The 57671-nt window shown below is 62.6% G+C and carries 51 protein-coding genes (2 of these 51 only partly in view); 17 read left to right on the top strand and 34 right to left on the bottom strand.

What is annotated here, in order from left to right:
- From gap to LDN85_RS11030, 11 genes are all read right to left on the bottom strand, one after another.
- On the bottom strand, positions 1–336 hold the 5' portion of the coding sequence (gene gap / locus LDN85_RS11080) for a type I glyceraldehyde-3-phosphate dehydrogenase (RefSeq protein WP_024821016.1). Its footprint begins 675 nt before the window's first position; 336 of the gene's 1011 nt are visible here — the first part of the coding sequence; its start codon is at positions 334–336; its stop codon lies off the left edge, out of view.
- Between the two features lie 271 nt (positions 337–607).
- On the bottom strand, positions 608–1231 hold the full coding sequence (locus tag LDN85_RS11075; RefSeq protein ID WP_026540622.1) for a superoxide dismutase: 624 nt from the start codon (positions 1229–1231) through the stop codon (positions 608–610).
- Between the two features lie 175 nt (positions 1232–1406).
- On the bottom strand, positions 1407–2387 hold the full coding sequence (gene whiA, locus LDN85_RS11070) for a DNA-binding protein WhiA (RefSeq protein ID WP_018777554.1): 981 nt from the start codon (positions 2385–2387) through the stop codon (positions 1407–1409).
- Between the two features lie 9 nt (positions 2388–2396).
- Positions 2397–3413 (bottom strand): uridine diphosphate-N-acetylglucosamine-binding protein YvcK, encoded by a 1017-nt coding sequence (gene yvcK, locus LDN85_RS11065; RefSeq protein WP_026546773.1) that lies wholly within the window; start codon positions 3411–3413, stop codon positions 2397–2399.
- Complete coding sequence (rapZ, locus tag LDN85_RS11060) at positions 3413–4336, bottom strand: RNase adapter RapZ (RefSeq protein WP_026540620.1); 924 nt, start codon at positions 4334–4336, stop codon at positions 3413–3415. The genes yvcK and rapZ overlap by 1 nt, the downstream gene beginning before the upstream one ends.
- 121 nt (positions 4337–4457) lie before the next feature.
- Entirely contained in the window at positions 4458–6473 is a 2016-nt protein-coding gene (uvrC, locus tag LDN85_RS11055; protein WP_223943116.1) for an excinuclease ABC subunit UvrC, read from the bottom strand.
- 103 nt (positions 6474–6576) lie between these two features.
- Positions 6577–7245, bottom strand: coding sequence for a lysophospholipid acyltransferase family protein (locus tag LDN85_RS11050; RefSeq protein ID WP_026546771.1), 669 nt, complete (start codon positions 7243–7245; stop codon positions 6577–6579).
- Complete coding sequence (locus LDN85_RS11045) at positions 7232–7948, bottom strand: HAD hydrolase-like protein (protein ID WP_026546770.1); 717 nt, start codon at positions 7946–7948, stop codon at positions 7232–7234. The genes LDN85_RS11050 and LDN85_RS11045 overlap by 14 nt, the downstream gene beginning before the upstream one ends.
- A gap of 68 nt (positions 7949–8016) precedes the next feature.
- Positions 8017–10944 (bottom strand): excinuclease ABC subunit UvrA, encoded by a 2928-nt coding sequence (uvrA, locus tag LDN85_RS11040; protein ID WP_223943115.1) that lies wholly within the window; start codon positions 10942–10944, stop codon positions 8017–8019.
- Between the two features lie 65 nt (positions 10945–11009).
- The gene (locus tag LDN85_RS11035) at positions 11010–11390 is read right to left on the bottom strand and encodes a GntR family transcriptional regulator (RefSeq protein ID WP_223943114.1); all 381 of its coding nucleotides are present in this window, start codon (positions 11388–11390) and stop codon (positions 11010–11012) included.
- A gap of 211 nt (positions 11391–11601) precedes the next feature.
- Positions 11602–12381, bottom strand: a complete 780-nt coding sequence (locus tag LDN85_RS11030; protein ID WP_223943113.1) for a trans-aconitate 2-methyltransferase — start codon at positions 12379–12381, stop codon at positions 11602–11604.
- Positions 12382–12451: 70 nt separating this feature from the next.
- On the opposite strand from LDN85_RS11030, the gene LDN85_RS11025 reads away from it, so the two are divergent.
- From LDN85_RS11025 to LDN85_RS11010, 4 genes are read left to right on the top strand one after another with little or no spacing between them, the layout of a single operon-like run.
- The gene (locus tag LDN85_RS11025; RefSeq protein ID WP_223943112.1) at positions 12452–14986 is read left to right on the top strand and encodes a DEAD/DEAH box helicase; all 2535 of its coding nucleotides are present in this window, start codon (positions 12452–12454) and stop codon (positions 14984–14986) included.
- A gap of 10 nt (positions 14987–14996) precedes the next feature.
- Positions 14997–16367: a CoA transferase gene (locus LDN85_RS11020; protein ID WP_223943111.1), complete on the top strand. Its 1371-nt coding sequence runs from the start codon at positions 14997–14999 to the stop codon at positions 16365–16367.
- A 48-nt stretch (positions 16368–16415) separates the two neighbouring features.
- Positions 16416–16928 carry a GNAT family N-acetyltransferase gene (locus tag LDN85_RS11015; RefSeq protein ID WP_026546765.1) on the top strand — a complete coding sequence of 171 codons (513 nt, stop codon included), beginning with the start codon at positions 16416–16418 and terminating at the stop codon, positions 16926–16928.
- A gap of 40 nt (positions 16929–16968) precedes the next feature.
- Positions 16969–18279: an alpha/beta fold hydrolase gene (locus tag LDN85_RS11010; RefSeq protein ID WP_223945459.1), complete on the top strand. Its 1311-nt coding sequence runs from the start codon at positions 16969–16971 to the stop codon at positions 18277–18279.
- On the opposite strand, the gene LDN85_RS11005 is transcribed toward LDN85_RS11010, so the two are convergent.
- The 4 genes from LDN85_RS11005 to coaE all read right to left on the bottom strand — a co-directional run bounded on the left by LDN85_RS11005 (position 18276) and on the right by coaE (position 24216).
- Positions 18276–19622 carry an MFS transporter gene (locus LDN85_RS11005; protein WP_223943110.1) on the bottom strand — a complete coding sequence of 449 codons (1347 nt, stop codon included), beginning with the start codon at positions 19620–19622 and terminating at the stop codon, positions 18276–18278. The genes LDN85_RS11010 and LDN85_RS11005 overlap by 4 nt on opposite strands.
- Positions 19623–19651: 29 nt before the next feature.
- The gene (locus LDN85_RS11000) at positions 19652–20680 is read right to left on the bottom strand and encodes a TerC family protein (RefSeq protein ID WP_026540608.1); all 1029 of its coding nucleotides are present in this window, start codon (positions 20678–20680) and stop codon (positions 19652–19654) included.
- Between the two features lie 168 nt (positions 20681–20848).
- Positions 20849–22948 (bottom strand): excinuclease ABC subunit UvrB, encoded by a 2100-nt coding sequence (gene uvrB, locus LDN85_RS10995; protein WP_026540607.1) that lies wholly within the window; start codon positions 22946–22948, stop codon positions 20849–20851.
- Between the two features lie 29 nt (positions 22949–22977).
- A complete protein-coding gene (coaE, locus tag LDN85_RS10990) occupies positions 22978–24216 on the bottom strand; it encodes a dephospho-CoA kinase (protein ID WP_223943109.1) in 1239 nt (412 codons plus the stop codon).
- 22 nt (positions 24217–24238) lie between these two features.
- On the opposite strand from coaE, the gene LDN85_RS10985 reads away from it, so the two are divergent.
- The gene (locus tag LDN85_RS10985; protein ID WP_223943108.1) at positions 24239–24928 is read left to right on the top strand and encodes a YigZ family protein; all 690 of its coding nucleotides are present in this window, start codon (positions 24239–24241) and stop codon (positions 24926–24928) included.
- A 92-nt stretch (positions 24929–25020) separates the two neighbouring features.
- Here the strand turns inward: LDN85_RS10985 and rpsA are convergent, their stop codons facing one another.
- From rpsA to polA, 4 genes are all read right to left on the bottom strand, one after another.
- Positions 25021–26502: a 30S ribosomal protein S1 gene (rpsA, locus tag LDN85_RS10980; RefSeq protein ID WP_026540604.1), complete on the bottom strand. Its 1482-nt coding sequence runs from the start codon at positions 26500–26502 to the stop codon at positions 25021–25023.
- A gap of 200 nt (positions 26503–26702) precedes the next feature.
- Entirely contained in the window at positions 26703–27680 is a 978-nt protein-coding gene (locus LDN85_RS10975; protein WP_223943107.1) for a polysaccharide deacetylase family protein, read from the bottom strand.
- A gap of 62 nt (positions 27681–27742) precedes the next feature.
- The gene (locus tag LDN85_RS10970) at positions 27743–29059 is read right to left on the bottom strand and encodes a GNAT family N-acetyltransferase (RefSeq protein WP_223943106.1); all 1317 of its coding nucleotides are present in this window, start codon (positions 29057–29059) and stop codon (positions 27743–27745) included.
- An 84-nt stretch (positions 29060–29143) separates the two neighbouring features.
- Complete coding sequence (gene polA, locus LDN85_RS10965; protein WP_263422096.1) at positions 29144–31786, bottom strand: DNA polymerase I; 2643 nt, start codon at positions 31784–31786, stop codon at positions 29144–29146.
- A 160-nt stretch (positions 31787–31946) separates the two neighbouring features.
- On the opposite strand from polA, the gene LDN85_RS10960 reads away from it, so the two are divergent.
- Positions 31947–32411, top strand: coding sequence for a hotdog fold thioesterase (locus LDN85_RS10960; RefSeq protein ID WP_026540600.1), 465 nt, complete (start codon positions 31947–31949; stop codon positions 32409–32411).
- A 4-nt stretch (positions 32412–32415) separates the two neighbouring features.
- On the opposite strand, the gene LDN85_RS10955 is transcribed toward LDN85_RS10960, so the two are convergent.
- The 6 genes from LDN85_RS10955 to LDN85_RS10930 form a co-directional block, all read right to left on the bottom strand.
- Positions 32416–32967 carry a dihydrofolate reductase family protein gene (locus tag LDN85_RS10955; RefSeq protein ID WP_223943104.1) on the bottom strand — a complete coding sequence of 184 codons (552 nt, stop codon included), beginning with the start codon at positions 32965–32967 and terminating at the stop codon, positions 32416–32418.
- A gap of 13 nt (positions 32968–32980) precedes the next feature.
- On the bottom strand, positions 32981–33874 hold the full coding sequence (locus LDN85_RS10950) for a hypothetical protein (RefSeq protein ID WP_223943103.1): 894 nt from the start codon (positions 33872–33874) through the stop codon (positions 32981–32983).
- Positions 33871–34620 (bottom strand): hypothetical protein, encoded by a 750-nt coding sequence (locus LDN85_RS10945; RefSeq protein WP_223943102.1) that lies wholly within the window; start codon positions 34618–34620, stop codon positions 33871–33873. The genes LDN85_RS10950 and LDN85_RS10945 overlap by 4 nt, the downstream gene beginning before the upstream one ends.
- Before the next feature lie 414 nt (positions 34621–35034).
- Positions 35035–35256: a hypothetical protein gene (locus LDN85_RS10940; protein WP_026540597.1), complete on the bottom strand. Its 222-nt coding sequence runs from the start codon at positions 35254–35256 to the stop codon at positions 35035–35037.
- Positions 35253–36458 carry an inorganic phosphate transporter gene (locus LDN85_RS10935; RefSeq protein ID WP_026540596.1) on the bottom strand — a complete coding sequence of 402 codons (1206 nt, stop codon included), beginning with the start codon at positions 36456–36458 and terminating at the stop codon, positions 35253–35255. The genes LDN85_RS10940 and LDN85_RS10935 overlap by 4 nt, the downstream gene beginning before the upstream one ends.
- 181 nt (positions 36459–36639) lie before the next feature.
- The gene (locus LDN85_RS10930) at positions 36640–37158 is read right to left on the bottom strand and encodes an HAD domain-containing protein (RefSeq protein ID WP_026540595.1); all 519 of its coding nucleotides are present in this window, start codon (positions 37156–37158) and stop codon (positions 36640–36642) included.
- 109 nt (positions 37159–37267) lie between these two features.
- Between LDN85_RS10930 and kynA the strand changes: the two genes are divergently transcribed.
- The 3 genes from kynA to LDN85_RS10915 are packed head-to-tail and all read left to right on the top strand — an operon-like array spanning position 37268 to position 40325.
- On the top strand, positions 37268–38137 hold the full coding sequence (gene kynA, locus LDN85_RS10925) for a tryptophan 2,3-dioxygenase (RefSeq protein WP_026546752.1): 870 nt from the start codon (positions 37268–37270) through the stop codon (positions 38135–38137).
- 56 nt (positions 38138–38193) lie between these two features.
- Entirely contained in the window at positions 38194–39432 is a 1239-nt protein-coding gene (kynU, locus tag LDN85_RS10920) for a kynureninase (protein ID WP_223943101.1), read from the top strand.
- Between the two features lie 5 nt (positions 39433–39437).
- Positions 39438–40325: a PaaX family transcriptional regulator C-terminal domain-containing protein gene (locus LDN85_RS10915; protein ID WP_026546751.1), complete on the top strand. Its 888-nt coding sequence runs from the start codon at positions 39438–39440 to the stop codon at positions 40323–40325.
- Positions 40326–40390: 65 nt separating this feature from the next.
- Here LDN85_RS10915 and LDN85_RS10910 read toward each other — a convergent pair whose 3' ends face one another.
- The 5 genes from LDN85_RS10910 to LDN85_RS10890 form a co-directional block, all read right to left on the bottom strand.
- Positions 40391–40681, bottom strand: coding sequence for a Dabb family protein (locus tag LDN85_RS10910; protein WP_223943100.1), 291 nt, complete (start codon positions 40679–40681; stop codon positions 40391–40393).
- Entirely contained in the window at positions 40678–42348 is a 1671-nt protein-coding gene (locus LDN85_RS10905) for an FAD-dependent oxidoreductase (RefSeq protein WP_223943099.1), read from the bottom strand. The genes LDN85_RS10910 and LDN85_RS10905 overlap by 4 nt, the downstream gene beginning before the upstream one ends.
- A gap of 37 nt (positions 42349–42385) precedes the next feature.
- On the bottom strand, positions 42386–43171 hold the full coding sequence (locus LDN85_RS10900; protein WP_223943098.1) for an SDR family oxidoreductase: 786 nt from the start codon (positions 43169–43171) through the stop codon (positions 42386–42388).
- A gap of 173 nt (positions 43172–43344) precedes the next feature.
- Positions 43345–44139: an IclR family transcriptional regulator gene (locus LDN85_RS10895; protein ID WP_035760653.1), complete on the bottom strand. Its 795-nt coding sequence runs from the start codon at positions 44137–44139 to the stop codon at positions 43345–43347.
- 1 nt (position 44140) lies between these two features.
- Positions 44141–44863, bottom strand: a complete 723-nt coding sequence (locus LDN85_RS10890) for a GntR family transcriptional regulator (protein ID WP_223943097.1) — start codon at positions 44861–44863, stop codon at positions 44141–44143.
- Positions 44864–44966: 103 nt separating this feature from the next.
- Between LDN85_RS10890 and LDN85_RS10885 the strand changes: the two genes are divergently transcribed.
- The 5 genes from LDN85_RS10885 (at position 44967) to LDN85_RS10865 (ending at position 49594) form a co-directional block, all read left to right on the top strand.
- Complete coding sequence (locus LDN85_RS10885) at positions 44967–45968, top strand: BadF/BadG/BcrA/BcrD ATPase family protein (RefSeq protein WP_223943096.1); 1002 nt, start codon at positions 44967–44969, stop codon at positions 45966–45968.
- A gap of 72 nt (positions 45969–46040) precedes the next feature.
- Entirely contained in the window at positions 46041–47129 is a 1089-nt protein-coding gene (locus tag LDN85_RS10880; RefSeq protein WP_346347047.1) for a DUF2092 domain-containing protein, read from the top strand.
- Entirely contained in the window at positions 47126–48097 is a 972-nt protein-coding gene (locus LDN85_RS10875; RefSeq protein WP_091551746.1) for an ABC transporter ATP-binding protein, read from the top strand. The genes LDN85_RS10880 and LDN85_RS10875 overlap by 4 nt, the downstream gene beginning before the upstream one ends.
- Positions 48087–48953: an ABC transporter permease gene (locus LDN85_RS10870; RefSeq protein WP_223943095.1), complete on the top strand. Its 867-nt coding sequence runs from the start codon at positions 48087–48089 to the stop codon at positions 48951–48953. Before LDN85_RS10875 ends, LDN85_RS10870 begins: the two co-directional genes overlap by 11 nt.
- A 20-nt stretch (positions 48954–48973) precedes the next feature.
- The gene (locus LDN85_RS10865; RefSeq protein ID WP_026540583.1) at positions 48974–49594 is read left to right on the top strand and encodes an L-threonylcarbamoyladenylate synthase; all 621 of its coding nucleotides are present in this window, start codon (positions 48974–48976) and stop codon (positions 49592–49594) included.
- A 36-nt stretch (positions 49595–49630) separates the two neighbouring features.
- On the opposite strand, the gene ligD is transcribed toward LDN85_RS10865, so the two are convergent.
- Entirely contained in the window at positions 49631–50656 is a 1026-nt protein-coding gene (gene ligD / locus LDN85_RS10860; protein WP_223943094.1) for a non-homologous end-joining DNA ligase, read from the bottom strand.
- 76 nt (positions 50657–50732) lie between these two features.
- Between ligD and LDN85_RS10855 the strand changes: the two genes are divergently transcribed.
- Positions 50733–51395: an alpha/beta family hydrolase gene (locus LDN85_RS10855; protein WP_223943093.1), complete on the top strand. Its 663-nt coding sequence runs from the start codon at positions 50733–50735 to the stop codon at positions 51393–51395.
- Positions 51396–51429: 34 nt separating this feature from the next.
- On the opposite strand, the gene LDN85_RS10850 is transcribed toward LDN85_RS10855, so the two are convergent.
- The 3 genes from LDN85_RS10850 to LDN85_RS10840 form a co-directional block, all read right to left on the bottom strand.
- A complete protein-coding gene (locus LDN85_RS10850; protein WP_223943092.1) occupies positions 51430–53535 on the bottom strand; it encodes an elongation factor G-like protein EF-G2 in 2106 nt (701 codons plus the stop codon).
- A 169-nt stretch (positions 53536–53704) separates the two neighbouring features.
- Positions 53705–54439, bottom strand: a complete 735-nt coding sequence (locus LDN85_RS10845; protein WP_026540579.1) for a M50 family metallopeptidase — start codon at positions 54437–54439, stop codon at positions 53705–53707.
- A gap of 31 nt (positions 54440–54470) precedes the next feature.
- Positions 54471–55088, bottom strand: coding sequence for a TetR/AcrR family transcriptional regulator C-terminal domain-containing protein (locus LDN85_RS10840; protein ID WP_026540578.1), 618 nt, complete (start codon positions 55086–55088; stop codon positions 54471–54473).
- Between the two features lie 156 nt (positions 55089–55244).
- On the opposite strand from LDN85_RS10840, the gene LDN85_RS10835 reads away from it, so the two are divergent.
- Together LDN85_RS10835 and LDN85_RS10830 are read left to right on the top strand one after the other, a co-directional pair.
- On the top strand, positions 55245–56702 hold the full coding sequence (locus LDN85_RS10835) for an APC family permease (RefSeq protein ID WP_223943091.1): 1458 nt from the start codon (positions 55245–55247) through the stop codon (positions 56700–56702).
- Positions 56692–57671, top strand: partial view of an amidohydrolase gene (locus LDN85_RS10830; protein WP_223943090.1) — the 5' portion only. It continues 652 nt past the right edge of the window; 980 of the gene's 1632 nt are visible here — the first part of the coding sequence; the start codon lies at positions 56692–56694; its stop codon lies beyond the right edge, outside the window. Before LDN85_RS10835 ends, LDN85_RS10830 begins: the two co-directional genes overlap by 11 nt.

Here is a 57671-nt window from a genome sequence, read left to right as displayed (position 1 = left end):
ATCAATGTGCTTCTGCGCGGCAGCAGCCTTGGTGAAGAAACCGGTGGACTCGATCACGATGTCAACGCCCAGTTCGCCCCACGGAAGGTTGGCGGGATCGCGCTCTGCAAGGACCTTGATGGACTTGCCGTCGACTACCAGGTTTCCATCGACAACTTCCACGGTCTGGGCGAGGCGTCCACCGACGGAGTCGTACTTCAGGAGGTGGGCGAGCGTCTCGGGGCTGGTGAGGTCGTTGACTGCGACGATCTCGAGGTCTGCGCCCTGGGCCAGTGCTGCGCGGAAGTAGTTGCGGCCGATGCGGCCGAAGCCATTGATACCAATACGGGTGGTCACTATGTGTCAATCTCCTTGGTGCTCTTGCAAGCACGCCTAGTGAGTCGGATAAATAATTTCCAACTAACAGACCCCGCACGTCTTTGGGCAGAGGTGATTATCAGATCGGAGGGCGACCAGCCACGTTGCTGAAGGCTAACCGCCTTCCGTGATCCATCTTACGTTTAACTAAGCCTGCCCCCGCAACTGCGGAGGCAGGCTTTCCAGCATTTGGCCCGAATTCACGCTAAAAGTGACTTTTGTTACATCGGCGTGAACCGGAGCTCACCAACTAGAGGACGATGAGGCCCGTGGCGTTGGTGCGTGCGGCTTCGAAGCGCTTGGCGACGTCGGCCCAGTTGGCAATGTTCCAGAAGGCCTTGACGTAGTCAGCCTTGACGTTGACGTAGTCCAGGTAGAAGGCGTGCTCCCACATGTCCAGCATCAGCAGCGGAGTGGTACCCACTGCAACGTTGCCCTGCTGATCGTAAAGCTGCTCGATGAGCAGGTTGCCGCCGATGGGCTCGTATGCCAGGAAAGCCCAGCCGGAACCCTGCAAACCGAGAGCCGCGGCGCTGAACTGCGCACGGAAGGCATCGAACGAACCGAAAGCATCATCGATCGCAGCAGCGAGCTCGCCTTCGGGCTTGTCGCCGCCGTCCGGGGAGATGTTATTCCAGAAGACGGAGTGGTTGATGTGTCCGCCGGTGTGGAACGCGAGGTCCTTGGAGAGACGGTTGATGTTGGCGTAGTCACCCTTCTCGCGGGCATCTGCCAGCTGGGAAAGGGCATTGTTGGCGCCTGCAACGTAAGCAGCATGGTGCTTGCTGTGGTGCAGCTCCATGATCTTTGCCGAAATGTGCGGCTCGAGTGCTGCATAGTCGTAGCCGAGCTCGGGCAGAACGTACTCTGTCACGAAATCCTCCAATGTAGTGGACTGACGTCCGGGTTGGTAACTCTCGTTATGTCATCCGGCCAGCGGACCGGCCGGAAATCCTTGGCGAAGAAGCTTCGCTGTTGCCTCCACCGGGAACAACCCTGGGTGGCCTCGCAGTATTTCCTCTACGCATTTTCGATTCTATGGGTGCGGACTACTCGTCCATCATTTCCGGAGTCACATTTGCCTCAGTGCCCGGGATGCCAAGGTCAAGGGCGCGTTTGTCCGCCATGGCCAGGAGCCGGCGGATACGGCCCGCGATGGCGTCCTTGGTCATCGGTGGATCGGCCAGGCGTCCGAGTTCATCCAAGCTGGCTTGCTTGTGGGCTACACGGAGTTCGCCTGCGTACTTGAGGTGGTCCGGAACGTCGTCGCCAAGAATCTCCAAGGCCCGGTCCACCCGGGCGCCGGCGGCTACGGCGGCTTGTGCCGAGCGACGCAGGTTGGCGTCGTCAAAGTTTGCCAGCCTGTTGGCGGTGGCCCGGACTTCCTTGCGCATGCGCCGCTCCTCCCAGACCATGAGGGCGTCATGTGCCCCCATCCGGGTGAGGAGGGCTGCAATGGTGTCTCCGTCCCGGATCACCACACGGTCGACTCCGCGCACCTCCCGGGCCTTGGCCTGGATGCCCAGGCGGCGGGCAGCTCCCACAAGCGCCAGTGCGGACTCGGGTCCGGGGCAGGTCACTTCCAGCGAAGAGGAACGCCCTGGCTCCGTCAGCGATCCGTGTGCGAGGAAGGCTCCCCGCCATACAGCCTCGGCATCGGCAGCCGAGCCGTTGACCACTACTGATGGCAGTCCACGGACCGGGCGTCCCCGCCCATCCAGCAGTCCTGTCTGCCGGGCGAGGGCCTCGCCGTCGCGGACCACGCGGACAACGTAGCGGCTTCCGCGGCGGAGGCCGCCGCCGGAGACGACGATGATTTCGCTCTGGTGGCCGTAGACCTCGGCTATTGCGGCACGGAGGCGACGCGCCGTCGAGGCAAGATCAACCTCGGCTTCAATAACGATCCTGCCCGAAATGATGTGCAAGCCGCCGGCGAAGCGCAGCATTGCCGAAACTTCTGCCTTGCGGACCGAAGATTTCTTGATGTCCAGCCGGGACAGTTCGTCCTTGACCGACGCAGTAAGTGCCATCGCGTATTCCTAACTGTTCCCGAAAATATCGTGGTACGCCGCTGCCAGCAGCAATGGATCGTGGACGGGGCGGCGCCTCGACGCCCCTACTCTACCCAACACCACTTCGGCGCCGATCATCCCGGCGGCCTTCTCAAATGCCTTGAGGTCCTGGATCGCGGCGGGATCGGCGAGGACAACATCGACGCTGAACTCCGGAGCATAGCGGCGCAGGACGTCCAGGTGGTCCGCGGCTGTCATGCCCGATGTTTCCTTGGTTTCGACATCCAGGTTCATGGTCAGGCAGCGTTTGGCAGCGGTGTCGCCGAGTGCTTGGCGGAGCTCGGGCAACAGCAAATGCGGCAGCACCGAGGTGTACCAGGAGCCGGGACCCAAAATAACCCAGTCAGCCAGCTCGATCGCCGTCAGGGCTTCGGTGCAGGCAGGTGCGTCCTCCGGCAACAGCCTGACCTCTTCGAGCTTGCCGGCAACAGCGCATTTTGCCTGGCCCCGGACAGTCCTGAGTTCCTGCCCGCCTCCGGGAAGCCCGACGTGTGCCTTTCCCTCGATGGTGAGGGGAACACTGGACATGGGGAGGACCTGGCCCCTGGCTCCGAGCAATGCTCCAGCCCATTTCAGGCCGGCCACTGTGTCTCCCAAAAGCTCCCAGAGGGTCACGATCAGCAGGTTGCCCATGGCGTGGTGGTCCAGGGAGCCACCTTTGGCGGATCCGGCATTGAAGCGGTGCTGCATGACGTCACGCCATGTACGTCCCCAGTCGGTGTCGTCGCACAATGCGCTGAGCGCCATCCGGAGGTCACCGGGCGGGAGGACACCGTACTCTTCGCGAAGCCGCCCGGAAGAGCCGCCGTCGTCCGCTACCGTAACGATTGCCGTGAGCTCCGAGGTGAGCAAGCGCAATGCCGAGAGCGACGCCGCCAGCCCGTGGCCGCCACCAAGGGCAACCACTGAGGGGCTCTTCTTTTGCTGGCTGCCGGGGACACCCTTGGGCGGAATAAGGGGAAGCGGGCCGGTAAGGACCCCCACTATTCGCGTCCCAGGTCGCGGTGGGTGGTGGTGACTGTCACGCGTGGATACTGCGCCAAACGCTTTGAAAGCTCGACGGCGACTGCCACCGAACGGTGCTTGCCTCCGGTGCAGCCAACAGCCAGGGTGGCGTAGTGCTTGTTCTCCTGGCGGTAGCCGTCCAGCACCGGCTCCAAAGCCCGGACGTACCTGTCCACGAATTCGTGCACGCCATCGGCACCGAGGACGTAGTTGCTGACGTCCTCATCCAAGCCGGTGTGGGGCCGAAGTTTCGGAACCCAATGCGGATTGGGAATGAAACGGGCGTCGGCTACGAAGTTGGCATCCACTGGAAGGCCGTACTTGAATCCAAAGCTCATGACGTTCAATCGCAGGGTAACCGGGCCGGTGTCACTGAAGAGCTCGGTGATGGCTGTTGCCAGGCCGTGGACGTTGAAATCGGACGTATCCAGCACGACGTCGGCATGCTCCCGCAGTTCCCTCAGGACCTCGCGCTCGATCCCTATGCCGTCCAGGATCCGGCCGCCACCCTGCAGGGGGTGCGGACGCCTGCCTTGCTCGAAACGGCGGACCAGGACTTCGTCGTTGGCGTCGAGGAACAGCACCCGGAAGGTGATGCCGCTGGCACTGAGTGCACCCAGCGCTGTCTGGATGTCGGTGAAGAGGTCCTTGCTGCGGACATCCACCACCACGGCCAGCTTGGGAATGGATTTGGGGGCGTGGGAGACAATTTCGGCCAAGGTGCCGAGCATCTGCGGCGGGAGGTTGTCCACCACGTACCAGCCGTGGTCTTCCAGGGCGTCCGAGGCCGTACTGCGGCCTGCCCCGGACATGCCGGTGACAACCAGCAGTTCCGCCTCCGGGGGCTTGACGGGCGTGAGGCCGTCATGCTCCGTCCCGGCCCCCGGTGTTGCCTCATCCATCAGTTGTCCCCGTTTCCTCGGAAGTGGTCCGTGCCGTGCGCATCGTGGAACTGTGCGCACGTTCGACGTGCTCAAGCACCGGTGATCGCTGATGCGGCCATCGGCCAAGTTCTAACCCTAGCTAAGATTCGAGGATTTCGCCGGTGGTCATGTTGATCGCCGGGGCTGTGGTTCCTGAGTCCTCGGTGGAACCCAGATGCTGGACCACGGCAGCTGCCAGCGCAGGGCCGATTCCCTTGGCAGAGGTAAGCTCCTCTACCGAGGCCGCTTTGATCTTTTTCAGCGAGCCGAAGTGCGCCACCAGGGCCTTGCGCTTGGCTTCACCGAGGCCCGGCACGCCGTCCAGGACGGACACCGTCATGGCCTTCCCTCGCTTCTGCCGATGGAAGGTGATGGCGAAGCGGTGTGCTTCGTCACGGATCCGTTGAAGCAGGTACAAGCCCTGCGAAGTCCTAGGCAGGATCACCGGGAAGTCGCTGTCCGGAAGCCATACTTCCTCCAGCCTCTTGGCCAGGCCCACCACGTAGACGTCGTCGATTCCCAGTTCATCCAGCGCACGCTTGGCGGCGTTGACCTGTGGCTGGCCGCCGTCCACCACTACCAGGTTGGGCGGATAGGCGAACTTGGCCTTGGGGGCAGGCATGGTGGGGTCCGACGGCGGCACGTCGGCGCCGCTCCTGGCCCCGGAACGTGTGGGGTTGACGATTTCGCCCGAGACCACGGGCACCTGGGCAGCTTTGTCCGTCAGGTAGTGCCTGAACCGACGGGTCAGGACGTCGTGCATGGCCGCGGTATCGTCCGCTGCTGCCGCTCCCGTAATGGAGAACTTCCGGTAGTCGGCCTTTTTGGGCAGCCCGTCCTCCACGACCACCATGGAGGCCACAACATTGGTGCCCTGGACATGGGAGATATCGAAACATTCAATGCGCAGCAAGGGAACAGGGATCTCCAAGGCTTCCTGCAGCTCCTGGAGTGCCACTGACCGTACGGTGATGTCGCCTGCCCTGCGGGTTTTGTGCAGCTTGAGGGCCTGCTCCGCATTTTCGCGCACGGTGGACATCAAGGCGGCCTTGTCACCGCGCTGGGGCACCCGGATGTCCACTTTGGCCCCGCGCAGTCCGCCAAGCCACTGGGTAAGTTCGGCATGGTTGCTGGGCGTTTCCGGGACCAGGACTTCCCGGGGGATCCGGCCTTGGACCTCGCTGTCCTCGCCGTAGACCTGCTGCAGCAAGTGCTCGATCAGCTCCGGAGTGGTGGCGTCCTCGACCTTTTCGACAACCCACCCGCGCTGCCCCCGGACCCGGCCGCCGCGGACGTGGAACACCTGTACGGAAGCCTCCAGTTCGTCGTCGTGGAGGGCGAAGACGTCAGCGTCGGTGTCTTCGGCAAGAACCACGGCGTTTCGCTCGAAGACTTTCCTGAGCGCGATGATGTCGTCCCTGAGGCCGGCAGCGCGCTCGTAGTCGAGCTCGGCGACGGCCGCTGCCATGTCCTTCTCCAAGCGGCCGATGAAGCGTTTCGCTTCACCGCCCATGAACGAACAGAAGTCTTCAGCAAGGTCCCGGTGTTCTTCGGCACTCACACGGCCAACGCAAGGGGCCGAGCATTTGTCGATGTAGCCGAGAAGGCATGGGCGCCCGCTGGATTCGGCACGCTTGAAGACGCCCGCACTGCAGCTGCGCACGGGAAAAACCCTCAGCAAGGTGTCCATTGTTTCGCGGATGGCTCCGGCGGTGTACGGACCAAAGTACCTGGTGCCCTTGCGCCGCTCGCCACGCATGACCTGCACCCGGGGGTACTTCTCCCCCATGGTGACCGCGAGGTACGGGTAGGTTTTGTCGTCCCGGAAAACCACGTTGAAGCGCGGCTTGAATTCCTTGATCCAGGTGTACTCCAGCTGCAGCGATTCGAGCTCGCTGCCCACCATTGTCCATTCAACACTGCTGGCAGCATGGACCATGGCATGGGTCTTGGGAAGAAGCCCTGCTGGATTGGCGAAGTACGAATTGAGTCTTGACCGCAGGTTCTTTGCTTTGCCCACGTAAATGACCCGGCCATGGGGGTCGCGGAACCGATAGACGCCTGGGGTGGTGGGAATCTCACCCGTTTGGGGCCGGTAACTTGCTGGATCTGCCACGTTTCCAGTCTAGTGAACCGAACGGACAGCCACGGCCACTTCACCGTCGCGGGCGCTCCTGCCTCCACGGTCGGCGCTCGTGCCGCCCCGGCGGGCGCTCCTGCTAGTCGACGGATTTGCTCTGGTTGTAGCTTGCAGACCGGTCCTGGCCGCTGAGCAGGGCGATGGCATCCATGATTTTGTCGGTTACTTCACGTCGCGCCGGAAGCGAGTGGTCCGGACCCGTCTTATCAAAATAGAGTGGCTCGCCCACCTTCATGGTGAAGTGCTGCGGGCGCACCGCGTTCTTGTCCGCCGGTTGCAGTTTTTCCGTTCCGATCAGCCCCACGGGGATAACGGGAGCGCCGGTGGTCAGGGCAAGCCACCCCACGCCCGTGCGGCCGCGGTAGAGGATGCCGTCCCGGGACCGCGTGCCCTCGGGGTAAATACCGATCCCCTTTCCCGACTCCAGGATGTCCAGCAGTGTCTTGAGCGCTTGCACGCTGGCCGCTTGCTCGCCGCGTTCAACCGGAATGGAACCCACGGCCTCGAAGAATGACTTCATGACGGCGCCTTTGACGCCTTTGGTGGTGAAGTACTCGGCCTTGGCAAAGAAAGCGACCGGACGTGGCATCAGGGCCTGGACAATAACGCTGTCAAGGAATGACAGATGATTGGGAGCCACAATAAAGGGACCGTCCTGGGGAACGTTTTCCAACCCAATGACAGTAGGCCGGCACGTGGAGGAGATCAGTCCACGGGTAGTCCACCGGATCGCATCAAAGACTGCCATCGTTTTGTACCTCGCTCAGGGCCGTCGCACGGACAGCGTCAAGTTCTTCAATTTTGGTCCGCAATTCAACTGCGGTGTGCACAACAGCCACGGCGCCGGCTTCTTCGAGTTCTCCGTCCGGAGCGAATCCCCAGGAAACCCCGATGCAGTCCAGGCCGTTCGCCATGGCTCCTGCAACGTCCTGGTGCCTGTCGCCTACCATCACCGCAGGTTGGGAGTTCAGGTCCGACAAGGCTGCGCCAACAATTTCGATTTTGCCCGATGCCGTATTTGCTTCCAGGGACTCGTTGTCCGCTGCCCCACGGATGGAGACGAAGAAATCGGCAATGTGATGGTGCTCGAGGACAAGCCGGGCAATGGACTGCGGCTTCTGCGTAGCAACGGCCACAGCGCGGCCGGACGCAGCAAAGTATTGGAGGAGTTCGTAAATACCGGGGTAAAGCTTGCTCTGCCCAATACCGGTTTCCCTGTAATGGCGCCGGTACCGCTCAATGGTCTCGTTGACCAGCGCTTCGGGAACGTGTGCCAAATGCAGCAAGGAGTCGCTGAGCTTGGGACCCACCATGGAATTGAGCACGGCCTGCTCCGGAACAGGAAGGTCCATTTCACGGAGGGCAGCAGAGATTCCTCCCGTGATACCGCCTGCGGGATCGACAAGGGTGCCGTCCAGATCGAATATTACGGGCACCGTTGTTTGAGTCACCGGGTTAGTTTCTCACGAGTAGCGGCATGCCTGAAACTCGCATGCCGCTACCGGAATACTTCTGGCGGCTAACCGAGAATTTCGGCCAGGAATGTCGCCGTGTGGCTGTCCTTGGATTTCGCAACCTGTTCGGGCGTTCCAGTGGCCACAATCTTTCCGCCGCCGGAACCACCGTTGGGCCCAAGGTCCACAATCCAGTCGGCCGACTTGATGACGTCCAGGTTGTGCTCGATGGTAATCACCGTGTTGCCTTTGTCCACCAGGCCCTGGAGCACCATGAGCAGCTTCCTGATGTCCTCAAAATGCAAACCCGTGGTGGGTTCGTCAAGGACATAGATGCTGCGACCGTTCGAGCGCTTCTGCAATTCAGCAGCAAGCTTCACCCGCTGGGCCTCGCCACCGGAAAGCGTGGTGGCCGGCTGTCCCAAACGCACGTAGCCCAGTCCCACGTCCACCAAGGTCTTCAAATGGCGCGCAATCGGCGTGAAGGCCGCGAAGAACTCCGCACCCTCCTCAATGGGCATATTGAGGACATCGGCGATGGTCTTGCCCTTGTAATGGACTTCAAGGGTTTCCCGGTTATACCGGGCGCCATGGCAGACCTCACAAGGAACGTAGACGTCCGGAAGGAAGTTCATCTCGATCTTCAACGTGCCGTCGCCTGAACAGGCCTCGCAGCGACCGCCCTTGACATTGAACGAGAAGCGGCCGGGCTGATACCCGCGCACCTTGGCTTCGGTGGTCTCGGCGAAGAGCTTGCGGATGTTGTCAAACACCCCCGTGTACGTTGCCGGGTTGGAACGGGGCGTGCGGCCAATGGGACTTTGATCAACGTGGACCACCTTGTCCAGGTGTTCCAGTCCCGCCACGGTCCGGTGCCGCCCGGCCACTTGCTTGGCCCCGTTGAGCTTGTTGGCGAGGACCTTGTAGAGGATCTCGTTGACCAGCGTGGACTTGCCCGAACCGCTGACGCCGGTTACCGCTGTAAAGAGCCCCAGCGGGAAGGTGGCATCAACGTTGTCGAGGTTGTTCTCACGGGCACCAACAACTTTCAGCTCCCGCTTTTTGTCGTACTTCCGGCGCTTGGCGGGAACATCGATCTTCCGACGCCCCGAAAGGTAGTCACCCGTGAGGGAATCGGTGTTCTCCAGCAGTTCCTTGTAGGTGCCCGAATGCACCACCTGGCCTCCGTGCTCACCGGCACCCGGTCCAATGTCCACCACCCAGTCAGCCTCGTGGATGGTGTCTTCGTCGTGCTCCACCACAATGAGGGTGTTGCCGAGGTCCCGGAGACGGGTGAGTGTCTCGATGAGTCGTCGGTTGTCGCGCTGGTGAAGGCCGATGGAGGGCTCGTCAAGAACATAGAGGACACCCACCAGGCCTGAGCCGATCTGTGTTGCCAGCCGGATGCGCTGGGCCTCTCCACCGGACAAGGTTCCCGAGGGACGCTCGAGGTTGAGGTATTCCAGTCCCACATCCAGGAGGAAGGTCAGGCGGGCCTGGATCTCCTTCAGCACCTGGTTGGCGATCTGCGCTTCCCTGTTGGTGAGGGTCAAGCTGCCCAGGAACTCAGCGCACTCCCGCATGGGCAAAGCCGCAACTGCGGCAATGGACTTGCCATTGATCAGCACTGACAAGGACGCCGGGTTCAAGCGGGCACCGTTGCACTCAGGGCAGGGGATCTGGCGCATGTACTCTTCGTACCGATCACGGGCCCAATCGGAATCGGTTTCGCCGTGCTTGCGGTGGACGTACTGAATTGCACCCTCAAAGCCCGTGCTGTATTTGCGCTCACGGCCAAAGCGGTTCTTGTACTGGACAACAACTTTGTGGTCCTTGCCGTGCAATACGGTGTTCCGGACTTCCTTGGACAGCTTTTCCCAAGGAGTCTTCATGGAGAATCCGAGCTCGTGGGCCAAGCCCTCAAGCAGCCGGTTCCAGTATTCGGTAGTTGCCGTGCCAAGCGACCATGGGGCGATGGCGCCCTCGCCCAAGGACAGCTCAGGGTTGGGGACGATGAGTTCCTCGTCCACCTCCAGCTTGGTGCCGATGCCGCTGCACGCCGAGCAAGCACCGAAGGGGTTGTTGAAGGAGAAGGAGCGCGGCTCGATCTCGTCGATCGCCAAAGGGTGCTCGTTGGGGCACGCCAGATTTTCGGAGAAAGCGCGAATGCGGCCGGGATCCCCGACCTCGAGATCCACGAATTCAACAAGGACGCGGCCTTCAGCCAGGCCAAGAGCGGTTTCCACGGAGTCAGTGAGACGCTGGCTGATGTCGTCCTTGACCACCAAGCGGTCAACCACCACCTCAATGGTGTGCTTGAACTGCTTGCCCAGCTTGGGTGGATCGCTCAATTGAACGAGGTCGCCGTCCACGCGGGCACGCGAATACCCCTTGGCGGTCAACTCCTTGAAGAGATCAACGAACTCGCCCTTGCGTCCACGGACCACGGGAGCGAGGACCTGGAAGCGCGTGCCCGTCTCAAGCTCCAGGAGCTGGTCCACGATTTGCTGCGGCGTCTGCCGTGCGATGGGTTCCCCGCAAACAGGGCAGTGAGGGCGGCCCACGCGGGCCCAGAGCAACCGCATGTAGTCATAGATCTCCGTGATGGTGCCCACCGTGGAGCGCGGGTTCTTGCTGGTGGACTTCTGGTCGATGGAGACCGCGGGCGACAGGCCTTCGATGAAGTCGACATCAGGCTTGTCAACCTGGCCAAGGAACTGGCGGGCGTAGGCCGAGAGTGATTCGACGTAGCGTCGCTGCCCTTCGGCAAAGATGGTGTCAAAGGCCAGTGAGGACTTCCCGGAGCCTGAGAGCCCTGTGAAGACGATCATGGCATCACGGGGAAGGTCGAGGTCCACGTTGCGCAGATTGTGTTCCCGGGCGCCCTTGACCACGAGCCGCGAAAGGTCGGGCCTCGCGGGTTTGGTATCAGGAACGACGGGAACGCTGTTGGCGGATTCGATGGCGGTATCTTCAGCTAAGGCTTTGGGCACTCACCAATGCTAATCGAAAACTTCTTCGAATTTCCATGTCGTGCCTCACATGCTACTGATCGGTATCAATCAGCGTCGTATGCTGCGGCTAAAAGCTGGACGGCCTCAGCGAACGAAGCGTCCTGGGCTTTGGCAGCAGCGGCGTACTGCCCCGCTACCTCGGCCAGGGCTCCCCAGCGATCGTCCCGGGCGCAGACCACCGTGCCGTTACGGCCCCGCGTTGCCACGACGCCCGCGGCCTCGAGTTCTTTATAGGCCCGCGCCACGGTGTGCGGCGCGACATCCAGCACACCGGCCAGGTTGCGCACAGGTGGCAGCTTGGCCCCCACCGCAAGGACACCCGAGTCTGCAAGTTCAATGATCCGCAGCCGCAACTGTTCAAAGAGGGCGACGGCGCTGGTGGTGTTGGGGCGCCAGCTGCCGGGAAATTCGCCTGAGGGAGTCACGAGGAGCTCCGCCCGGGTGCCGGAAGGAGGCGGGGCATCTGTTCTTCGAAGCGTCCTTGGTCCATGCCGAGAATTAGACCAGCGACGACGACACTGGACAAGCCATGACGTAAGCCATGACTAAAGCTGCAACCGTATCCGCGCCGTGGCAGGCTGCCCAGGCAGTGGCCCGGGAAGATCGCACCCCTCCGGCGCGGGGCGTGCAACGCCATCACGGGTTCTTCCGTGCCACGGCAAAAATGCGCCGGAACGGATAGACGGTTCCGTGGCGTGTGGCTGGATAGGCCTCGCGCAGCATCGCGGCGTACTCCGTCTCGAAGACGGCGGCTTCTTCGCCGGATAATGCCGCCAGCACGGGCCGGAGCCCGGTCCCGCGGACCCACTCCAAGACCGGGTCTGCGCCGGGCAGCACTTGCTGGTAGGTGGTCTCCCAGGCGTCAGCCGAGCATCCGGCGTCGAGCATTCTTCCCAAGTAGTCCGCAGGGCTGCCTACGGCGCCCTCATGCCGGAGGACTCCGCCGAGCTTGTCTGCCCACCGGGGTGTTTCAGCCAGTTGCCGCATCAACGTGTGGGAGGGGGACGTGAAATTTCCCGGAACCTGCAAGGCAAACCATGCCCCTGGCTTCAACGCATCCAGCCAGCCGGCCAGCATGTCCATATGGCCCGGCACCCACTGCAAGGCTGCATTGGTGACAACCACATCCGTATCAGCTTCGGGTTGCCACTGGGCGATGTCGCCCTGCATGAATTCCAGGTTGTTGAACCGTTGCCTCACTTGGCGCGCTTTGCTGAGCATCTCCGCCGAAGAGTCGACGCCCACAACATGGGCGTCCGGCCAGCGTTCGGTGAGCGTGGCCGTCAGGTTCCCAGGCCCGCAGCCCAGGTCCACCACCCTCTGCGGCGCAGAGGACTGGACCCTCGCGACGAGGTCGTGGAACGGACGGTCCCGATGGTTTCCAAACTCCACATACTTGGACGGATCCCACTTCATCAAAGCCTCCTCGCATCTGCCACCTCTGCTGGGGCGAGCCTAAACCGTCCGGGCACTAAGCTGGAAACCAATGAAACTTCTTGAGCAGCTTCCCGGTTCCAGCGCAGACGGTCCCCTGGACCCGGACGAAATCTACACACGGTTCGTGGAGTGGACCGGGAGCCGCGGCCTGGAGCTGTACCCCGCCCAGGACGAAGCGATCATGGAGCTTGCCTCCGGAGCGAACGTCATCCTGGCCACCCCCACTGGTTCGGGAAAGTCGCTGGTTGCCATTGCAGCGCATTTCGAAGCAATGGCACGGGGCCAGCGGAGCTACTACACGGCCCCGATCAAGGCGCTGGTGTCCGAGAAGTTCTTCGCCCTCTGTGATATTTTCGGCGCGGAAAACGTGGGGATGATTACCGGTGATTCCGGTGTCAACCAAGACGCCCCCATCATCTGCTGCACCGCCGAAATCCTCGCCAACATCGCCCTGCGTGAAGGCTCGACGGCGGAGCTTGGCTCGGTGGTGATGGACGAGTTCCACTTTTACTCGGACCCGCAGCGCGGCTGGGCATGGCAGGTTCCCTTGCTGGAACTCCCCCAGGCGCAATTCCTCTTGATGTCCGCGACACTGGGCGACGTCACGCGTTTCGAAACCGGACTGACGGAGCTGACCGGCCGGCCCACCACCACGGTGAGCTCTGCGGAACGACCCATTCCGCTGCACTACTACTACCACCTGACACCGGTCCACGAGAGCCTGGAAGAACTGCTGTCCACTAAACAGGTCCCGGTGTACGTGGTTCATTTCAGCCAGGCCGAGGCCATTGAGCGGGCCCAGAACCTTATGAGCATCAACATGTGCAGCCGTGCTGAAAAGGACCGGATTGCTGAGCTCATTGCTGGTTTCCGGTTCGCCGCAGGCTTCGGAAAGACCCTCAACAGGCTGGTCCGCCACGGCATCGGGGTGCACCACGCAGGCATGCTCCCCAAATACCGGCGCTTGGTGGAACAACTGGCCCAGGCCGGGCTGCTGAAAGTCATCTGCGGTACGGACACCTTGGGAGTGGGCATCAACGTGCCCATCCGGACAGTGCTGTTGACTGCTTTGAGCAAGTACGACGGCGTACGCACCAGGTCGCTTAACTCACGTGAGTTCCACCAGATTGCCGGACGGGCCGGACGTGCCGGATACGACACCGCCGGAACAGTGGTGGTGCAGGCTCCTGAGCATGTGGTGGAAAACACGAAGGCCATGGCCAAGGCGACGGCAAAGTTTGGCGATGACCAGAAGAAATTGCGCCAGGTGGTGAAGAAGAAGCCTCCGGAGGGATTCGTTTCCTGGGGCGAGCCTACGTTCAAGCGGCTGGTGGAATCCGTTCCCGAGCCACTGACCTCCAGTTTCACGGTGACGCATGCGATGCTCCTGAACCTCATGGAACGCCCCGGTGATCCGTTCCAGGCAACCCGCCGATTGCTCAGCGAGAACCACGAGAACCGTCCGGCCCAGCTCAAGCTCATGAAGAAGGCCCTGGGCATTTACCGTGAGCTGCTGGCCGCGGGAGTGGTTGAACGTATCCCGGAGGAGGAGCAGGAAGCCGAGGGCCGTTCCGTGCGCCTCACGGTGCACCTCCAGGCGAATTTCGCCCTGAACCAGCCGCTCTCCCCCTTCGCCTTGGCCGCCTTGGAGTTGCTGGATCCCGAGTCGCCGTCCTACGCGCTGGAGGTGGTATCCGTCATCGAGTCAACGCTGGAAAAGCCCCGCCAGATCCTTTCAGCGCAGCAGAAGAAGGCGCGCGGCGAGGCGGTTGCAGCGATGAAAGCCGACGGAATTGAGTACGACCAGCGGATGGCCATGCTCGATGAAGTCACCTACCCCATGCCCTTGGCGGAGATTTTGGGCGAGGCCTTTGAGGTCTACCGCAAAGCTGCCCCGTGGGTTGGCGACTTCGAACTGGCTCCGAAATCGATCATCCGGGACATGTATGAACGTGCCATGAACTTTGGTGAGTTCGTGCAGTTCTATGGCTTGGCCCGCTCGGAGGGTATCGTCCTGCGTTACTTGGCGGACGGGTTCCGCGCACTGCGCCAGACGGTTCCCCAGGATTTGCTGCGTGATGACCTGGAAGACCTGATTGCCTGGCTGGGCGAACTGGTCCGCCAGGTCGATTCCAGCCTGCTGGATGAGTGGGAAGAGCTGACCTCGGGGCTCGCCCCCACACCCCATGACGCTCCCCCGCCACCGCCGCCGCTCCTGACCTCCAACATCCGTGCCTTCCGGGTGATGGTCCGGAACGAAATGTTCCGAAGGGTTGAGCTTTTCGCGGACGAGGACTCCGCGGCGTTGGGGGAACTCGACGGTGACGCAGGTTGGGAAGCCGGTCGCTGGGAAGAGGCCCTTGATGACTATTTCGACGAACACGACGACATTGGCACTGGCCCGGACGCCCGTGGACCAGGACTGCTCATCATCACCGAAGAACCGGGCACCTGGAAGGTCCGGCAAATCTTCGACGATCCCGCCGGGAACCATGATTGGGGAATCTCCGCCGAGGTGGACTTGGCGGCTTCTGACGAGACCGGTACCGCAGTGGTCCGGGTGACAAACGTCAACAGGCTGTAGGTTTGCCGCCGTGGAACCTGTTCCGGACCTGACCGCCAGCCTTCGGCACCTGGAATCCTTCAGCGCGGCAGAACCTGCTGCCGTTCCCGGTCCGCGCCGGTGGTGGGGCGGCAGCCTGGACGTCGAAGGGCTGGCTATGGGGTCGGTCCGGGCAGCAGCCGCGGCGCTTGAATCATTGACGGGTTCCCCCGGCCGGTACTCGATATCAGCACAGCTGACGGCCGCTTCGTTTGATTCATTGGGGTACCTCCGGATCTCGGGCCGGAAGGCCCAGGGATTTGTCCCGATGTCCGGATTCCGGCCCACCGGGGACGGCTGGATCCGCCTGCACGCCAACTACCCCCATCACGCGGAGCGTTTGATGAAGGCACTGAGGGCCGCTACGCCTGATGACCTGGACAGGGTCCTGCTTTCCATGTCGGCCCTGGAGGCAGAGGAGGCTGTCACCTCGGCGGAAGGTGTGGCTGCAGCCGTCCGCTCAAGGGCAGAGTGGAAAGCCACGGCCATGCACCCGGCGGCAAGCTTCGGTCCTTGGATCCGGTTCAGCCGTCCATCGGCGTCGGGCGAAAGTCCACGGCCGTCGTCGTGGATTCCCTCAAAGCAAGCAACGCGGCCTCTGGCCGGACTCAGAGTGCTGGACCTGACGCGCGTTATAGCCGGCCCCACGGCCACCCGTTTGCTGGGCGCCCTGGGTGCCGATGTCCTGCGGATCGATCCGCCCCACCTTCCTGAGCTCACGGATGCCTTTGTTGACTCCGGCTTTGATAAGCGCAGCGCCGTAGCTGACCTCAAAGATCCAGCGGTCCTGGACAGGGTCCGCGGCTTGCTCGCCACCGCCGACGTCGTGGTGACCGGCTACCGCCAGGGTGGGCTGGATGGGTTCGGTTTCAGCCCTGAGGGGATGCTGGCGGCCAGGCCCGCGCTCGTGGCAGTGACATTGAGCGCCTGGGGCACCACGGGACCGTGGAGCGGGCGGCGGGGCTTCGACAGTCTGGTCCAGGCCGCCTGCGGGATCGCGGAGCAGTCCGGAAGCGACGACGGCGGGTGGAGGCCAGGAGCGCTGCCTGTCCAAGCGCTGGATCACGCGACGGGATATGGAATCGTCGCCGCTGTGCTGGCTCTTCTGTCGGAACGCCTCCGCACCGGATTGGGAGGAGCTGCGCATCTTTCCCTGGCCCGCACCGCGGAGGAACTCTTCCGTCTGCCGCCGCCCGGCTCCGAAATCCCTGCCCGTTCACTTGCCGTCCCTGACCTGCACGTGGCGGAAAGCCCCTATGGTCCGCTGCACTTTGCAGGACCGCCCTTGACCGTTGACGGCGTGCCACTTCAGTACAGGAGAACTCCGGTGCAGTACGGAACTTCGGCGCTGGCCTGGCAGTAGCTGAAACCTTGCAGCGGCCGGCAGGGCTCCCCTAGTAAGCTCAAAGCCATGAGTGAAATCCGCCCAGCCACTGTTGACGACGTCCCTGCCATCCTCCGGATGATCCATGACCTTGCGATCTACGAGAAGGAACCGGATGCCGTCAAGAACACCCCGGCCATGCTCACCGAAGTTCTCTTCGGCGAGAACCCCCGCGTTTTTGCCACCATCGCAGAAAACAGCGCCGGTACAGTCCAGGGCTTCGCCCTCTGGTTCCTGAACTATTCCACCTGGGAAGGCGTTCACGGCATCTACCTCGAAGACCTCTACGTGGTTCCCGACGCCCGTGGCGAGGGCCACGGCAAGGCATTGCTGCAGTATCTGGCGGCCACCGCCGTCGAACGTGGCTATGCCCGCGTGGAATGGAGTGTCCTTGACTGGAACGAACCCTCCATTAACTTCTACAAGAACCTGGGCGCTTTCCCGATGGATGAATGGTCCACCTTCCGACTGACCGGGGAGGCACTCGAGGCCTTCGGCACGAAAACCGGCCAGGCCGACGGGGCACTTGCCCGTGGCTGAGCAGATCGACGTCAGGCAGGCGCACGGGCAGGCTGTCGGGATGCACAGGGTTTCCGCCCGTCATGAGTTCCGTGGCCTGCGGACCACCGAGCATTACTTCACTGTTCCCCTGGTGCACGTACCCGGGGAACCGGCCAACGCGGGCGAGACCATCACAGTCTTTGCCAGGGAGTACTCATCCACCGGGCACACGGCTGAGGAAGCCGAAAAATTGCCGTGGTTGCTGTTTCTTCAAGGAGGTCCGGGCGGCCGTGGCAACAGGGTCACCTCGTTGTCGGGCTGGATGAAGGCGGCCGCGAAGGACTTCCGGATCCTGATGCTCGACCAACGGGGCACGGGATTGTCCACGCCCGTCGAACACAAGTCACTTGAACTCCGTGGCGACGCCGCGGCGCAAGCCGAATATTTGACGCACTTCCGCGCCGATTCGATCATCGCTGACTGCGAACTGATCAGGGGCGTACTGGGCTCCGGCCCGTGGTCAGTACTGGGCCAGAGTTTTGGTGGATTCTGCGCGCTGACCTACTTGTCTTTCGCTCCGGAGGGGCTTCGCGAGGTCCTCATCACGGGCGGCCTGGCTCCCCTGCACGGTCCTGCGGACCGGGTGTACCAGGCCACGTTCGGCCGTGTTGCTGCGCGCAATGCCGAGTACTTCTCCTGGTACCCGGAAGACCGGGACAGGGTCACCCGGATCGCCCGGCACCTGGACAGCCAGGACGAGTTCCTCTCCAGCGGCGAAAAGCTCACGGCCGCCCGGTTCCAGATGGTCGGGTCATTCCTCGGCGGCAACACCCGCGTGGATGCCCTCCACTACCTCCTGGAGGACGCCTTCATAGACACTCCGTCCGGGCCACGCCTGTCCGAAGCATTCCTTGAACAAGTGCGCGGCCTCGTCAGCCGCGCCGCCAATCCGCTCTACGCCGTACTGCATGAGTCCATCTACGCGCAGGGCCAGGCCACCAACTGGGCCGCGTGGCGGGTGCTGGAGGACCATCCGGGCTTCAAGCCCGACGCCACTGAGCCGTTGCTCACCGGTGAAATGGTCTACCCGTGGTATTTCGACCAGGATCCTGCCTTGGTGCCGCTGCGGGAAGTGGCCGAACAGTTGGCCGCCAAGATGGACTGGAAGCCCTTGTACGACCCCGAGCGGCTGGCTGCAAACACTGTGCCCGTGGCGGCCGCTGTGTACAAGGATGACATTTACGTCGACCACGATCTGTCGCTTGAAACGGCAGCTGCAGTCCGCGGACTCCAACCGTGGGTTACCGCGGACTTCCATCACGACGGCATCGGCGAAGACGGCGAGGGAATCTTTGCCCGTCTCCTGGGGATGGTCCGGGCTGTCCGCTAGGCCGACGGCTGAATGTCCGGCCCGGCTGAAGCCGGTGTCTTCCGTGCGGTCATAACCAGCGTCAAGGCAAGCACCAGTGCCGCCAGGATGCTGGAAGCCAGGTTCAACCCCTGGTAGCCGATCCACGCGAGCAGTAGACCGGAGGTGGCGCCGCCGATTGCGCCGGCGCCACCCATGAGGGTGTCCGAGACACCCTGGACGGTCACGCGGGAATCGGGAGCCACGCTTTCAGCCAGCAATGTTGAACCCGCGATGGTTGCCGCAGACCAGCCCAGGCCAAGCAGGACGAGCCCGGCAGTGACGAGTCCGGGCTCGTCCTGGCCAAACCCGGCAATGAACACAGCAACCAGCAGCAAACCATGGCCCATGGCGATGGTCTGCAGGCGGCCGGCTTTGTCGGTCAGCCAGCCCCACAGGGGCGAGAGGGCGAACATCCCCGCGATGTGGAGCGAAATCGTGAGCCCGATGACCACCAAGGCATCGGCGCTCCCGGTTGCTCCGCCATGGTGGCCCGCGTGGGAACCGCCCACCAGCTGCTGAAGATGCAGCGGTGTCATGGACATGACGGCCACCATGACCCCGTGCGCCGCCACTACGGCCGCTAGAGACAGCATTGCCAACGGAGATTGCCGCACGGCCCGCAGGCCCGAACGGATGTTACCCCTCACGGCAGGACCTTCCTTGCCGGTGTTGCCGGCTGCCTGGGCTGCCAGCTTCCGGGACAACAACAGCGGGTCAGGGCGCAGTCCCGCGAACAGCAAGATGGAAGCCAGGAGCAGGCCGGCGGCTGAAAACAGGAACGGACCGGCAATCGGCGGCAGGCCAAGGGCCGCCCCAACCACTGCCCCGGGCTGGATCAGGTTGGGCCCGGCGACAGCGCCGATGGTGATGGCCCAGACCACAGTGGACAGCGACCGCCCACGGTGCTCGGGTTCAGCGAGGTCGACGGCTGCGAATCTCGCCTGCAGGTTCGCGGCCGTGCCGAGGCCCAGGAACGCTGCACCCAGCAGAAGCAACAAGAAGGACTGGGCCACCACGGAAGCAATGATCAGCAGCGCCCCCATCATCGCCGCCATCAATCCGGTCACCAGGCCTGTGCGGCGTCCGCGGGTTTCCGCCAGCCGCGCAAGGGGCAAAGCCGCGATCGCAGCAGCCAACGTCAGCACTGTGGTGATGGAACCCGCCCACGCTTCTGAACCTGACAGGTCAACTGCCAGCAGGGAACCGATGGAAAGCGTGGCTCCGTTGCCGACCCCACTTAGCAGCTGTGCAGAACTGAGCAGAAAAACAGTACGGCGCTGGACCCTTTGTGGGTCCAGCGCCGTAGTTGAAGTGGTAGTCACTTCACGAGACTACAACTTTCCGGGGAGAGTTAGTCTGCCTCGCTCATGCTCTTTTTGGCATCCTCTTCCAGCCGGGCATCCAACTTGGCCTGCCGTGCCTGGGGGCTCAGGAGGCTGGCCACAACGGCAACGATGATGGTGCCCACAATGACCGCCAGAGAGACGTAGGTGGGAATCTCGGGAGCCCACTCGATGTGGTGGCCACCGTTGATGAACGGAAGCTCGTTGACGTGCATGGCGTGCAGGACCAGCTTGACGCCGATGAAGGCCAGGATCACGGACAGGGCGTGCTTCAGGTAGACCAGGCGTGTCATGAGTCCACCGAGGAGGAAGTACAGCTGGCGCAGGCCCATGAGCGCGAAGATGTTCGCTGTGAAGACGATAAATGCACTCTGGGTCAGGCCGAAGATCGCGGGGATGGAGTCCACTGCGAACAGGAGGTCAGTCAGGCCGATGGTCACGAAGACGATCAGCATGGGGGTGAAGACCTTCTTGCCGTCAACCACGGTGCGCAACTTGCCGCCGTCGAACTTCTCGGACATCGGAAGGACCTTGCGAAGGCGGGCGATCAGGGGGTTCTCAGCGCCCTCTTCTTCGTCTTCGCCGGAATCCTTGGCTTGCTTCCAGGCGGTCCACAGAAGGAAAGCGCCAAAGATGTAGAAGACCCAGCTGAACTGTTCGATGACCACAGCGCCGAGGGCGATAAAGATACCGCGAAGGATCAGGGCGATGATGATGCCCACCATAAGCACTTCCTGCTGGTACTTACGGGGCACCGAGAAGCGGGCCATGATGATGATGAAGACAAAGAGGTTGTCGATGCTCAGGCTGTACTCAGTGACCCAGCCGGCGACGAATTGTCCGCCGTACTCCGGGCCGGCAAAGAAGAACATGGCCACGGCGAACAGCAGGGCCAGGCCGACGTAGAAGCCGACCCACAGGCCGGCTTCCTTCATGGAAGGTTCGTGGGGACGCTTGACGACCAACAGGAGGTCAATCAGCAAAATGATTCCGAGAACGACAAAGGAGCCGATCTCAAACCAGACGGGAAGCTGCATTAAAGGTGCCTTTCGCAGGGTACGGGAAAGCGGTGTAAGTCTCTCCGGCCTGCCAGGGTGCGGTGAATGCAGAAATTGGCGGCCCGCTAGGTCCGGCGAGGCATCTGTGCCTTGCGTGCTGACGGACATAGCGCTTGGGATACTCCCCTACGTGACCACAACTTTACCTTAGGCGTGCCCTGCGGACTGCATCTGGCGTAATTCGCGCTTCAACTCCTTGACTTCGTCACGGATGCGGGCCGCCACTTCGAACTGCAATTCAGCTGCCGCCCCGTGCATTTGTTCTGTCAGTTGCTCAATAAGTCCCACCAGGTCCTCCGCGGGAGCCGCGGCCAGGCCGTCCTGTCGAACAGTGGCAGCACCCTTGGCAGCGGACTTGCCGCGTTTGCCGCCCTTGGCCAGCCGGTTGTTGTTGAGCAGCTCCTGGGTGTCTGCGTCTTCCTTGGCCAGCTGGTCCGTAATGTCGGCGATCTTCTTGCGCAGTGGCTGGGGATCAATGCCGTGGTCTGTGTTGTATTGCACCTGGATGGCACGGCGCCTGTTGGTTTCTTCAATGGCATGGGCCATCGAGTCGGTAATCCGGTCAGCGTACATGTGGACCTGGCCGGAGACGTTACGTGCTGCGCGGCCAATGGTCTGGATCAGGGACGTGGAGGACCGCAGGAAGCCTTCCTTGTCGGCGTCGAGGATACTGACGAGGGAAACCTCAGGGAGGTCCAGGCCTTCACGGAGAAGGTTGATACCAACCAGGACATCAAAGACACCCATTCTCAGTTCACGGAGCAACTCCACGCGCCGGAGGGTGTCGACATCGGAGTGGAGGTACTCCACCTTGACGCCGTGGCCCACCAGGTAGTCGGTGAGGTCTTCGGCCATGCGCTTGGTCAGGGTGGTCACCAGGACGCGCTCATTCTTTTCCGTGCGCGTCCTGATCTCGCCCAGGAGGTCGTCAATCTGGCCTTTGGTGGGCTTGACCACCACTTCGGGGTCGATCAGGCCGGTGGGGCGGATGATCTGCTGCACGTAGCCATCGGCCTTGCCCAGCTCGTATTTACCCGGTGTTGCCGAGAGGTAGACGGTTTGGCCGATGCGTTCCAGGAACTCATCCCACTTCAGCGGCCGGTTGTCCATCGCCGACGGTAGGCGGAAGCCAAAGTCCACGAGATTCCGCTTGCGGGACATATCGCCTTCGTACATCGCGCCGATTTGCGGGATGGTGACATGCGATTCATCGACTACCAGCAGGAAATCGTCCGGGAAGTAGTCAATCAGGCAGTGCGGTGCTGTCCCGGGGTTCCGCCCGTCGATGTGGACGGAGTAGTTCTCGATGCCGTTGCAGAAGCCCATCTGCTGCATCATTTCGAGATCGTAGGTGGTCCGCATCCGCAGGCGCTGCGCCTCCACCAATTTGTTCTGGCTTTCCAGCACCTTCAAGCGGTCTGCCAGTTCGTCTTCAATGCGCTTGATGGCACGGGCCATGCGCTCGGGACCGGCAACGTAGTGCGACGCCGGGAAAACGTACATTTCCTCTTCGTCACGGAGGACTTCGCCGGTGAGGGGGTGGAGGGTCTGGATGTTCTCGATTTCATCACCGAAGAATTCGATCCTGATGGCCAGTTCCTCATACATGGGAATGATCTCCACGGTGTCGCCGCGGACCCGGAACGTTCCCCGGTGGAAGTCCATGTCGTTGCGGGCGTACTGCATGGAGACGAACTTCCGCAGGAGGTGGTCGCGGTTCATCTCCGCGCCCTTGCGGAGCGTCACCATGCCGGCAATGTACTCTTCCGGCGTACCCAAGCCGTAAATGCAGGAGACCGTGGCCACCACAATGACGTCGCGGCGGGTCAACAACGCGTTGGTGGCTGAGTGCCGGAGCCGCTCGACTTCCTCGTTGATGGAGGAATCCTTCTCAATGAAGGTATCTGTCTGCGCTACGTATGCCTCTGGCTGGTAGTAGTCGTAGTACGAGACGAAGTACTCCACCGCATTGTTGGGCAGAAGCTCACGGAATTCGTTGGCAAGCTGCGCGGCAAGGGTCTTGTTCTGAACCATCACCAGGGTGGGTCGCTGGACCTGCTCGATCAGCCACGCAGTGGTGGCGCTCTTACCCGTACCAGTGGCACCGAGGAGGACGACGTCCTTTTCCCCGTTGTTGATCCGTTCAGTCAGCTCTGCAATGGCAGTAGGCTGATCGCCGGCAGGCTTGAACTCGCTGATGACTTCGAACGGCGCGACGACACGATTGATCTCCTGGGCAAGGCTCATACATCAAATCTACCCCCGGTCCCGGTCAGCTACTGTCCGCGTTTGCCGTCAGCAGAAGACTGGTACGACGGCGGCTGCCACCCCGTGCGGGCGGCCCACTGATCCATGAGCGGCCAGGCCACTTGGGTGAACCACGGCTCCTTGGCCTCGGCATAGCCCTCAGTGTGCCCATCCCCCGCATGTGCTTCCGCAATTTCGAGTTTATGCGCCTCATACATTGCCAGGGCGGTGGGCTCGGACCTCAGCCAGTCGCGGAAAAGCAAGGCATAACGCCATCCGGCTGAGCCGGCCACCCGTACATGCAGGTTTACTGGCCGGCCCGGATCAGCGTTGGCGTGGAAACGCTTCTGCCACTCCGCGGGATCGGGGTTTCCGGGCTTGGGAGTGTCCTGGTTGACTCCCGGCACCGACGGAAAGCCGGCCGTCGCCAGCTGGGCCGCTATGTCATCGGCTGTTTCGAGGTCAGCCACAGCAACCTGAAGGTCAATCACATCCTTGGCCGCAAGCCCGGGCACGGAAGTGGAACCGACATGGTCCACGGCCAGGATCCGTGCAGGAGCGGCCGCTGCGATACGGGCTGCGAGTACCCCGGCCTGGCGGGTCCAGTCCGGATTGGCTGGCGACAGGACTGGCCCGGTATGCCGTCCTGCCCGTTGACCCTGACCCAGATTTTCGGCAAAGGGCACCAACCTGCCCGTCCACAAAGCGTCAACCTGGGCAAGCAGTTCTTCGCGGTCGCCGGCATTGGCCAAAACAACGTCTGCGGCGGCGTTACGTTCAGAAGTGGTAGCTTGGGCAGCCATGCGCGCCTGTGCATCCTCGGTGGTCATTGCCCGGAAATCCACCATGCGCTGCAGACGCACCTCTTCGGGTGCGTCCACCACCACCACCAAGTGGAAGTTGCTGCCTTGGCCAGTCTCCACAAGCAGCGGAATATCCTGCACCACGATGTCGGTGGGACCGGCGCCGGCCATCATGGCTGCTGCTTTTTCCCGCACCAACGGATGGACAATGCTGTTTAGGACCTCCCGTTGTGCCGGGTCCTGGAACACGACGGACCCGAGCTTTGGTCGGTCGAGCCGGCCTTCGGCGTCGAGAATGTCAGAGCCGAAGGCAGCTGTGATGCGGTCCAAGCCGGCTGTGCCGGGTTCAACCACCTGCCTGGCGATGAGGTCTGCATCAATGAGCAGTGCACCCAATTTCTGCAACCTGGCAGCAACCAATGATTTACCCGAGGCAATGCCGCCCGTCAGTCCGATCTTCAACACCCCTCAACACTAGACTGAAGCGGTGGAAATTGAGGATCAGAGCCGGGCAACAACGTACACAACCCTGGCTGCCGGCGAGGATTTCCGCCACGAGCTTGAGATCCGTCGTTCGCGGTTCATTACCGTTCTCCGCCGATCCCCCGATGAAGGCACTGCCCGCGCGCTTGTGGCCGATCTGAGGCGCGAATTCCATGATGCGCGGCACCATTGCTCCGCGTTCGTCATTGGCCCGGATCGGGAGGTCCAGCGTTCCAACGACGACGGCGAACCCTCCGGCACTGCGGGCATCCCCATGTTGGAGGCTCTCATCAAGCGTGAGACAGCGCCAGGGGTGACGGACCTCAGCGACGTAAGTGTCGTCGTCGTGCGTTATTTCGGGGGTATCCTGCTGGGCGCCGGCGGCTTGGTCCGCGCATATTCTGAATCGGTCTCTGCTGCGCTGGATCCGGCTCCGCTGGTTCGGCGCCAAAGGCTGCGTTTGTGCGCCGTCGACGTTCTCCATGAAGAGGCCGGTCGGCTGGAAAACGAACTTCGCAGTTCCGGGTATGTCATGGCCGGTTCGTCCTATGGACCCCGGCACACAACCCTCAACGTTGCCCTGGCAGATGATGCGGCAACCATCTCCGACGCCCGTTCCAAGCTGGCGTCCCTGACCGCCGGCCGGGCAGAACTCAAACCCCTCGGCACGGAATGGATCGACGTACCGCGCTGATCAATCTGTTTGCGGCCTAAGACAGAAGGACCCCTGCCCGGAGGCAGGGGTCCTTCTTTGGCTATTCAGCACATCCCGTGAGGGAGGCGGAATTAGTTGCCGGTCAGCTTCTCACGCAGTGCAGCGAGTGCTTCGTCGGACGCCAGGGTACCGCCGCCGGTGTTGGACTCAGCAGCAGCCGGCTCCGAGGAGTAGCTCGTGGTGCCGGAATCGCTCTCACCGGACGTTGCAGCAGCAGCGTCGTCAGCAGCGTGCTGGGCAACCTGCTTCTTGTGGGCTTCCCAACGGGTCTGGGCGTCAGCGTACTGCTGCTCCCAAGCTGCGCGCTGGGTCTCGTAGCCTTCGAGCCATTCGTTCGACTCGGGGTCGAAGCCCTCGGGGTACTTGTAGTTGCCCTCTTCGTCGTACTCAGCGGCCATGCCGTACAGAGCGGGATCGAACTCGGTGCTGTCAGCGTCAACGCCCTCGTTAGCCTGCTTGAGGGAGAGGGAGATGCGGCGACGCTCGAGGTCGATGTCGATGACCTTGACGAACAGTTCGTCGCCAACGGAGACAACCTGCTCGGCGAGCTCAACGTGGCGGACAGCCAGCTCGGAGATGTGCACGAGGCCTTCGATGCCGTCTTCGACGCGAACGAACGCACCGAACGGAACCAGCTTGGTGACCTTACCCGGAACAACCTGGCCGAGGGCGTGGGTGCGGGCGAAGGTCTGCCACGGATCTTCCTGCGTAGCCTTGAGCGACAGGGAGACACGCTCGCGGTCCAGATCCACTTCGAGGACCTCGACGGTGACTTCCTGGCCAACCTCGACAACCTCGGACGGGTGGTCGATGTGCTTCCAGGACAGCTCGGAAACGTGGACGAGGCCGTCTACGCCGCCCAGGTCCACGAAGGCACCGAAGTTGACGATGGAGGAAACAACGCCCGGACGAACCTGGCCCTTTTCCAGCTTGTTGAGGAACGTGGAGCGAACCTCGGACTGGGTCTGCTCGAGCCATGCACGGCGGGAGAGCACAACGTTGTTGCGGTTCTTGTCCAGCTCGATGATCTTGGCTTCGATCTGCTGACCGATGTACGGAGCGAGGTCGCGGACGCGGCGCATTTCGACGAGGGATGCGGGCAGGAAGCCACGCAGGCCGATGTCCAGGATGAGGCCACCCTTGACAACCTCGATGACGGTACCGGTAACGACGCCGTCTTCTTCCTTGACCTTCTCGATGTCGCCCCAGGCGCGCTCGTACTGAGCACGCTTCTTGGAGAGGATCAGACGGCCTTCTTTGTCTTCCTTGGTGAGAACCAAAGCTTCGACCTGATCGCCAACGGCGACGACGTCACCGGGATCAACATCGTGCTTGATGGAAAGCTCGCGGGAAGGGATGACACCTTCGGTCTTGTAACCGATGTCGAGCAGAACTTCGTCGCGGTCGACCTTGACGACGGTACCTTCGACGAGGTCACCGTCGTTGAAGTACTTGATGGTGGCGTCGACAGCTGCGAGGAAGTCCTCAGCGGTACCGATGTCGTTAATGGCGACTACGGGGGTACCGGGCTTCTCGGTGGAGGTGATGGTCATGTAGTAGGGGCTCCGTTGTGGATAGTGAGTCGGTCAGGCAAACCGCTGCCGTCCGGTTCCGGACGGCAGAACACGGCAAAGCGCCGGGTCATCCTGATTTGTGGATTAATACAAAATGGATTTAATACAAAATGGATGCATGCACGTAGTACACGCCCGTTTATTCTAGTCGCATTGGCAAAGCAGGGTCAAAAGGAGTCTCACAAGGTCAGGACATCTCCCAGCCGTGCAAACGTGACTCCCCTGTCCAGCATTCCCGGCAAGGCCCGGCCATAGCCTTCAGCCGTGCCCGCCGCGGGCCTGTTGAAGTGCGATATGACGATGTCGCCGGCCCTTGCCCGCCCTACCTCGCCGGCCACGGTCGATGCAGGATAAGTCGCGCCACCATCGCCGTTGATGGTGAAGTTGACCGGCAGCAGCCCCAGCCTTCTGGTCATCTCCACGGCGACGTCGTCGTAGAAAGCCGTTCCGGGACGGAAGAAGCCGGGCGGAGTACCGATCAGTTCCTGCATCAACGCCTGGTTTCCCATCAGTTCATCGTAGGCGGCAGCGGTGTTGTCAGTGCCGGCGATCCCGTAGGCGGCCCTTCCGGTGACCGACAACGGTTGGTGCAGCGTTCCGTGATTGGCCAGTTCGAACAACGGTTCCGCGGCCAGTTCGGCGGCGAGTGACGGGTTGGCCTGGAGCCAGCGGCTGTTGATGAAGAGCGTGGCCGGGACATGGAGCCGGCGCAGCGTCTTCAGCAGCGCGTGGTCGCATCCAGTGCCTCCCGGGCCACCGCATGCGTCGAAGGTCAGCGCCACGTGCTTCGAGGCGGAATCGTTCACCACTCCCGTGACTTGCAGACCCCATTCTTTGGGCCGCCGCCCGGCGAATTCGGCCATGATCTGCTGTTTGTCCGGAAGCACGGTTGCTGTGGCCTTGGCCGCAGGCGCAAGGGCAGCAGCGGCCTGTTCGCTGGATCTGGCAGCGATCGACGGCGGTGGCGTCGCCGGGCCTGTCGGCGGCGCCACCAGAGGCGCCACGGACGGCGCCACCAGAGGCGACACTGAAGGCGCTGCCGCATTTTTTGGTCGTTCAACCGACGAGCAGGCAGCCAGGGCAGCGGACGCGAGGCCCGCCATTCCAAGCAGCACTGATCGCCGGCCGGCCACAGGCCGCCGCTTGGAATCCCCCATGGATGTCCTTAATTTCAGTATGGAATCGCGTGTGGTCAGGTGTTGCGCATTAGTGGTGGAGCCTAGAAATGAGTCAGGCAGTGAGCCGGACGTTCCACCGCGAACAGTTGCTGGGCGAGGAACGCTGCACCCGCCGACTTCTCCCGGATGCGTCCCGCCGCGGCCAACGTCACCGGCGACACTGCACCAAGATAGATGGAGGCAAGATCGGAAATGTCCATGCTCAAGTCGGCCGCCTCTCCCGCGGCTTCAGAAACGACGGCGGCAGCACCGCCGTCGGACTCCAGAACCCAAGTGCCGCCGGCCAGGGACAGGGAGTCCTCCACCTCCAGCACCAGGCGTCCCGCTGAGCGGTAGTGCCGGGCTTGCAGGGCTGCCCCGATGTCCAGGATCCGGAGCCACAGCATGTCGCGGACATCGGAGGCATCCACACACCTTGGGTCCTCAAGGGCCCACACCAGGGGATCGTCCACGGGCGCCTCAGCCCACACGACTTCTTCAATGAGGTCGATGCTGCCCATGAAGCGCCACAAATCGAGGTAGGCGGCCTGGGTGGCCGCAACGAAATCCACGATTTCCATGGTGTAAGGCTTGTGGTCCCACCCCTTGAAACGGTAGGAAACGTAGCCGTCCAACGCACCCGTGAGGTCATAGTGCAGAGCACAGCGGACGCTGGTGTCAGGCTTGCCGTCTTGACCGATGGAACCTGACGCGAGCAGTCGGTAGTACTCCTGACGGTCCACCGAGCCAGGCGAAAGCCGCTGGAGCCGGTCGAATACGCGGGGTGCCAACTCCAGTAGCACCGAAGGATCGGCGGCTTCAACAGTTCCCACCGGCTCACCCTTCAACCTGAATCGTGGGCCGGTGTCTACCCTGATACTGCGTTCAAAGGTAGCCACGCCGAAACCGAAGCGACCATAAATGGTTCCTTCCGAAGCCGTCAGTGCCGCAATGGCCAGGCCGTCGTCCTTGGCGCTTTCGAGGTCGGCAGTGATCATGCCGCGAAGTATGCCATTCCGCCGGTGCGTGCCACGGACCGTCACGGCGGTGACCAGGTTGGCTTCGAGCTGCCGGCCAAAGCCAACGTTCAACACTTTGCGCATGGTGGCGTACGTCGCCACCGGAACGTCGGCGCCCAGCGAATGCTCAGGGACACTGCCGTTGATGTAGACGCCCGTCAGCTCGCGCTGATCGGCACTGTAGGCGCTGAGGGTCCTGGCGATGTACTCGTCATCGCGCTTTTGTTGGTGGAAACCATGAGATACAGCCTGCACCCAAGTGGCACAACGGCTGTAGGCATCGGAGTCTTCTTTGTCTGCAACAGCAAGGAAACGGCGGACAGAGTACTTTTGCGGGTTTGGTTCATTGGGATCAGCCACGTTCCCGAGCCTAGCCAGGCGCCGCAGGGCGCGCCACCATCACAGCGGCGCGCCCTGCGGCGTTACGTGGAATTCCCGGCTGGATCAGTGTCCAGCCTCGTACCAGCTGGAACCGACGCCGATCTGGACATCAAGGGGAACTGAGAGGCGGGCAGCTGAACCCATTTGTTCGATTACCAGTTTCTCCACGGTTTCGCGCTCACCCGGAGCAACTTCGAGGACCAGTTCATCGTGGACCTGCAGCAGCATCCGGGACTTCAGGCCCTGGCCCGCGAGCTCGGCCGAGACTCCCAGCATGGCCCGTTTGATGAGGTCCGCGGCGGAGCCCTGGATGGGCGAGTTCAAGGCAATGCGTTCGGCTGCTTCCCGCGCCTGGCGATTGGTGCTCGTCAGGTCCGGCAGGTAACGGCGGCGGCCTTCGATGGTGGCCGTGTAGCCGTCCGTCCTGGCTTGGTCGACAACGCCGCGGAGGTAGTCGCGTACGCCGCCGAAGCGATCGAAGTAGTCCTTCATGAGCGTGCGTGCCTCATCCACGGAAATCTCCAGCTGCTTGGACAATCCGAAGGAGGTCAGGCCATAAGCCAAACCGTAGGACATCGCCTTCACCTTGGAACGCATGGCGCTGGTGACTTCGGCCGGCTCAACGTTGAAGATCCGGGAACCCACAAAACGGTGCAGGTCTTCTCCGTCGCGGTAGGCCTGGATCAGGGCTTCGTCGCTGGAAAGGTGCGCCATGATACGCATTTCGATCTGCGAGTAGTCGGCCGACAACAAGCATTCGTACCCTTCGCTGACCACGAAGATGCCCCGAACCCGACGACCCTCTTCACTGCGCACAGGGATGTTCTGCAGGTTGGGGTTGTTGGAGGAGATGCGGCCTGTGGCGGCGATGTTCTGCGCATACGTGGTGTGGATGCGCTCGTCCTCAGCCACGGACTTTTTGAGGGTTTCCACCATCTGGGCCAGCTTGGAAGACTCTCGGTGCGCCATTAGCTGGACCAGGAATTCGTGTCCGGTTTTCTCCAGCAATCCCTTCAGGGACGCGGCATCGGTGGTGTAGCCGGACTTGATTTTCTTGGTTTTGGGCAGTCCCAGTTCCTCGAACAGGACGGTCTGGAGTTGCTTGGGCGAACCCAGGTTGACTTCATGCCCAATAGCCGCGAAAGCCTGTTCCTGGGCACTTTCGATCACCTTCGTGAGATCGGCCAGTTGCTCGTCCATGCGGTCGGTGGAGACGAAAATCCCGGTCAGTTCCATCTGGGCAAGGACACGTGCCACCGGCAGTTCCAGCGTGGTCAGGAGGGCATCGGCCTTAATGGCGGCGAGTTCAGTTTCGAAGTGCTTGCTGAGGGCGTGCACGACGGCGGCCTGCTGGACGAGCGCTGCTGCGGCAGCTTGGTCCGTTTCGCCGGAAAGGTCAAGCTCCAGCTGCCCGGATGCGGCAACAGCGGTGGTGAGCGAGATCTTCAGATGGACCTGTGCGAGCTCGGCGAGGTCGTAACTGCGTCGGTCCGGCTGGATCAGGTAACCCGAGATGGAGGTGTCATCCACTACGCCTTCCAAGCCCAGGCCACGGTGGTGCAGGGCCTTGAGAGCGGACTTGAACTCATGCAGGACTTTGGCTTCTTCGGGGTCCTGCAGCCATGTGGCCAGGACGGACTCCGCTTCAGCATCCAGGGCCGTGAGCTCGATGTAGGCGGCGCCGTTGTTCCTCACCACAGCCAGGGCATTGGCGTCCTCACCGATCCGTCCAGGAAGCAGGTGGACAGCCAGGGCGGAACGGACCCCCGCCCCAGCAGAGAAGAAGTCCCGCAGTCCCGAGGCATCCGTGAGCGAGGCAAACTCCGGGGCTTCAATCGTGTCAGGCGCCTCACCGGCGGTGTCATCACCGTAAAGATCGAACAACCGGGTACGCAGGGTACGGAACTCAAGTTCCTCAAAGAGTTCCTCGATGGCCTGGCGGTCCGGGCGTGGCTCGTGGAGGTCCTCCAGGGTAAGGGGCAGCTCCAGGTCGGTCAGGAGCTGGTTGAGCCGGCGGTTGCGCTTGACGTTCTCCAGGTTCTCCTTCAGGGCACCGCCCACCTTGCCCCCGATGGAGTCAAGGTTTTCCAGGATTCCTTCGAGGCCGCCGTAAAGGTTAATCCATTTGGCGGCTGTCTTGGGACCCACGCCGGGGACCCCGGGAAGGTTGTCGGCCGTTTCGCCGACAAGTGCAGCGAGGTCCGAGTACAGGCCGGGCTTGACGAAGTACTTTTCCTCGATGGCTGCAGCGTCCATCCTGGGGATGTTGCTCACGCCCTGCTTGGGGTAGAGCACAAAAACGTTGTCGTTGATCAGCTGGAAGGCATCCCTGTCACCGGAGACAAGGAGGACTTCAAAACCGGCGGCGTCGCCCTGGGCGGCCAGGGTAGCCAGGACGTCGTCTGCCTCGTATCCAGGCATGGCAATGGTCTTGATGCCCCATGCCTCCATCACCTTGGCGATGAGGCCGATCTGGCCGGCGAATTCTGCGGGCGTGGCATTGCGCCCACCCTTGTATTCGCTGTACTCGGCTTTCCGGAAGGTGGTGTCGTCGGAGACGTCAAAAGCCACGGCGACATGCGTGGGCTTCTGGTCCTTGATCAGGTTGATCAACATGGAGGTGAACCCATGGACTGCGTTGGTGTACTGCCCCCGGGCTGTGGAGAAGTTCTCCGCGGGAAGGGCATAAAAAGCCCGGAACGCCATGGAGTGGCCGTCCAGGACCAGCAGCCTGGGCCGGCCATCCCCCGTGGTTCCGGCCGATGCTGTGGCAGAGGGGGTGGGTGCTGTCGCGATGGCAGCAGCTTGGGCCGTTGGAACCTGGTCCGGTTTGGTTGTTTCACTCACAGGTGCCAGCCTAGTTGGCATGATGGACAATTTCACGCCGAACCCCTTTGTCGACGAACTCAACGAGGCAGGGGTGCCCGAACAATTCCACGATTGGCTTTCGGCGCACGGCGTCGGAGCGCTGGTGGTAAAACTCGGTATCCGTTTCACTGAGATGAGCGCAGAGAGAATGGTCGCCACCATGCCTGTGGAAGGAAACACCCAAGTGGCGGGCATCCTCCATGGTGGCGCCCACGTTGTCCTTGCAGAGACGCTGGGCTCCTTTGCAGCATCCCTCCATGCAGGGAGGGGCCGCCATGCCGTAGGCATCGAGGTTGGCGCAACCCATCACCGTTCAGTAGCCGCGGGCTTGGTAACGGGCACCTGCACGGCCATTCACCTGGGCGGCACGCTGGCTACGCACGAGATCGTCATCACCGACGACAAGGGCCGCAGGCTTTCGACCGCGAGGATCACCAACATGATCCGGGACAACCGCCACTGACTCCCTAAGCCCGGCCCTTCGGCATCCGGTAGTGCAGCTCTGCCGCCGCCCCGCCAATGGTTTTGTGCGATACCAACTCAAGTGGCGCCGTCGGGCCCCGGAGCGGCAACAGCCGCTTTCCTGCGCCCAGCACCACCGGCACTATCGTGACGATCATCTCGTCCAGGAGGCCGGCATTGGCGAATTGGGCCACCAGGTCCCCACCGCCAACCAGCCAGACATTCTTGTCGCCGGCATCCTTGAGCAGGTCCGGAGCAAATTCCCTGACGTCTCCGCGGACAAAAGTGATGTTGGCTCCGGCCGGAGCAGAATACTCGTGGTGGGTAAAAACCCAGCTGGGAAGGTCCGGATAGGGCCATGCGCCGGGCTCGTGCTCCAGGAGCCATCGGTAGGTGTCCCCGCCCATGGCAATACACCCAACGCCGGCCATGAAGGACTCGATGCCCTCGTTGACGCCTTCGACCTGATCGAACTGCAGGAGCCAGCCAAGGTCGTCGTCCGCCGAGGCAATGAAGCCGTCGATGGTGGAAGCCACGTAATACTGGAAGGTCGCCATGGAGCCAGCCTAGTCAGTCGGAGGCAGGGTTCCCATACTCGACCCGGACACTGCCGTCGTCCTGCAGCACCACCACGCGCCCCCGCTCAAGCGACCAGCCGTCATTGAGCAGGAAGATCCGTCCGCCGCTGACCACCAGCAACCTCAGCCCCGTGTACCGGTAGAGCGGGGCCCCCTCGGAGCCGGCCGATTCCTCGCGGACATTTGGAGCACCAACGGCAAGGCGGTCTTTGCTGTAGACCACCGCTGTTGGCAACAGGCTCGAGCGGGCCTGGTAATCCAGGGCCGCTCCCCGGCCCAGAGCCTGGGCGTAGTCGGATGTACCCCAAAAGAGCAACAGGGTGACGAGGACGAACACCAATGACCTCTCAAGGGCCCTTGGTGCCTGCGGAGTCCGCGGTGGGGGCTCTGTACGGTCATCGGTCCTGCGTCTGAGGTTCATGCCCCATGCCCCCACCACCAGTCCCCCTGCGATCAGGAAAGGCACGTACAGCAGGATCTGCTCGGGGCGGGCGGAAACGGCAAGCCACATGGCCGCAGCGTAGGCAAAGCCGAGCAGCATCACCACAGTGCCGGACAGGCGGACCGCCTTCCTGTAGCGCCCTGCCTCGAGAAGCCGCGACACAGCACGGTCCAGCATGAGCCACAGCAGGCCAATGACCACCAGCCATGCCAGCGGCTGGAACAGCGACTGGATGCTCCGCAGGATGAAGTCCTGCACCGTGTAGCCGAACAGGCTGACGTCAAGGCCCATGGCTTTGGCTTGGGCATCCGTACGAGCCCACCCGAAGTAGACCAGCAATGCTGTTGCCACGGTCAAGGGGGGCCCGATGACCTGGAGGACCTGAAGGGTCCGCTGCCAACGGGTGTTGTTGATTTGCTCTTCGGTATCCGGTGCGTCGCTCACGGTGCGGCCGTGGGGCTGGCACCGCTGGCGCGCGGCGTTGCCGGCGGCTGCGTTGCGGACGGCTGCCCGGACTCCTGCCCATCCGGCTCCTGCCCGCTTGACGGTGGCGCAGTGGCAGGTGGAGTGGCAGGTGCAGTGGGGGTAGGGCCATTGCCGGGTGGTGGATTCCCGGTGCCCGGGGACTGGGCGGAACCGCCGGAGTCGTCATAGAAGAAGGTCACCGTTCCGGCAACGTCCACTGTGTCCGTAATGGAGATACGGATGGAGTCCCGCCCGCCTGAAGGCGGCATCCGCAAATAGACGGGCTTGTAGTCGTCCCTGGCGGCGACGAATTCAGCGTCCGCCGGGACGCCGTCGAACAGGACATCGCCTACGCGGACGTAGTAGCCGTCCAGGCGGACAATCGTTCCGCCGGTACTGGGCCCGGACGCCCGCGCCAGTCCGTGGACGGGCCTGAGTTCTTCGTCCACCACCGTCAGGCCAACGAGCTGCCGCGGGCAGGCTTCGCCCTGCCCTGGTTCTACGGTGAAGACCGCATTGGGGTTGCTCCGGTGCTGCGCCAGCAGGGACGCAGCGGTGGCAGCCACCCTGAACTCCAGGCATTGGGTTTGCGGAATCCGCGGCGTGGCAGCAACGGCGATGGAGGCGCGCTGCCAGTCCTGCTGGGCCCCGCTTTGAAGCGCCTTGCAAACCGCTGCGCCAGCCAGCCATACAGCGGCATCGTCCGCCCCCTGCACGCTGTCCACCAAGGCATCGCACTGGAATTGCTGAAGCAAAAGGTACCGCTGTCCGGAGGTGGGATCATTCGGCCCGACCGGTCCTATGGGGACCCAACGAACCACTGGAGCCTCTGCCTTCGGCGCCCCAGGCCCTGCAGGACCCGCCGGCTGGGTGGCCGTAGGGACCACGTTGTTTGAACTTGGCTGGGCGGGCGCAGCCGCCGTGGAGGAACCGGGAGAGGGTGATTCTCCCTGGGGAGCCGGCGGAAGGCAGGCACAAAGCGCCAGCGTCAAGACCGGAACCAGGGCCAGTCCAAGGGATTGGCTTCGGGATGGGCATTTCATGACAGCCCCGCATCTACCGGATCACAACCACGCAGTTATGTGCATAACTACATTGCTGATTATTCTCCCGAATGCCGTGGACGGCCAGAGATGCCGCTACTTTCCGAAGTAGGGAACTATCAAGTAGATTCCGAACAATACGGCCACGCCGCAGACGCCGAAACAAACGAACGCCAGGGAGCGAACGAGTCCGGGTGATTTTTGCTGGGCGTCACCGGCGATGGCGGTGAGCCGCACTCCCAAGGAGTACAGGACCACCAGCGTCACGGCTGCCACCAGGGTCACGCCGGCAACCTGCAGCAATTCCAACCATTTCATCGCTGCGCATCCTCGTTTTTGCTGGTCTTTTGATTCTTCTTTTTCTTGCGGAACCGCACCGCGTGGTGGGCCTCTTCAACCTCGACAGCGTTGTGGTGGCCCACGTGCGATTTGCGGGACGCGACAAACATGAACAGCACTGCTGCCGTTCCCACCACCGCGGCAATAATGACACCCACGACGCCGATGCCCACCAGCAGCGCTGTCAGCGCACCGACAATTGCGGACGCTGGAAGGGTGAAGAGCCATCCCAAAGCAATCTTTCCCGCGGTACCCCAGCGAACGGAGGTGCCTTTGCGGCCCAGGCCCGAGCCGATGACTGAGCCCGAAGCGACCTGCGTGGTGGACAAGGCAAAGCCGAGGTGGGATGAGGCGAGAATGGCCGACGCGGTGCTGGTTTCAGCGGAGAAACCCTGGGCCGGTTTGACCTCGGTCAGCCCGGAGCCCATGGTACGGATGATGCGCCACCCGCCGGCATAGGTGCCGATGGCGATGGCGAAGGCACATGCTGCGATGACCCAGAACTGCGGACCGCTGCCCGGTTCCTGGGTGCCGGCGGCAATAAGGACCAGGGTGATGATGCCCATGGTCTTCTGGGCGTCGTTGGTGCCGTGTGCCAGTGCTACGAGGCTGGAGGTAAAAATCTGACCGGTGCGGAAGCCGCCACGTTTCTGCGTGAGCTTGTCACCGGTCTCGGGATCGTGCCGTGAGGTCAGTGCGTAGGCCAGGCGGGTACAGATGTACGCCACCAGTCCCGCGATCAGGGGCGCGAAGACGGCGGGCAGGATCACTTTCTGCAGCACGGTCTCAAAATTGATGGAGTGGAATCCGATGCCCACAACGGCTGCGCCGATCAGTCCGCCGAACAAAGCGTGCGACGAACTCGAAGGCAGGCCCTTAAGCCAGGTGATCATGTTCCACAGGACAGCACCCATCAGGCCGGCAAAAATAATATCGGGAGTGATGTGGATGCCATCGGATCCCTCCCGGATCAGCCCGCCGGAAATGGTCTTGGCTACTTCCGTGGAGAGGAAGGCACCCACGAGGTTCAGCACGGCGGCCAGGGCAACGGCCGTCTTGGGCTTGATCGCCCCCGTAGCGATGGGCGTAGCCATCGCATTTGCGGTGTCGTGAAATCCGTTGGTGAAGTCAAAGAATAGGGCCAACGCTATTACCAGCGCGACCATGAAGGTGATATCCACCTGTTGCCCAATCTGCAGAGTCGACGACGTTCAGCAGTTTCACTTCCCCATACCTGCCATCCACAGCATAGTTCAGCAACTGTTCAACTGACTCTGCTTGCGGCATTCACTCTGGCGGGCTTGAAACCTTAAGAATCCTACGTGGCATCCTGTGAGCGGACAAACGTATCTTCCCTGGGCTTCAGCCCAGATACTCCCGAACAGCGGCAAGGTCGCCCGGCGACAGTCCCTTACGGGGATCGGGTGAGATACAAAGCACATGGTCCTGCTGGTATTCGGCCCAGGAAAGGGCATCGGATTCCCTGTTGAGCTGGTCATCGAGCCATACGATCCGCTGGCTTCCCGAGGACGCCAGATCCTTCTGGAGGGCTACAAGTTTCCACCACTCGGACCCCTGGTCCCAGCCTTGGCTGGACAGGACGGGCCACTCCTGACCGTTGAGGCCAATGGCAGGGCAGAGAAACTCGGGGGCAAGGCGCTCCCACGTGGTCAGCCAAACGAAACGCGCAGCAGGGTGGGCAGCGAGGTCATTGAGTCCGGCAACCAATTCCGGCGCGAAAGCCACCTCCAGGATGCCGGCGTCGGCAGTTGCCCATTCGCCGCCCCAGTCGGTGGTCCCCATAGGGCTGAAGGGGTTTACCACGCCATCGACATCCAGGTAGATGGACACGGGCACGGCGGCGCTGCCGGCATATTCCATGGCCACTCCCCCTTCCCCAATGGTTGGCCTTCAGCCTACGGGACTCCGGGCTCAACCAGATCACAAATCAATCCCTTGACGTGCGTCATGGAAGTGATAATCTCAAGTCATGGAAAAGCCCACAGTCCATTCCGCCCAGAGCGTCCGGGATATCGAGGACACAGTCCGCACTGATTTCCGGCACGCCATGTCCTACGGCGGATATCTGGACCTTGACCACCTGCTCAGCTCGCAGCACCCCCTTAGCCAACCGGAACACCATGATGAACTTTTGTTCATCATCCAGCACCAGACCAGCGAGCTCTGGCTCAAACTGGTCCTTCATGAACTCCTCGAAGCACGCCGGCTTTTTGATGCCGACAACCTGGGCAAAGCCCTGAAGTGCATCGCCCGAGTGAAGGCTATCCAGCGCACGATGACCGAACAGTGGTCCGTCCTGGGAACCCTCACCCCGCGCGAATATTCGCAGTTCCGTGGATTCCTGGGAAGTTCATCGGGCTTCCAGTCCTACCAGTACCGTGCTGTCGAATTCCTGCTGGGCAACAAGAACCGCGGGATGCTGCGGGTGTTCGAAAGCGAGCCCGAAGCGCATGCGCTGCTTGGCAAACTCCTGGAGGAACCCACGCTGTACGACGCTTTCCTTGCTGTCCTTTCACGCGCCGGATACGGGATCCCCACTGACATCCTCGAGCGCGACACCAGCGAGCCGTGGACCTTCCGCCAGGACCTCGTGCCCATTTTCCAGAAGATCTATGAATCGGACGACACTCCGTGGGGCCTGTATGAGGCTTGCGAGGACCTGGTGGACATCGAGGACAACTTCCAGGCCTGGCGGTTCCGCCACCTGCGGACGGTCCAGCGGACCATCGGTTTCAAGGTGGGCACTGGAGGATCCTCCGGGGTTGACTTCCTCAAGCGCGCCCTGGACCTCACCTTCTTCCCCGAGCTTTACGCCGTCCGTACCGAAATCGGTAACTAAGCATCCAGGCCACCACCGGGCCATTGCCCGGCCACACATATTCCCAAGGAGGAACCATGACCACAGCACAGCAGACCCAGCGGCCAACGGCGGCCGAACTGGACGCCGCTGATCCCCTTGCCGCCCAGCGCGATGCTTTCTACGCGCCCGACGCCGATCAGCTTGCCTCATACCTGGACGGCAATTCGCTGGGACGCCCACTAAAAGTCACCGCTGCGAACCTGGATGCCTTTGTGCACAAGTCCTGGGGCAGCCGCCTCATCCGGGGTTGGGATGAGCAGTGGATGGATGAGCCGATCACGGTGGGAGACCGTATCGGTGAGGTGACCCTGGGCGCGGCCGCAGGGCAGACCACCGTGGGCGACTCCACGTCCGTGATGCTCTACAAGATGATCCGTGCGGCGGTGGACGCCCAACCGGGCCGGGATGAAATCATCATTGACCGCGACAACTTTCCCACGGACCGCTTCATCATCGAAGGCATTGCCGCGGAACGTGGTGCGACCATCAAATGGATCGCCGCAAACCCTTCCAGCGGCGTGCGCGCGGAGGACCTGGACGCACTGTTGGGTGATAGGACAGCGGTAGTGGTCCTGAGCCACATTGCGTATCGCTCCGGGTTCCTGGCCGACGCCGAGGGAATCACCGCGAAAGTGCACGAGGCCGGCGCACTGATGCTGTGGGACCTTTGCCACTCCGTAGGTTCGGTGCCCCTTGAGCTGGACAAATGGGGCGTGGACATCGCCGTAGGTTGTACTTACAAGTACCTCAACGGTGGCCCGGGTTCGCCGGCGTTCGCTTATGTCAACTCCTCGATGCAGGACCGCCTCCAGCAACCCATCTGGGGTTGGATGGGAGCTGAGAACCCGTTTGGCATGACGGACAGCTACCGCCCTGCCCAAGGAATGCGCAGGTTCATCACAGGAACTCCTCCCGTGCTGGCCATGCAGCCCATGAAGGACATGCTGGAGCTGATCGCCTCTGTTGGCATGGACGCAGTCCGCGCCAAATCCATTAAGCTCACCGAATACGCGATCGCCCTTTCCGAAGAACTCCTGGTTCCGCTGGGCGCTGAAATCGTCAGCCCCCGTGACGTCGCCGAGCGCGGATCCCACATCACTGTGGACCACCCCCTCTTCTCAGATGTCACCGCAAAGCTCTGGGAAAAGGGTGTCATCCCCGACTTCCGCCCTCCGCACGGCCTTCGCATTGGCTTGTCGCCGTTGAGCACAAGCTTTGCCGAAGTCGAACTGGGAGTGACAGCAATCCGCGACGCGCTCTCTGAACTGCAGTAACCGGAATGAGCGCCGTCCTTGACGACATGGACTCCCGTCCAGGGAGTACCACGTCGTTGCTGCGAACCGTTATTGGCCTGTACTTGCGTGACGCCGGCGGATGGATGTCCGCCAAAGACATTGTTGTGCTCATGGAGGCCTTGGGAACGTCCGGAACAGTAACCCGCACTGCCCTGGGCCGGTTGCGGAAGAAGGACGTGGTGCTCCAGGAGACGCGCGCCGGGATTCCCGGGTTCACCCTCACCGACGGCGCTGCAACCATGCTGGCACGTGGTGACCGCCGCATCTATAACCCCCGCAGCATGTCGTTGGAGGACCCTTGGTGCCTGATTTCCTTCTCCATTCCCGAAACGGAACGCGAAAAGAGGCACCAGTTGCGGCGCCGGCTCCACTGGATCGGCTGTGGGACGGTGGCGGCGGGTTTGTGGATCTGCCCTGATACATTGCGCGAAGAAGTTGAGGAGATCCTCACTGACCTGTCGATCCGGGACATGGCCACAATCTTTGTGACGGGAACTCCCTTGGTTGGCGGCAGCCTCCGGGAGGCAGCCGCCAAGTGGTGGGACCTGGACGCAGTGGCCGCGCTCCATAGGGACTTCATCCGTGAACACGGTTCGGCAAGAGCTCAGGGTTCCGATGCTTCAAGGCCCCAGAGCACAACGGTGCAACCGTCCGCGGATGCCTTCTCCATTTACGTGCAGTGCATTGACCGATGGCGGATCATCCCTTACCTCGACCCCGGGCTGCCACCGGAATTCCTGCCGGAGGACTGGCCCGGGGCCGAAGGTGCGGAGCTGTTTGGCCGGATTGTTGCTGCCTACGCGGAGCCCGGCGCAGAGTTTGTCCGCCGGACCCTGAAGGAAACATCGGGAATTACCCCCGCTGTCCCCTGATCCAGCGCTGACGGAATGCTGACGTGCCCTGGCCGCACTATGCACAACCTCCGAGGAAACTACAGCTAGAGCACAAAATCCACGGCAATAATCTGTTCGCTGTTGGGAAGTGAGAACATTTTGAGAGGCTCGTGCAGCGGATGCGTGTCGTATACCTCGAGGTCTTCGGCGGCGTTGAAGTCAGCAACAATCGCGTAGTCGAAGGAGCGGCCATGCCGGAGGACATCTGTCCCGTGCGTGAACTTCAGGAGGCCTGGAATGTTGCCCTCCAGCCGGTCCAGTCCTTTCCGCCAGGCCATCATGTCCGCAGCAGGGAAGTCAGCCTTGAACTTGAACAGCACTGCGTGCCGGATCACGCCTGGGCTCCTGTTGCATCCGCCAACTCTGCCGGCCTGTATTCCGCTGGTTCGCCCGCGATGGTGCGGCCCGCCAGGTAGCCCATGGTCATGATGGGTCCCAGGGTGGCGCCTGCTCCCGGGTAGCCTGCAGCGTAGGCATTTTCCGTGGTGTTTCCCGCGGCGAAGAGGCCGGGGATGGGATCGCCGTCCACGTCCAGAACCCGGGCAAGGCCGTCAGTGGCTACACCTCCGTTGCTGCCAAAAGCTCCATTGACCACCTCCATTGCATAAAACGGCCCGGTCTGCAGCGGACCCAGGGACGGGTTGGGCCACGGGCAGTCGTCGTCGCCCCAGTATTTGTCATAGGCACTTTCGCCACGGCCGAAGTCGGGGTCTTCGCCCTTGACAGCATGGAGGTTGAAGCGATCAACGGTGGCCTCCAGGTTCCCGGCGGGGACACCGATCCTGGCGGCCAGTTCCGCCAACGTGGCACCTTCCACCAGGTAGTCCGGCGTCGGCTGGCCTGCCCGATGTGCCAGGACGCCGTAGCGCTCCAGGTAGCTGTGGTCGAACACCACATGTGCGGGTGTGTTCAGTGTCTGGTTGTTGGGCGAATCCCATGACTGCAGGCAGCGGGCGAGGTCGTTGTAGTTCTGGGACTCGTTGGCAAACCGCCGGCCATGGCGGTTGACCATAAGGGAGCCCGGTCCTTGCCGCTCAAAACGGAGCAGGGTCCCCACGGGCGCTCCATCGCGGGTGTCGCCTGTGATGGACATTGGCGCCCACCAGGCCTCGCGGGTTCCCCGGATTTGGGCACCTGCCCGCTGGGCCATCTTCAGGCCATCGCCGGTATTCGACGGCGGAGAACACATGATGTAGAGCCGTGAAGCCAACAATGAGTCCGCAAGTGCCTTGTCCCATTCGAAACCGCCCGTGGCGAGGACGACGCCGTCGTTGGCGTGGAACATCTCCCCTGACTCGAGCTGGACGCCCACTACCCTGCCGCCGTCGTTCAACAGCTTCTGCCCGCGGGCACCAACCACCAGCGCGGCGCTGTCCCTGACCAAACTGGCCAACAGCATGGACACCAGGGCCTGGCCTTTGGCCACGAGCCCCTGCTCCTGCCGTTGGTTCAGTTTTTCCCAGGGGAACTTGGTGAATGCACCCCAGGCCTCGTACTCCTGCATGGTGAAGGGCGCCCTCCCGTCGGAGCGGACGTGGGCTGCGAGCCCGCCGAGAGCCTCGCGAATGTTGTAAAGCCCGGGTTCAACAGTCCTTCCGCCATCCACGGAACCGGGCAGGTCCTGGCGATAGTCGGGAAAGTTGTCCAGGAAAATGAACTGCAGGCCGCATTCGTCTTCGGTAAAACGGAGCATGGTGTCACCGTAGGTGAGTGCCGCATCCAGCAGTTCTTCGCGGCTCCGTCCGCGGGCAACGGCGCGGACATACCGGGCCGCCGCTTCCTTGGAATCGGACAGCCCCGCTTCGCGGGCATGATGGTTGTCCGCAATCCACAGCATGCCTCCGGATACTGCGGACGTGCCGCCCAGCAATTCGGTCTTTTCCAGTACGACGACGGACTTGCCGGCACGTGCGGCCGTGGCGGCTGCGGTCAGGGCGCCGGCGCCGGAACCGACAACGACGACGTCATAGGTATCGGCAGGGGTGCCGTTCAGGTATTTCATGGTGGTACCTCTCGTAGGGCGTGAAAAGTTCTGGTGGTCAGACAGCCGTGTAGCCGCCGTCGATGACCAATTCGGATCCGGTGGTAAACCGGGATTCGTCCGAGGCCAGGTAGAGGACTCCGTAGGCGATTTCCTCAGGCTCGCCTTGGCGAGGGAGAGGATTTCCGCCCACCAGTTGCTGGTAGTACGCCTCCGCCCCAATGTCCGACTGTTCTGCTGAGTGCCGGCTCATCCGGGTGTTCATTGAGCCCGGATGGATGGAATTCACCCGGACCCCGTATGCCCCGTAGGCCGCTGCGTCCGACTTGCTCAAGAGCCGGACAGCTCCCTTGGTGGCGTGGTACAGCGGGACATTGCGCCCGCCGGTCAGCCCGTGGATGGAGGAGAAGTTGATGATGCTGCCGGACTCTTTGGCGATCATCGCCCGAACCACGTGCTTGGTCATCAGCCACACCCCTTTGACGTTGACGTCGAAAATGAGGTTGAACTGGTCCATGCTGGCAGTGTGGCTGGCACCTGCCGGACCGATGATTCCTGCTGCGTTGACCAGGATGTCCGGCTGGCCGAGGTCGCCGCTCAGTTGCTTCACAGCCTGGGCGACGCTGTGTTCGTTGGTGACGTCGACGTCGTACTCGGTGATGCCGGGATGGGCGTCCGTTGCAGTTGTTCCTGCCTGGTCCAAGCTGGCCACGATCGCACCGTGCCGGGCAAGGAGGCGGGCTGTGGCGCCGCCCAGGTCCCCCCTGCCGCCGGTGACGATTGCGACCTTTCCTTCCACCCGCCTGCCTCCGGACTCCGGGCTCGGCTGCGTTGCAGTTTCCATGACCAATTCCTCCTGCCGCGGCGTTGCCGCTTCTCAAACCCGGGTACGGCAGGGCAGCACAACAGAGGCCCCCATGAGGCCGTGGTGTGGTGGGTTTCGGGCGGGTGCCCTGCTGGATTCAACTCTGCCAGTGGACGTGTGAGTGGAACCACAGGGTTACCGATGAACGGGAATCAGATGCTTCCGTTGCTTTGCCGGACGGCGCCCTTGAGTTCTCCCCGCCAACCAAGCGCGCGGGAAATTCCGCGCGCCGCAGTCATCAGGACCGGCACCCGCGCCGCAGCGTTTTCTTCGTTTCTGGGCACCACTACGCTAAGGGCTGCAACCACGGTACTGCTGCGGCCAAAGACAGGGACTGCGATTCCGCTGGATTCGGGCACGATGATCCCGGGCATGGAGGCGAAGCCCCGTTGCCGGATGTTGGCCAGGTGCCGCCTCAACTCGCCAGGGTCGGTCAGCGTGGCATCGGTGAACTTTTCCAGCGTCCGCGACAGGAACAGGTCTTGGTAAGCCGGTGGTGAGTAAGCCAGCAACACCAACCCGGATGAGGTTCCGTGGACCGGGAGGCGGCCGGCAACTTTCGTGATGTCAACCAATGAATCCCGGAAGCCAATCCGTTCGATATACAACACCTCTTCAGAATCCAGGATCCCCAAAGTGGTGGAGTGCTGGACCACCGACTGAACGTCTTCCATGAATGGCAGCGCCGCTTCACGCAGGCCCACCATGCGCGAACTCCTGGAGACCAACTCCCACAGCCTGGTTCCGATCCGGACCTCGCCGCTGGTTTCGCGCTCCAGCAGTCCTTCATGGAGGAGTTCATCCACCAGGCGGTAGGTGGTGGTCACCGGCAGCCCCGAGCGCCTGGCCAGGTTGGCGACGCTCATGGTGAGGTGTGCGTCGTCGAACGCTCCAACCAGCCGCACGAAACGCCGGATTATCGACTCCCCTGAGGACGAATTGGCCATCTCAGTCTCCTGCCTTCACCCGGGATACGAACCGGAATCTATCCCCGCGGAACGCACTGCGGGTCCACTCCACCGGGGTCCCCGCAGCGTCGCGGGCCAGCCGGTGCACCACCAACAAAGGCGCTCCCATCTCGATCCCCAGCAGCCTGACATCCTCCGGCCCGGCCAGGGCCGTCTCCACGGTGTCCTCGACGTCGGCCACGCGCCGGCCGTAGACATCGGCCAGGACGGCATAGAGCGAACCTGCCTTGGCAAGCTGGGACTTCAAGCCTGGAAGCTTGCCGGGAAGCCAGGCAACCTCATGTGCCAGCGGTTCCCCGTCAATAAGCCGGATGCGTTCGAGGCGGGTCACGGGATCGCCTGGATCAAGGCCCAAACAGGCGGCTACTGCTGCCTCCGAGGTGACGACTCCCAAGGCAAGCGTCGTGGAATCGGGCCGCAATCCCTGGTTGCGGGCGTCATCGGAGAAGGAGGTCAACTGCCTGACATGGGTCACCTTGGGAGGCGCCACAAAGGTTCCGTGCCCCTGGATGCGGCCCAGCTTTCCCTCAGCCACGAGTTCGCTGATGGCTTGCCTGACTGTGGTGCGGGACGTGGTGTATTTCTCGGCCAGTGCGCGCTCGGTGGGGATCAGGGTGCCGGGTTTGAGGCCCGCGATAAGTCCAAGAACCTCGGTCTTGAGGAGGTAGTACTTGGGTGTACCTGGGACGGCGTCGGGTGGCATATTGGACATCCTACTTGTAGACAACATTATTGGTCTATGCCAATCTGAAGTGAGCCGCTGTGGACCACGCTGGTCTGACACGCCGGAAAACGAAGGGACATCAGTGGAGGAAGTACAGCAGTTCCCCGAAAACGGCGGAGGAAGCCCCAGCGTCGAAAGCACTGCAGCGGGTGCCTCTGCGTTGAAGGCAGATGCCACTGGGCCTTCGGAAACCACGCCGGCGGTCCTTGGCCTGCACATCGGCGGCTCCAAGACCCACGCTGTCCGGTGGGATGCCACCCACGCAAACGGTGAGGGCATGGAAATCACCGAAGCGAGCGCCAACCTCTCCTCCGTGGGCCACCAAGGAGCCGACGCAGTCCTGCGCAGAATCGCCGCTAGTGTGGGAAGCGGAATCGAAGCCGTGTGCGCAGGAGCTGCGGGCGCGGACACCCCGGCCAGCCGGGCAGTTCTGTCCGCCCTGCTGACCGAACACTTCCCTGGTGCCCGCATAGAGGTGGTCCATGACACCCGCATCGTTCTCGCTGCAGCAGGCTTGGACGCCGGCGTTGTCCTGGTTGCAGGTACCGGTTCGGTAGCCTGGGGCCGGAACGGGGACGGAATGGAAGCCCGCAGTGGAGGCTACGGCTACTTGCTGGGCGACGAGGGCGGCGGATACTCCGTGGTGCGGGACGCGGTTCGAGAAGCCCTGCGGGAGTACTACGCCGGACTGGAACCTGGCACAATGGTCCGCGCGCTCATGGCAGCCACAGCGAACGTGGACGCCTTGCAATTGATGGACTCCTTCTACGCGAAGCCGGAACCTGACCACTGGGCAACCCTGGCTCCCCTGGTTCTCGAGCTGGCGGCTGAGGGCGATCACGCCGCGGTCCGGATCCAGGCTGAAGCGGCACATCACCTTGCGGCGTTGGCTCGACAGGTCCTGGGCGAACTCGGCCTGGACCTGCCCCTGGTCATGGCGGGCAGCCTGCTGGTGAACCACAGCGAACTCGCCGGCGCCGTTGCCAGGAAAGTCTCCTTGGAGGATCCCTCATCAATCCGGATCCTCTCCCAAACACCGGTCCACGGGGCGGTTGAACTGGCACGGCAACTGATTAAAGCCTGACGCGCGAACAGGTGATAGGCACAGGTAACCGGAGTAGTCTGGAGCCATGCCTTTCACGATCGGTGGCTGGTGATGGTGACGCGATCCAAGCAGCGGTGGCTGCCTGCCGTGGTGGTTTCGGTTGTTGCCGCGATGACTGTGGCGTTCGGCTCCATCCAAGCCGGTGCCGCTGCGTCCTTGCCTGACAAGACCGCCGAAGAAATCCTGGCAATGGTGGCACGCAGCGAGGTCCGGGATTTCTCCGGCACCCTGGAACAATCCGCGGCGTTGGGATTGCCGGAAATGCCGGCTGCCGGCCCCGGAACCACCCCAGGTGCAGTCCCGGCCATGGAATTGTTGACCGGGACCCACACGGCCCGCGTCTATGTGGACGGCCCGTCCAAGGCCCGTTTCCAGGTTATGGACCGCATGGCCGAACGTGACGTGGTTGTCAATGGACGGGGCGTATGGTTCTACAAATCGGCGGATAACAGCGCCGTCCACTTCACGGCACCGATGCCCACCGGAGCAGTAGACATGGCTCCCCGGGACTTGCCCACGCCCGGGTCCATGGCAAACCGTTTGCTGGCAGGCATTGAAGCCAGCACAGAGGTCTCGGTTGACGATTCTTCTACGGTTGCCGGCCGGAGTGCTTACCGTCTCAGCCTGCGTCCCCGTACCGCCTCCACCCTGGTTGACTCCGTGGCGATCGACGTCGATGCTGAAACAGGCCTGACGTTGGGTGTGGAAGTGAGGGCCAAGGGTCAGGAGGACCCCGCGTATTCGCTGGCATTTACGGAGCTGAGCCTGACTGTCCCCGAGCCTGCCCTGTTCGAGTTCACCCCGCCCCCAGGTTCCACCGTGACGGAGAAGGTCCTGCCCGCCAGGCCCGCACCTGCCATGGCGGCACCCACGGCGCCCACGCCTCAGGACAGCCAGAAACCCGATCGACCCCGACCCACCGTGATTGGTCAGGGCTGGGACGCAGTCATTGCCCTGCCGGCAGGCGCTGCGCCGGCAGCGTTCACGGCCAATCCGCAACTGGCCCAAGCACTGCAACCAGTTTCCGGCGGCCGGGCGTTGACGACCTCACTGCTCAGCGTCCTGATTCTCGACGACGGCCGCGTCTTTGCCGGCATGGTGCCTCTGGAACGGCTTCAGTCAGCGGCTGCCGCCCTGTGAGCGAAGCCGCCCCCAGAGACTTTGCCATAGAAACGCACGGCCTCATCAAGCGCTTTGGTCACCGCTCCGCCGTCGAGGGAATCGACCTTGCGGTTCCGCGCGGCTCTGTCTACGGCTTCCTTGGTCCCAACGGTTCAGGTAAGACCACCACTATCCGGGTGCTGCTGGGACTGGCTTCGGCAAGCAGCGGCGAGATCCGCGTGCTCGGCCAGGACATGCCGAAGTCGCTCGCCGTGGTCCTGCCTGAAGTCGGCGCCCTGGTGGAGGGCCCCGGTTTCTATCCGTTCCTCTCGGGACGGGGCAACCTGATGCGCTTGGATTCGGCCGACCGCCATGCTTCATCCTCCACCAGGCGCCAACGGGTCAATGACGCACTGGAGCGTGTGGGGCTCGGCCACGCTGCGGCCAAGAAGGTCCGCACCTATTCTTTGGGCATGAAGCAGCGGCTTGGCCTTGCCAATGCAATGCTCCGGCCGCGGGAACTGCTGGTCCTGGACGAACCAACCAATGGACTGGATCCCCAGGGCACGCGTGAAGTGAGGAGCTTGGTTCGTTCCCTGGCCGCGGGCGGGACCACAGTGTTCGTTTCCAGCCACCTGCTCGCTGAGGTGGAACAAATGTGCACGGACGTTGGGGTGATGAGCGCCGGGCGTTTGGTGGCCCAAGGTCCCTTGGAGGAGCTGCGCTCGGCCGGGCAGGCCCGCGTTGTGGTTCAAACGCCCGACGCCGAACGTGCTTCCAGCGTCCTGGCCCGCCTCGGGTTGGTCCCTGGCGACGCTCCCGGCACCGTGAGCCGCCCGGGAACCACAGCCCTGCTGGGCACGGGGCTTAGTGGCTTGGCACCTGAAGCGATTGTGGCCGCACTGGTTGAAGGGGGCGTCAGGGTCCGTGGCTTCGCTGTGGAAAATGCGAGCCTGGAAGAACGCTTTGTGTCTTTGACCGGGGAGGGGTTCGACGTTGTCGGCTGAATCTTCCGGGCAACGGCCCCCGGCGTACGTCCGGCCGGCAGCCGGTTGGGCACTGCTGGGCTCCGAGTTGTCAGTGCTGTTCCGCAGGCTCCGCACGTGGGCCATGCTGATCGCCCTTGCTGCCGTGCCCCTCCTGATTGCCGTGGCCGTAAAATTGTCGTCCCGACCCACTACACCCGGACGGGGACCACTCTTTCTGGATCGCATCACCCAGAACGGCCTCTTCGTTGCCGTGACTGCTTTGGTGGTGTGCGTTCCTCTGTTCCTGCCGCTGACTGTTGGAGTGGTGGCCGGTGACACCATCGCCGGAGAGGCGAACGTTGGAACCCTCCGATACCTGCTGTTGGCTCCAGCGGGGCGGATCCGCCTGTTGTTGGTCAAATATGCCGGAGCCGTCGTCTTCTGTTGCGCCGCCACTGCTGCCGTGGCAGCGTCCGGCGCCTTGGCCGGCGTCGTACTTTTTCCAGTAGGGCCGGTGACGCTGCTGTCCGGCGACACGATCAGCGTAGGCGAGGCCGGCGTGAGGACCCTGCTGATTGCTGCCTACATCACGGTCTCGCTCCTGGGGTTGTCGGCAATCGGCCTGCTGATTTCGACCTTCACGGACGTGCCTGTCGGAGCAATGGCCGCCACGATCGTCCTTTCAGTCGTTTCACAGGTATTGGACAACCTCCCCCAGCTTGAGTGGCTGCACCCGTGGCTTTTCAGCCATCATTGGCTGGGATTCGCCGATTTGCTGCGGCAGCCGATCTCCTGGGCATCCTTTGCCGCGAACGCCGTCCTCCAGGCCGGTTACATCGCCGTCTGCGGCGCGCTGGCCTATGCAAAATTCTCCACCAAGGACGTGTTGTCATAGCTTTGTCGTAGGCTCTTCCCATGGCCAGATTCTTTGACGTTCACCCTGAAGATCCACAACCACGCGCCATCGGCCAAGTGGTGAATATGCTCCAAGGCGGCGGCCTGATCGCCTACCCCACCGACTCCTGCTACGCGCTGGGGGCGCAGATCGGCAACCGGGAAGCCCTGGACCGCATCAGGACCATCCGGCACCTGGACGACAAACACCACTTCACCCTGGTGTGCAAGGACTTCGCCCAGATGGGGCAATTCGTCATGCTGGACAACGACATCTTCAGGAGCATCAAGGCGGTCACCCCCGGCAGCTACACCTTTATCCTCCCTGCAACCCGCGAAGTACCCAAACGGCTATTGCACCCCAAGAAGAAAACCGTGGGCGTCCGCATTCCCGACCACAAGGTAGTCCAGGCACTGTTGGCCGAACTTGGTGAGCCTTTGCTCTCCAGCACACTCCTGTTGCCGGATGAGGAAGAGCCGCTGACCCAGGGCTGGGAAATCAAGGAGCGCCTGGACAACCAGGTTGATGGTGTCATTGACGCGGGCGACACCGGCTCGGAGCCCACCACTGTGATTGACTTCTCCAGCGGAGTTGCAGAGGTGGTGCGGCGGGGCATGGGCGATACCTCGCGTTTCGAGTAACCCCAGCCGGCGGCTGGTTCCGGCACGGCCCCCGGCTTACTCCTCCGGCTTGCGTGCCCGGCTCGGCTGAACACGCATCGGCTCGCCCGGCATTTTGGGGAATTCCGGCGGGAAGGGCATCTCACCCTGGCCGTTTCCGACATCCCGCTCCCACCAGGACAGCAGCACGTCGATATCGCCGGGGTGATCGTGCATGGACGACCACGGGTCGCCGGTCTTCGCCAGTCGGTCCGGAACCGTGGCGATGGTGTACATAGCGGGATCGGCTTTCTCCAGCTCATCCCAGGTCAGCGGGCAAGAGACCTGGGCCGTGGGAACGGCACGCGGGCTGTAGGCCCCCGCTATGGTCCGGTCCCGGTTGGCCTGGTTGAAGTCCACAAAGATCCGCGTCCCGCGTTCCTCTTTCCACCACGCGGTGGTGACCTTGTCCGGCATACGCCGTTCCAACTCACGGCCAGCGGCGATCACCGCATGTCGCACGTCAAGGAATTCGTGCTTGGGGTGGATCGGCGCGTAGACGTGCAGTCCGCGGTTGCCGGAGGTCTTGATGAATGCTGTCAGGCCGGCTTCTTCCAGCACTGACCGGAGCTCCAGGGCGGCCGGGATGGCGTCGTCGAAATCGGTTCCCGGCTGGGGATCAAGGTCTATCCGCAGCTGGTCCGGATTATCGGGGTCATCAGCCCGGGAGGCCCAGGGGTGGAAGACCACGGTGTTCATTTGCGCCGCCCATACCGCTGCAGCAGGCTCATCGATCACCAGCTGCGGATGGGACCGGGCACTGGGATAGGTCACGGGGACGGAACGGACATAGTCCGGAGCACCTTTGGGCGGGTTCTTCGAGAAGAACATCTCGCCCTCGATGTTGCCCGAATAGCGTTGAAGACTGATCGGCCGGTTCCCGTTGGCGGCCACAAACGCCTCTCCGACGTCGATAAGATAGTTGGCGAGGTCCAGCTTGGTCAATCCCGCCGCGGGCCACATCACCCGGCTTGGACTGGAAATCCTGACCTCCCGGGAGCCGTGGGGACCGGGCACTGTGACGGTGGTTGCTTCGCTGGCCATGGCCACAAGCTACCCCGTTAATGGCCCACACGTCAGCACCCACGGTATTTTCGGTGTGGTGGGCAATGATGGAGATATGGCAAGCACCGAAACACCCCTCACCATCGCTGTCGGAGAATCAAACATCTCCGCCATCCACCTCCGGCCGGAGAACCCTTTCGCCACCTTGGCGGTGGCCCACGGTGCCGGCGCAGGAATGGAGCATCCCTTCCTCCAGGGTTTCGCCGAAGCCCTGGCTCATGAGGGCGTAGCTACCCTGCGCTTCAACTTTCCCTACCGCGAAGCGGGACGCCGGTTCCCTGACCGTCCGCCGCTGGCCATCTCCACTTGGCGCGAGGTGATGGCTGCGGCCGCTGGGCTTGGTGACGGCGGCCCTGTCTGGGCGGGAGGCAAATCCTTCGGAGGGCGCATGGCATCCATGGCTGTGGGTGAGGGTATGCCTGCCCGCGGACTGGTGTACCTCGGCTACCCTTTGCACGCCCCGGGCAAACCGGAAAAGCTGCGCGATGAACACCTCTACGGCATCAAGGTGCCCATGCTGTTCCTCCAAGGGACGCGCGATACGTTTGCCACGCCGGAATTGTTGGAGGCCGTGGTGGAAAAGATAGGCCCGACGGCGACGCTCCAGTGGAGCGACGGGGGTGACCATTCGTTCGCGGTGAAGGGCCTTAAACGCGGGGCGGCCGAGACCGGGGCATCGCTGGCACCGGCGGTGGCTGCCTTCATGCGCGCAAACTGACCTGGCAGGCAAAACCCTGCTCCGAGGCCCCGGACTACTTTGGCACGGGCTCGTGGCGAAGGTAGGATCGCCGGAAACGTCCCGTACCGGCGGTGAGTGCACGCAGTTCGATGGCGTAGCGCAGGAGTTCCTGATCCGGCACTTCAGCACTGATCTCCGCTCCCTCGCCATCAGCTGCGTCAGTGCCGGTGACCCGGCCGCGCCGCCCGGAAAGATCACTCATCACCGCCCCCACGTACTCATCAGAGACGCTGACAACAACTGAGGACACAGGTTCCAGCAGCTGCATTTTGGCAGCTGCCGCTGCTTCGCGAAGGGCAAGTGCGCCGGCTGCCTGGAAGGCCGCGTCCGAGGAGTCAACGCTGTGGGTCTTCCCGCCAACCAACGTCACCTGGATATCCACCACCGGGAACCCGGCGGACACGCCCTTGAGCATTTGGGAACGGACACCTTTCTCAACACTGGCAACGAATGTTGCGGGGATCGCTCCGCCCACGATCTTGTCGGTGAACGCGAAACCCTCACCCCGGGCAAGGGGCTCCACCTCGATGTCGCAGATCGCAAACTGCCCATGTCCCCCTGATTGTTTGACGTGCCGCCCGTGTCCCACGGCTTTGGTGGCAAATGTCTCCCTGAGTGGCGTGATGACGTCCACGGTCTGCAGCTTGACGCCCTGGCCGCGCAGCCTGTCCAGGACCACCTCGGCATGGGCTTCACCCATGCACCACAGGATGAGTTGGTGGGTGTCGGGGTTGCGTTCCAAGCGAAGCGTTGGGTCCGCGGCGGCTACTTTTCCGATGCTCTTCGCCAGCACGTCCTCGTCGCTCCTTGACGCGCCTTCTATCGCAATGGGCATCAACGGCTCGGGCATATTCCACGTCTCGATCAGCAGCGGCGCTTCCCTGCCCGAGACGGTATCCCCGGTCTCGGCGCGCCCAAGTTTGCTGATGGCACAAATGTCCCCCGCGACACATTGCGGAACGGCCTTCAGGCCGGAGCCCACCGGCGCGTAGAGGTGGGTGACGCGTTCGTCAGCATCATGGTCCTCGTGGCCCCTGTCCGCGAGTCCCCTGCCACCAATATGGATCGAGGAATCTTCCCGAAGGGTCCCGGAGAAGACACGCACCAAGCAAACACGGCCCAGGAACGGATCCACGGTGGTCCGCACCACCTCGGCGGCCAATGGCCCTGAAGGATCGCAGGCCAGCGGCTTGATGGACTTTCCGTCCAATGCCATCACGGCAGGGGCGGTGCGTTCCATGGGTGAAGGCAAAGCATCAACCAGCAGGTCCATCAGCTCCGAAAGGCCCACACCGGTCTCTGCCGAGGTGGGGATCACGGGGAAGAAGCTCCCCCGGGCTACAGCTGTCTCCAGGTCCTGGATGAGGTCCGCCAGCGGCAACTCCTCCCCGCCCAGGTACCGGTCCATGAGGGTTTCGTCCTCGCTCTCGGCAATGATCCCTTCGATTAATGGCCCACGAGCCTCATCAACAGAGGTCACTGGTGCCTGATCCCCATCGGAGGGGGCGCCAAGTATGGCCACAAGGCCGGCATTGCCCACCGCAGGAAGGTACAACGGCAGGACTGCTTCCCCAAAGGCCTCCCGGCACCGCACGACGGCGGCACTGAAGTCGCCGCGCGGATGGTCCAGTTTGCTGATGACCACGGCCCGTGGCATGCCTACTTTCCCGCATTCGCCCCACAGGGCCACGGTCGCGGCATCGATGCCCTCCACTGCCGACACAACAAAAAGGGCCGCATCGGCAGCCCTCAAACCAGCCCGCAGTTCACCGGTGAAATCGGTGTAGCCGGGAGTGTCGATCAAATTGACCTTGACACCGCCCACCGCAATTGGGGCCACTGACATGCTCACGGACCGTTGCTGGTGGATCGCGGAAGGGTCGGAATCGCCGACTGTGGTCCCTTCGCTGATGGATCCCATCCTGGTGATGGCCCCCGTCGCGGCGAGCAACGATTCCACCAGCATGGTCTTACCGGCTCCCGAATGGCCTACGAGGGCGACGTTCCGTATTCGGGCCGGTTCACTTGCTGCCAGGGCCGCTCCAGTGTCACTCCTTCGGGTCTCCGGCATTCCGGTTGCGCTTGCCTTTGGCGTTTCCCGTGCGCTCCTCGCGGACATGGGCACCTCCTGGTGCTGATTCCCGGCAGGAGTCCGAACACGTACGGTTCGAACCCTTTACAGGATTGGACACCCTGGGCGGCCACATGGCAAGGGCTCGCGGGGGCAGTACCTGCCGCTGGCCGGCGGCCCGTTGTTGAAGAGCGCGGAGCGCAGTGTGTGCTGCACACTAAACGGCCAGTATCCCCCACAACAACCACGCAGAAGCTGCAGCGCATCCGAGGATCACCACGGTGAAGCCGGCCAACCATACGAAGGCCGGAATGCCCGTGGTTCGGCCCAGAATGAAGGCGTCCGATGCCGCCAGCCTGTCCCGGCGGCGGGTGTGTACCCCGGCCAGTTTAAGGAGGTCGCGGACGCCCCCCACCGAGAGGGCAACGCCAAGTGCCAGGACGACGTAGTTCACTGCGGCAGGAGTAGCGAACAGGATCAGCAGTTGGGCAGTTGCCGCGCTCACCACAGCCACCAAAATGCCGGTGGCGTTTCTGAGGAAGATCAGCGAGACCAGCAGGATCAAAGCCCCTACGGACATCGCCGCCCCGGAACGGCCCGCCGCGAATGCGGCGATCAGTCCAAAGCCAACCACGGCAGGGGCCGGGTAACCCCAAAACCCCGACCAAGCCGCACCGAACGCACTGCGTCCACTGCTGACCAGCCGCCCGGAATGGTCAAGACCGATCCGGAGTCCGTGGACAAATCGCCCGGTCATAAGTGCTGCGTAGGCGTGGCCAAGCTCGTGCACGAAGGTGACGTACAAGCCGAACCAGCGCCAAGTGATGCGCGGAATGCTCAGTACCACCGCACATGCCAGGATCCCCAGCAGGGCCGGTAGCGGGACCGCTGTGGTCTGGACGTCCGTGAATCCGCGGACCACCGCCTCCCACCATGTATTAAGGATGGTCATGGGGCTTTCCGGATCCCCGGCACCATCAACGTCACAGCACAGTTGACTGCAGGCGCGAATGCAAACCGGCGACGAGGATCTCGAGGCCGAAATCGAAGGCTGCCTCGCCGCGTTCACCAGCCGGTCCTGCGAAAGCCAGGGCATTGGTGAGGGCAGGGTACCCCTGTGCCGGTGGCGCCCAGACGACCTCCGGCGCTGCAAGGTCCAGGGCAAAACCCAGGGCGAAACTGTCAATGGTGGAAATCGCCGACATCACGTCCCGGCCGCGGAACCCGGCGGCTTCCAATGCCACAGCCAGGTCCTCGTAGAGTCCCATCACCTTGTCATCCTGCACTGTTTGGAGCACCAACAGTGGCGCGAGTTTTGGATGGCGTGCGAAGGCATCGCGGTAACTGCGGACAATCGTGCGAAGCGAAGCTTCCCAGTCGTGCCCGTCCTCCAGCGCATAGGGGCTTTCGGCGATGATCCGGCCACGCATCAACTCAAGGATTTCTTCCCGTCCGCTGACGTGGTTGTAAATGGAGGACTGGCTCACGCCGATCCGCTTGGCCAGTTTGGGCAGGCTGAAGTCCCCTGCCTCGTCCACCAACTCAAGGGCGGCGGTGACGAGTGCATCGATGGATATCAGCGGGACCAGCGGGCGTGCCATACGGGTATCTCCATTCATGTTGTTGTTACGACTCTAGCCAGAACTTTTCTTCCAGGTATTGTGCTCCGGATCACAAGGCCCTAATCTAAACGAAAGCCTTTCGCTTAATGATCGGCAATTCCCGAACAGCTTTTCCCCCAGCCCCAGAGGATCCCCATGTCTGACCTCGAAACCCGCCCGCCGGCAGCAGATGCCGGCAACGGGCTCAAACGCAACGCGATCGGTACCGGCGGCATCGCCTTCCTGGTGATCTCCGCAGCAGCTCCCCTGACAGTGATGGCCGGCGTAGCCCCTGTGGCCATAGGCATCGGGGGCATCGGCGCCCCCATGGGCTACGTTATTGCCGGCGCAGTCCTGCTGGTCTTCGCCTTCTCTTTCATGGCCATGACCAAGCATGTCAAAGCGGCCGGTGGTTTCTACACCTATATCAGCCTCGCCATGGGAAGGACCGTGGGTTTGGCCGCGGCCATCCTGGCTATCGTGTCCTACAACTGCCTCCAGATCGGCGTCTACGGCCTGTTCGCCGTCCAAACACAAGCCATGCTCCGTACTCTCTTTGGCCTCGACGTGCCTTGGCCCGTGGTTGCGTTGGCAGCCATAGCCGCAGTCTGGCTGCTCGGATACCGCGGCATTGACGTCGGTGCGAAGGTCCTTGGCGTCCTCCTCATCGCAGAAACTGCCATTTTGGGTGTCATGGGCATCGCGATACTGGCCCAAGGCGGAGCTTCCGGCATCAGTTTTGCCTCCTTCACCCCCGAACACGCCTTCACCCCCGGCGTCCTGGCCATTCTGGCGATCTGTTTCGCGGCCTTCATGGGCTTCGAATCCACCGTGCTGTATCGGCGCGAGGCCCGCAACCCGGACAGGTCCGTCCCCCGCGCAACCTACATCGCCGTCGGATTCATGTCAGTGTTCTATGCCTTCATCGTCTGGACCGTCATCCAGGCCTTCGGGGACGGAAATGTTGTTGCCGCTGCCGGTGAACTGGCCGACGGCATGTTCTTCGCCACCATCAACCAGTACGTCGGCCCGTGGGCCGAGGTGGTCATGTACGTGCTGATCGTCACCAGCGTCTACGCCTCGCAGCTGGCCTTCCACAACGCCATCAACCGCTATGTCTACATGCTCGCCAAGGACGGCGTCCTCCCCGCCTTCCTCGGCAGGACCCATCCCAAATACAAGTCCCCGCATCGTGCCGGTCAGATCCAGACCGTGCTGGCCGCCGTCGTTATCCTCATTTGTGCAATCGCCGGCGCCGACCCCTACAAGCAGCTGCTGATCTGGGTGAATACTCCAGGCATCGTGGGGATTGTTGCCCTGCAAGGCCTGGTGTCGGTAGCGGCGATCATCTACTTGCGCCGGAATCCTGATGCCGTGACCCACCGGCTTCTGGTGCCGGTCAGCGTAGCCTCTGCCATCCTGCTATTCGGAGTGGTGGCCTTGATCGCGATCAACATCGAACTCCTTACGTTTGCCGATGCCCTGACCAACGCCCTCCTCCTGCTGGTGACCCCCCTTGTTTTCCTTGCAGGCTTGCTGATCGCCCGGCGCCTGCGTACCACCCGACCTGACGTTTTTGCACGGATTGGAAGCTTCGAAAAACATGACTCCTGACCTCATAGTCCTCGCCGGCACCATCCACACCATGGACGGCCGTGGCACTGATTCCCTCCAGGCAGTTGCCGTCCGCGACGGCGTGGTCACCGCCGTCGGAAGCCGGAATGAGGCCCAGGACTGGGCACACGAGGGCACCCGGGTGGTGGACCTTGGCAACGCGACACTGACCCCGGGACTGGTGGACTGCCATATCCACCCTGTATTTGGCCTGGACCTGACCATAGGCGTTGATCTATCAGGCGCCGCCACAGTGGATGAGGTGCGCGCGCTGCTTCAGTCCCAAGCACAGCACGACGGCGGCTGGTTGCGTGGTTGGGGCCTGAACCCGAACGCGTTTGGCAACGTCCCGTTGCACCGCAGCGTCCTGGACCGGGTCAGCGGAGAAAAACCCGCGATGATCCGCTTGTTCGATGGCCATTCAGCCCTGGCCAACAGCCAGGCTTTGGAGTTGGCAGGCATCCATGGCAGGTACGAATTCGAGCAGGCATCGGAGGTGGTCTGCGATGCAGACGGCGTCCCCACCGGCCTCCTCCTCGAAGCAGCCGCCATGGAACTGGTCCAGCGGCACATCCCCCAGGAGTCCTTCGGCGAACGGAAGGCCAGGCTCGCAGCCCTCCTGCAGGACTTCGCCAAGTCGGGACTGACCGGCGGGCACATCATGGACCACAGCGAAGAATCCGCACGTCTTTTACAGGCTTTGGAGGCCGACGGCGGGCTGCCTTTGCGGCTGCGCAGCGCTCCTTGGTGCATGCCGGGCAGCAATGAGTCCGATTGGAAGGAACTTGCCCGCTCTGTGGGAACCGGTGGCCGGCGGTGGTCGGTGGAGGCTATCAAGCTGTTCGTCGATGGAACTGTTGACAACGGAACCGCCTGGCTTTATGAACCCGATATCTACGGACAATCGACTGCTCCGTTCTGGCCGCGACCTGAAGAGTACTCGGCCGCTGTCAGCTACTTCGCCTCCCG

Origin of the sequence: Arthrobacter sp. StoSoilB20, from assembly GCF_019977295.1 — a bacterium.
In the GTDB taxonomy this organism is placed as follows: domain Bacteria; phylum Actinomycetota; class Actinomycetes; order Actinomycetales; family Micrococcaceae; genus Arthrobacter; species Arthrobacter nicotinovorans_A.
This window is presented reverse-complemented; position numbering and strand designations above follow the sequence as displayed.

What these genes read in the sequence shown, in the direction of transcription:
- kynU (WP_223943101.1), top strand. Translation starts at nt 38,194, where the DNA reads ATGACCACAGCACAGCAGACCCAGCGGCCAACGGCGGCCGAACTGGAC.
- LDN85_RS10845 (WP_026540579.1), bottom strand. Translation starts at nt 54,439, where the DNA reads ATGACCATCCTTAATACATGGTGGGAGGCGGTGGTCCGCGGATTCACG.
- LDN85_RS11015 (WP_026546765.1), top strand. Translation starts at nt 16,416, where the DNA reads ATGAGTGAAATCCGCCCAGCCACTGTTGACGACGTCCCTGCCATCCTC.
- LDN85_RS11010 (WP_223945459.1), top strand. Translation starts at nt 16,969, where the DNA reads ATGCACAGGGTTTCCGCCCGTCATGAGTTCCGTGGCCTGCGGACCACC.
- LDN85_RS10975 (WP_223943107.1), bottom strand. Translation starts at nt 27,680, where the DNA reads ATGGGGGATTCCAAGCGGCGGCCTGTGGCCGGCCGGCGATCAGTGCTG.
- LDN85_RS10835 (WP_223943091.1), top strand. Translation starts at nt 55,245, where the DNA reads ATGTCTGACCTCGAAACCCGCCCGCCGGCAGCAGATGCCGGCAACGGG.
- LDN85_RS10890 (WP_223943097.1), bottom strand. Translation starts at nt 44,863, where the DNA reads ATGCCACCCGACGCCGTCCCAGGTACACCCAAGTACTACCTCCTCAAG.
- LDN85_RS10930 (WP_026540595.1), bottom strand. Translation starts at nt 37,158, where the DNA reads ATGGAATATGCCGGCAGCGCCGCCGTGCCCGTGTCCATCTACCTGGAT.
- LDN85_RS10880 (WP_346347047.1), top strand. Translation starts at nt 46,041, where the DNA reads ATGGTGACGCGATCCAAGCAGCGGTGGCTGCCTGCCGTGGTGGTTTCG.
- LDN85_RS10940 (WP_026540597.1), bottom strand. Translation starts at nt 35,256, where the DNA reads ATGAAATGGTTGGAATTGCTGCAGGTTGCCGGCGTGACCCTGGTGGCA.
- LDN85_RS11025 (WP_223943112.1), top strand. Translation starts at nt 12,452, where the DNA reads ATGAAACTTCTTGAGCAGCTTCCCGGTTCCAGCGCAGACGGTCCCCTG.
- LDN85_RS10900 (WP_223943098.1), bottom strand. Translation starts at nt 43,171, where the DNA reads ATGGAAACTGCAACGCAGCCGAGCCCGGAGTCCGGAGGCAGGCGGGTG.
- LDN85_RS10840 (WP_026540578.1), bottom strand. Translation starts at nt 55,088, where the DNA reads ATGGCACGCCCGCTGGTCCCGCTGATATCCATCGATGCACTCGTCACC.
- LDN85_RS10955 (WP_223943104.1), bottom strand. Translation starts at nt 32,967, where the DNA reads ATGGCGACCTTCCAGTATTACGTGGCTTCCACCATCGACGGCTTCATT.
- kynA (WP_026546752.1), top strand. Translation starts at nt 37,268, where the DNA reads ATGGAAAAGCCCACAGTCCATTCCGCCCAGAGCGTCCGGGATATCGAG.
- LDN85_RS11000 (WP_026540608.1), bottom strand. Translation starts at nt 20,680, where the DNA reads ATGCAGCTTCCCGTCTGGTTTGAGATCGGCTCCTTTGTCGTTCTCGGA.
- LDN85_RS10850 (WP_223943092.1), bottom strand. Translation starts at nt 53,535, where the DNA reads ATGTCCGCGAGGAGCGCACGGGAAACGCCAAAGGCAAGCGCAACCGGA.
- LDN85_RS10905 (WP_223943099.1), bottom strand. Translation starts at nt 42,348, where the DNA reads ATGAAATACCTGAACGGCACCCCTGCCGATACCTATGACGTCGTCGTT.
- LDN85_RS10960 (WP_026540600.1), top strand. Translation starts at nt 31,947, where the DNA reads ATGATGGACAATTTCACGCCGAACCCCTTTGTCGACGAACTCAACGAG.
- polA (WP_263422096.1), bottom strand. Translation starts at nt 31,786, where the DNA reads ATGGCGTTCCGGGCTTTTTATGCCCTTCCCGCGGAGAACTTCTCCACA.
- LDN85_RS10865 (WP_026540583.1), top strand. Translation starts at nt 48,974, where the DNA reads ATGGCCAGATTCTTTGACGTTCACCCTGAAGATCCACAACCACGCGCC.
- ligD (WP_223943094.1), bottom strand. Translation starts at nt 50,656, where the DNA reads ATGGCCAGCGAAGCAACCACCGTCACAGTGCCCGGTCCCCACGGCTCC.
- LDN85_RS10895 (WP_035760653.1), bottom strand. Translation starts at nt 44,139, where the DNA reads ATGGCCAATTCGTCCTCAGGGGAGTCGATAATCCGGCGTTTCGTGCGG.
- rapZ (WP_026540620.1), bottom strand. Translation starts at nt 4,336, where the DNA reads ATGGATGAGGCAACACCGGGGGCCGGGACGGAGCATGACGGCCTCACG.
- LDN85_RS10855 (WP_223943093.1), top strand. Translation starts at nt 50,733, where the DNA reads ATGGCAAGCACCGAAACACCCCTCACCATCGCTGTCGGAGAATCAAAC.
- LDN85_RS11030 (WP_223943113.1), bottom strand. Translation starts at nt 12,381, where the DNA reads ATGAAGTGGGATCCGTCCAAGTATGTGGAGTTTGGAAACCATCGGGAC.
- uvrB (WP_026540607.1), bottom strand. Translation starts at nt 22,948, where the DNA reads ATGAGCCTTGCCCAGGAGATCAATCGTGTCGTCGCGCCGTTCGAAGTC.
- LDN85_RS10915 (WP_026546751.1), top strand. Translation starts at nt 39,438, where the DNA reads ATGAGCGCCGTCCTTGACGACATGGACTCCCGTCCAGGGAGTACCACG.
- rpsA (WP_026540604.1), bottom strand. Translation starts at nt 26,502, where the DNA reads ATGACCATCACCTCCACCGAGAAGCCCGGTACCCCCGTAGTCGCCATT.
- whiA (WP_018777554.1), bottom strand. Translation starts at nt 2,387, where the DNA reads ATGGCACTTACTGCGTCGGTCAAGGACGAACTGTCCCGGCTGGACATC.
- LDN85_RS11050 (WP_026546771.1), bottom strand. Translation starts at nt 7,245, where the DNA reads ATGGCAGTCTTTGATGCGATCCGGTGGACTACCCGTGGACTGATCTCC.